41 protein-coding genes and 1 pseudogene (1 of these 42 running past the window's edge) are annotated in these 57,671 nt (G+C 64.4%); 28 read left to right on the forward strand and 14 right to left on the reverse strand.

Annotated features, from left to right (window positions below):
* The first annotated feature begins 352 nt into the window (after positions 1-352).
* The 5 genes and pseudogenes from ACODS4_RS02335 (at position 353) to ACODS4_RS02355 (ending at position 5,553) form a co-directional block, all read left to right on the forward strand.
* A complete protein-coding gene (locus tag ACODS4_RS02335) occupies positions 353-2,677 on the forward strand; it encodes a helicase-related protein (RefSeq protein WP_488860334.1) in 2,325 nt (774 codons plus the stop codon).
* A 92-nt stretch (positions 2,678-2,769) separates the two neighbouring features.
* A pseudogene (locus ACODS4_RS02340) lies at positions 2,770-3,026 on the forward strand (hypothetical protein); the annotation flags it as partial.
* Between the two features lie 485 nt (positions 3,027-3,511).
* Positions 3,512-3,793, forward strand: coding sequence for a MarR family transcriptional regulator (locus ACODS4_RS02345; protein ID WP_238475093.1), 282 nt, complete (start codon positions 3,512-3,514; stop codon positions 3,791-3,793).
* Between the two features lie 18 nt (positions 3,794-3,811).
* Positions 3,812-4,156, forward strand: a complete 345-nt coding sequence (locus ACODS4_RS02350) for a hypothetical protein (protein ID WP_119833715.1) — start codon at positions 3,812-3,814, stop codon at positions 4,154-4,156.
* A 170-nt stretch (positions 4,157-4,326) separates the two neighbouring features.
* Positions 4,327-5,553 (forward strand): pentapeptide repeat-containing protein, encoded by a 1,227-nt coding sequence (locus ACODS4_RS02355; protein WP_488860336.1) that lies wholly within the window; start codon positions 4,327-4,329, stop codon positions 5,551-5,553.
* 39 nt (positions 5,554-5,592) lie between these two features.
* Here the strand turns inward: ACODS4_RS02355 and ACODS4_RS02360 are convergent, their stop codons facing one another.
* On the reverse strand, positions 5,593-5,811 hold the full coding sequence (locus ACODS4_RS02360; protein WP_488860338.1) for a hypothetical protein: 219 nt from the start codon (positions 5,809-5,811) through the stop codon (positions 5,593-5,595).
* Between the two features lie 208 nt (positions 5,812-6,019).
* Here ACODS4_RS02360 and ACODS4_RS02365 point away from each other — a divergent pair, with 208 nt between their 5' ends.
* From ACODS4_RS02365 to ACODS4_RS02420, 12 genes are all read left to right on the forward strand, one after another.
* A complete protein-coding gene (locus tag ACODS4_RS02365; RefSeq protein ID WP_488860340.1) occupies positions 6,020-7,594 on the forward strand; it encodes a glycosyltransferase in 1,575 nt (524 codons plus the stop codon).
* An 84-nt stretch (positions 7,595-7,678) separates the two neighbouring features.
* A complete protein-coding gene (pseI, locus tag ACODS4_RS02370; protein ID WP_488860342.1) occupies positions 7,679-8,749 on the forward strand; it encodes a pseudaminic acid synthase in 1,071 nt (356 codons plus the stop codon).
* Positions 8,746-9,501 (forward strand): cytidylyltransferase domain-containing protein, encoded by a 756-nt coding sequence (locus ACODS4_RS02375; protein ID WP_488860344.1) that lies wholly within the window; start codon positions 8,746-8,748, stop codon positions 9,499-9,501. Before pseI ends, ACODS4_RS02375 begins: the two co-directional genes overlap by 4 nt.
* A gap of 29 nt (positions 9,502-9,530) precedes the next feature.
* Positions 9,531-9,764 (forward strand): phosphopantetheine-binding protein, encoded by a 234-nt coding sequence (locus tag ACODS4_RS02380; protein ID WP_488860346.1) that lies wholly within the window; start codon positions 9,531-9,533, stop codon positions 9,762-9,764.
* 7 nt (positions 9,765-9,771) lie between these two features.
* Positions 9,772-10,632, forward strand: a complete 861-nt coding sequence (locus ACODS4_RS02385; protein WP_488860348.1) for an alpha/beta fold hydrolase — start codon at positions 9,772-9,774, stop codon at positions 10,630-10,632.
* Positions 10,629-10,883: an acyl carrier protein gene (locus tag ACODS4_RS02390; protein WP_488860350.1), complete on the forward strand. Its 255-nt coding sequence runs from the start codon at positions 10,629-10,631 to the stop codon at positions 10,881-10,883. Before ACODS4_RS02385 ends, ACODS4_RS02390 begins: the two co-directional genes overlap by 4 nt.
* Positions 10,883-12,070, forward strand: a complete 1,188-nt coding sequence (locus ACODS4_RS02395) for an ANL family adenylate-forming protein (RefSeq protein ID WP_488860352.1) — start codon at positions 10,883-10,885, stop codon at positions 12,068-12,070. The genes ACODS4_RS02390 and ACODS4_RS02395 overlap by 1 nt, the downstream gene beginning before the upstream one ends.
* Positions 12,067-12,831, forward strand: coding sequence for an SDR family NAD(P)-dependent oxidoreductase (locus tag ACODS4_RS02400; RefSeq protein WP_488860354.1), 765 nt, complete (start codon positions 12,067-12,069; stop codon positions 12,829-12,831). Before ACODS4_RS02395 ends, ACODS4_RS02400 begins: the two co-directional genes overlap by 4 nt.
* A 48-nt stretch (positions 12,832-12,879) precedes the next feature.
* Complete coding sequence (locus ACODS4_RS02405) at positions 12,880-13,938, forward strand: ketoacyl-ACP synthase III (protein WP_488860356.1); 1,059 nt, start codon at positions 12,880-12,882, stop codon at positions 13,936-13,938.
* 197 nt (positions 13,939-14,135) lie between these two features.
* Entirely contained in the window at positions 14,136-15,998 is a 1,863-nt protein-coding gene (locus ACODS4_RS02410; RefSeq protein ID WP_488860358.1) for a flagellin N-terminal helical domain-containing protein, read from the forward strand.
* Between the two features lie 126 nt (positions 15,999-16,124).
* A complete protein-coding gene (locus tag ACODS4_RS02415) occupies positions 16,125-16,547 on the forward strand; it encodes a flagellar biosynthesis repressor FlbT (RefSeq protein WP_488860359.1) in 423 nt (140 codons plus the stop codon).
* Between the two features lie 61 nt (positions 16,548-16,608).
* Positions 16,609-22,458: a tetratricopeptide repeat protein gene (locus ACODS4_RS02420; RefSeq protein ID WP_488860361.1), complete on the forward strand. Its 5,850-nt coding sequence runs from the start codon at positions 16,609-16,611 to the stop codon at positions 22,456-22,458.
* A 64-nt stretch (positions 22,459-22,522) separates the two neighbouring features.
* Here ACODS4_RS02420 and ACODS4_RS02425 read toward each other — a convergent pair whose 3' ends face one another.
* The 3 genes from ACODS4_RS02425 to ACODS4_RS02435 all read right to left on the reverse strand — a co-directional run bounded on the left by ACODS4_RS02425 (position 22,523) and on the right by ACODS4_RS02435 (position 28,588).
* Entirely contained in the window at positions 22,523-22,702 is a 180-nt protein-coding gene (locus ACODS4_RS02425; RefSeq protein ID WP_488860363.1) for a YdcH family protein, read from the reverse strand.
* Between the two features lie 112 nt (positions 22,703-22,814).
* Positions 22,815-25,082, reverse strand: a complete 2,268-nt coding sequence (locus ACODS4_RS02430) for a tetratricopeptide repeat protein (protein ID WP_488860365.1) — start codon at positions 25,080-25,082, stop codon at positions 22,815-22,817.
* A complete protein-coding gene (locus ACODS4_RS02435) occupies positions 25,082-28,588 on the reverse strand; it encodes a tetratricopeptide repeat protein (protein WP_488860367.1) in 3,507 nt (1,168 codons plus the stop codon). The genes ACODS4_RS02430 and ACODS4_RS02435 overlap by 1 nt, the downstream gene beginning before the upstream one ends.
* A gap of 109 nt (positions 28,589-28,697) precedes the next feature.
* Between ACODS4_RS02435 and ACODS4_RS02440 the strand changes: the two genes are divergently transcribed.
* Positions 28,698-29,945, forward strand: coding sequence for a class I SAM-dependent DNA methyltransferase (locus ACODS4_RS02440; protein WP_488860369.1), 1,248 nt, complete (start codon positions 28,698-28,700; stop codon positions 29,943-29,945).
* Here the strand turns inward: ACODS4_RS02440 and ACODS4_RS02445 are convergent.
* Positions 29,935-31,497, reverse strand: a complete 1,563-nt coding sequence (locus ACODS4_RS02445) for a tetratricopeptide repeat protein (RefSeq protein WP_488860371.1) — start codon at positions 31,495-31,497, stop codon at positions 29,935-29,937. The two genes, ACODS4_RS02440 and ACODS4_RS02445, sit on opposite strands and share 11 nt — an antisense overlap.
* Before the next feature lie 192 nt (positions 31,498-31,689).
* On the opposite strand from ACODS4_RS02445, the gene ACODS4_RS02450 reads away from it, so the two are divergent.
* From ACODS4_RS02450 to ACODS4_RS02460, 3 genes are all read left to right on the forward strand, one after another.
* Positions 31,690-32,217 (forward strand): hypothetical protein, encoded by a 528-nt coding sequence (locus ACODS4_RS02450; RefSeq protein ID WP_488860373.1) that lies wholly within the window; start codon positions 31,690-31,692, stop codon positions 32,215-32,217.
* 34 nt (positions 32,218-32,251) lie between these two features.
* Complete coding sequence (locus ACODS4_RS02455) at positions 32,252-32,455, forward strand: hypothetical protein (protein ID WP_488860375.1); 204 nt, start codon at positions 32,252-32,254, stop codon at positions 32,453-32,455.
* 127 nt (positions 32,456-32,582) lie between these two features.
* A complete protein-coding gene (locus ACODS4_RS02460; protein WP_488860377.1) occupies positions 32,583-33,398 on the forward strand; it encodes a PP2C family protein-serine/threonine phosphatase in 816 nt (271 codons plus the stop codon).
* 7 nt (positions 33,399-33,405) lie between these two features.
* On the opposite strand, the gene ACODS4_RS02465 is transcribed toward ACODS4_RS02460, so the two are convergent.
* Positions 33,406-35,121 carry a protein kinase domain-containing protein gene (locus ACODS4_RS02465; protein WP_488860378.1) on the reverse strand — a complete coding sequence of 572 codons (1,716 nt, stop codon included), beginning with the start codon at positions 35,119-35,121 and terminating at the stop codon, positions 33,406-33,408.
* Between the two features lie 249 nt (positions 35,122-35,370).
* Between ACODS4_RS02465 and ACODS4_RS02470 the strand changes: the two genes are divergently transcribed.
* Positions 35,371-36,459, forward strand: a complete 1,089-nt coding sequence (locus tag ACODS4_RS02470) for a TRAP transporter substrate-binding protein (RefSeq protein ID WP_488860380.1) — start codon at positions 35,371-35,373, stop codon at positions 36,457-36,459.
* Positions 36,460-36,498: 39 nt separating this feature from the next.
* On the opposite strand, the gene ACODS4_RS02475 is transcribed toward ACODS4_RS02470, so the two are convergent.
* The 5 genes from ACODS4_RS02475 to ACODS4_RS02495 form a co-directional block, all read right to left on the reverse strand.
* A complete protein-coding gene (locus ACODS4_RS02475; protein WP_488860382.1) occupies positions 36,499-38,547 on the reverse strand; it encodes a flagellin in 2,049 nt (682 codons plus the stop codon).
* On the reverse strand, positions 38,544-39,953 hold the full coding sequence (gene flgK / locus ACODS4_RS02480) for a flagellar hook-associated protein FlgK (RefSeq protein WP_488860384.1): 1,410 nt from the start codon (positions 39,951-39,953) through the stop codon (positions 38,544-38,546). The genes ACODS4_RS02475 and flgK overlap by 4 nt, the downstream gene beginning before the upstream one ends.
* 108 nt (positions 39,954-40,061) lie before the next feature.
* Entirely contained in the window at positions 40,062-42,713 is a 2,652-nt protein-coding gene (locus tag ACODS4_RS02485) for a flagellar hook-basal body complex protein (protein ID WP_488860386.1), read from the reverse strand.
* Between the two features lie 229 nt (positions 42,714-42,942).
* A complete protein-coding gene (locus ACODS4_RS02490) occupies positions 42,943-45,105 on the reverse strand; it encodes a tetratricopeptide repeat protein (protein ID WP_488860388.1) in 2,163 nt (720 codons plus the stop codon).
* A complete protein-coding gene (locus tag ACODS4_RS02495) occupies positions 45,102-46,565 on the reverse strand; it encodes a tetratricopeptide repeat protein (protein ID WP_488860390.1) in 1,464 nt (487 codons plus the stop codon). The genes ACODS4_RS02490 and ACODS4_RS02495 overlap by 4 nt, the downstream gene beginning before the upstream one ends.
* Before the next feature lie 81 nt (positions 46,566-46,646).
* On the opposite strand from ACODS4_RS02495, the gene ACODS4_RS02500 reads away from it, so the two are divergent.
* Positions 46,647-46,979, forward strand: coding sequence for a DUF1491 family protein (locus tag ACODS4_RS02500; protein ID WP_488860392.1), 333 nt, complete (start codon positions 46,647-46,649; stop codon positions 46,977-46,979).
* An 18-nt stretch (positions 46,980-46,997) separates the two neighbouring features.
* Here the strand turns inward: ACODS4_RS02500 and ACODS4_RS02505 are convergent, their stop codons facing one another.
* The 3 genes from ACODS4_RS02505 to ACODS4_RS02515 form a co-directional block, all read right to left on the reverse strand.
* Complete coding sequence (locus tag ACODS4_RS02505) at positions 46,998-49,424, reverse strand: ATP-binding protein (protein WP_488860394.1); 2,427 nt, start codon at positions 49,422-49,424, stop codon at positions 46,998-47,000.
* Positions 49,425-49,446: 22 nt separating this feature from the next.
* The gene (locus tag ACODS4_RS02510) at positions 49,447-51,009 is read right to left on the reverse strand and encodes a bifunctional metallophosphatase/5'-nucleotidase (protein WP_488860396.1); all 1,563 of its coding nucleotides are present in this window, start codon (positions 51,007-51,009) and stop codon (positions 49,447-49,449) included.
* Between the two features lie 192 nt (positions 51,010-51,201).
* Complete coding sequence (locus tag ACODS4_RS02515) at positions 51,202-51,909, reverse strand: glutathione binding-like protein (protein WP_488860398.1); 708 nt, start codon at positions 51,907-51,909, stop codon at positions 51,202-51,204.
* A gap of 239 nt (positions 51,910-52,148) precedes the next feature.
* On the opposite strand from ACODS4_RS02515, the gene ACODS4_RS02520 reads away from it, so the two are divergent.
* The 5 genes from ACODS4_RS02520 to ACODS4_RS02540 form a co-directional block, all read left to right on the forward strand.
* Entirely contained in the window at positions 52,149-53,300 is a 1,152-nt protein-coding gene (locus ACODS4_RS02520) for an acyl-CoA dehydrogenase family protein (RefSeq protein WP_488860400.1), read from the forward strand.
* A 2-nt stretch (positions 53,301-53,302) separates the two neighbouring features.
* Entirely contained in the window at positions 53,303-54,877 is a 1,575-nt protein-coding gene (locus ACODS4_RS02525) for a class I adenylate-forming enzyme family protein (RefSeq protein WP_488860402.1), read from the forward strand.
* A gap of 99 nt (positions 54,878-54,976) precedes the next feature.
* Complete coding sequence (locus ACODS4_RS02530) at positions 54,977-56,158, forward strand: ABC transporter substrate-binding protein (RefSeq protein ID WP_488860404.1); 1,182 nt, start codon at positions 54,977-54,979, stop codon at positions 56,156-56,158.
* A 186-nt stretch (positions 56,159-56,344) separates the two neighbouring features.
* Complete coding sequence (locus ACODS4_RS02535; protein WP_488860406.1) at positions 56,345-57,223, forward strand: branched-chain amino acid ABC transporter permease; 879 nt, start codon at positions 56,345-56,347, stop codon at positions 57,221-57,223.
* Positions 57,224-57,231: 8 nt separating this feature from the next.
* Positions 57,232-57,671, forward strand: partial view of a branched-chain amino acid ABC transporter permease gene (locus tag ACODS4_RS02540; RefSeq protein ID WP_488860407.1) — the start only. The gene runs 520 nt beyond the window's last position; the window shows 440 of its 960 coding nt (coding positions 1-440); it begins with the start codon at positions 57,232-57,234; the stop codon falls past the right edge of the window.

Consider the following 57,671-nt stretch of genomic DNA (forward strand, 5'->3'; position numbering starts at 1 on the left):
AGGGCGGCGACGCCTGAAGCTAAGCCTTACTAATCGCTCGAGCGGCTTGATCTCATCCGAGCGCCATGCACAGCGGTAAATCGCTCATGGTCGCACATGAGACGCATCCAACGTCAACTGACACGTCACGAAAACTCGACTTTACAACGATCCAAACGGAACGGGCGCTCTCATTGTTTTGAGAGCGCCCGTTCCGTTTTTGCCGCCCAGCCTTCTGTCATGGGTGGGAATTGGCTTGCTGCGGCGCGCTGTTCAGCCCATATAGAAGGCCCCGGCCAAAAAGCGCGTTTTCTGCGCGGCGTTGTCATGCGCGACGCTGTCCACCGGGGGTTGCACGAAAAGACAAGCGACGATGACTGACGAGACCTCCGCCCCCAAATCCGGGGCCACCCCCGGGACTGCCGACGAATATGACCGTCGGGACGCCCTGCGCGCCATCGCCGCCGTTGTGCGTGGCGATGGCATTGAGGTGGACGCCGACAGCACGCCGGCTCGTTGGTCTCTCTCGCTCACCCACACTGTGGCGATTCCCGGCGCTGACCGGACTTTGAAGCTGCGCTTCCGCATCGCGCTCGGTCCCTTGCCGGAGATCGAAGCCGAGTTGTGGGGGATGTTGACCGCTGAAGAGGGCTTTGGCCGACCGCAGGCCAAGACCTTGGGCAAGCGCGTCAAAGCCGCCTGTCTGTCGTCGTCCGCCATCGAAAAGGCCAAGGGCCGGGTGGACGCTTGGTTCGCCTCGATGGCCCAGCGCGCGGCGGGCTTTGGCGACGCGTGGCGGCCCAAGGGCTTTGCTGAAGAGCTGGGACGGGTGATTGGTTTTGGCGGGCGCATTCCCCGTTTGCAAACCCTGCTGGACGCTTTGGAAGAGGCGTTTTCCAGCGCCATCGCGCGGGCTGGTTTGAAGGTTCGCCGTGAGCGGTTGGAAAACGCGTCGGGCATGGGCGTCTATCTCGACAGTTTCACCACGGCGCGCGCGATGATCCGACGCCTCCGCTTGTTCGTCGGCCCGACCAATTCGGGCAAGACGCACGCGGCGATGGATCAACTGGCCCTGGCCGAAAGCGGTTGCTATCTCGCCCCCTTGCGTCTTCTGGCGTTGGAAGGGCAGGAGGCGTTGGAGACGCGGGGGCGACCGTGCAGTCTTGTGACGGGCGAAGAGCGGGATGTGCGGCCCGGCGCCGGTTTCACCTCCTCCACCATTGAAATGGTGAACACGTCGCGGATTTGGGGCGCTTGCGTCATCGACGAGATTCAGATGATTGGCGACCCGGATCGCGGTTGGGCTTGGACCCAGGCGGTGGCGGGCGTGGCGGCTCCGGAAATTTTGATGACGGGCTCCGCCGACGCGATCCCCTATGTCAAGCGGCTGGCCGACGCGATGGGCGAGGAGCTTGAGGTTATCGAGTTCACCCGCAAATCGCCGCTGCGCGTTCAGGAAGAGCGGGTGCCCTTGCCCGACGTCCGTCGGGGCGACGCGGTCATCGCCTTTTCGCGCAAGGACGTCATGGGGCTGCGCCATGATCTTCTGGCGCGCGGCCACACGGTCGCGGTGATTTATGGCGCGCTGTCGCCGGAGGTTCGCCGGGCCGAGGCGCGGCGTTTTCGCGACGGCACGGCGGATGTCCTGGTGGCGACCGACGCCATCGGCATGGGGCTGAATCTGCCGGTCGCGCGCGTCGTGCTGTCCACCACCCGCAAATATGACGGGCGGGAAGAGCGTGAGCTGAATTCGTCGGAAATTCGTCAGATTGGCGGGCGCGCCGGTCGCTTCGGCATGCATGAAGAGGGGCGCGTCGCGGTTTTGGAGGGGGAAAGCATCAACCCGGTGCGCCGCGCCCTGACCACGCCGCCGGTCCCGCCGGAGGATCCCCGTTCGTGGATTTCCCCCAACCTCAGCCATGTCCAGGCCATCGCCATTGAACTGGACACCAACAGCTTGGCCAAGGTGCTGCGCACCGCTGGTCAGGAACTGCTGCGCGCCAACCAGACCTTCCGCATGACTGATCTGGAACAGCGAATCCAGGCGGCGACGGCGGTTGACAAGGCGGCGTTGCCGTTGGAGGTGCGCGACATTTTGGCCCGTTGTCCGATCGACACCCGCGATCAGAACAATTTGCGCCTGCTGGGCGGTTGGGCGATGAATCAAGGGAAGGGCATTGGCAACGGCGCGCCCGACGCGGCGGAGCGGTTCCGCCACCATGTCGGCACTGACGTGGAGTTGGAGAAAGCCGAGCGGGCGGTGAAGGAACTGACCGCTTACGCTTGGCTCGCTTACCGATTCCCCGACGCTTATCCTGAAATGGATCTGTGCCAGGAGCGCCGGGCGCATTTGAACGCTTTCATCGAGCGGACGCTGGCGGAACGGTCGTTGGCGCGGGCTTGCCCGGTGTGTGGCGCGCGTTTGAAAGCCAATCATCGCTTCCGGGTTTGCGACGCTTGTTATGGCAGCCGTCTGGAAGAACGCCAAGGCGGCGGCAATCGACCTCCTCGTCGTGGCGATGGTCGGAACCCGTCGGCGACGACGGGTGATAAACCGCCTGCTGGCGCGACGCACCCGAATTTCCATCACGCTTTGCCGCGCGGACGTGGAAAAGGGGCTGGAAAGGGATTGGGCACGGGGGCGGCAAGGAAAACAGGTGGCGGTCCGCCGAAGCGCCGGGGGCCATCCGTTCCGTAATTTGGATTCGAGAAGCGTCGGTGTTCGGGCGCTGGACGACGTTTCTTGAACCAGCCATGCGTCAACGCGAAATGGGCGGCGTCACCCTGCAAAACGTGCCCGCCCACATCAGCATCGTCGCCTTGTCGGCAAAATGCCCAGAGTTGAACCCGGTCGAGAACGTCTGGCAGTTCATGCGCGACAACAGGCTGTCGAACCGCACTTCACCTTCTACGACACCATCGTCGGCCATTGCTGCGAAGCCTGGAACAAGCTCGTCGATCAGCTTTGGCGCATCATGACCATCGGGCGACGTTCGTGGGCATGGGGCCGTGGGCGTGGCGGTTCTGAGCAATGCAGGTTGGCCTGAGGGCGGAAACCTTCATGGTGACGCGCCGAATCGGGATAGGGTCAAGCTGTTTTTGAGGCTTTGGGATTCTGGAGGATCGCCTGCGGATTGATGACGCGATGGATTGTCGCAGAGGGCGGGTGGCCACCACTGTCGGATTTTTCGCACCGCCCGGATAGGGCTTTGTCAAAGCGGAGACATTGCTTTTGAAGAATGGCTTCCGGTTTCCAGGATTATGTCCACCGACATTTATTATGTCAGGAGCGAAACAGCGGCGACACACGCGCACAACAATTGAGCGGTAGCTTTGTTCAAGCTGGAAACAACAATCAATACAGGCGTGTGAGCCGGAAGGGAGCTGCATGACCGTTCACGCAAACGATCTTGACTGTGTCCGTTCGGCGGGGCGCCCCCTGTGGATGACGGACGTCGTGTCGCGATGCGCCGTTCGCCGTTAGGCCGATTGTCTCCATCGATACCACACAACCTTGCGTTCCGAGGCCGCGATGCTGCATCATCATGACTTCCTCTCCAGAACCGTCTCCACCGACCGCGAGATCACACTGGAGGCGCTGCGTGTGTTCACTTATCTGAGTCGGAGGCTCCATTTCGACCGTCCCATTCCGGTGCTTCAGTCTGAATTGGCTGACGCTCTGGGCATGCAGAGGCCCAATGTGAACCGGGCCATCAAGCTGCTGGAAACCAAGCAGATCCTTCTGCGGGAATCCAAATTGGGACGCGCGATCACGTTCCGGCTCAACCCGGGACTGGAGGGCGGCCGCGCGTGAGACTGTGCCAGGGATGGAATGATCGTCGAGACCCGAGAGCTGTTCTTCACCAATTCCGCCCTGCTCAAAGCGGTCGCGTGGTACCAAAAAGTGCCTCATCAGACGGATCTCCCGCTTGGGGTCGTCACCATGGTGACGCCTAAGGCGGGAGGCGGGTTGTCCATCCTTATTCAGCAAAGCGGGGCGTCCAAGGCCAGGGAGGTTGTCTTTCTGGCCAGCAAGACGCTTGGCTTGCTTCTGTTGTTTTGCCGTCGCCAGAAGATTCCGATCCCGCGCGACGCCTCGAAGGACATGGAGGCTGGTGACGACGGCATATCGCTGATTGTTCGCAGCGAAACCATGACGTCGGGGCCATCGCATTGATTTGGTTGCATCATCCATAGAGTGACGACGGAAATTACGAACATTAACCGTTTCTGAAGCACATCGGCGCCACTCTCGATCCCGATGGGAGAGCGCCGCCGATGTCACAGAACCGTACACTCAATCGCCTTGACCAGACGCAACTCGACATCGCTGTCCGGCGTCACGAGATGTTTCGCAACGCTCGAATTGGCGGCGCGCGGGCCAACCTGTCTTTTTGCGATCTGTCGGGCCTGGATCTGTCCGGACGGGATCTGGCGCACGCGGATTTTGTCGGGGCCAGCCTGCGCGGGGCCAATTTGACCGGGGCCAAGCTGGATTGCGCGTCGCTGTTTGCCGCCGATTTGCGGCAGGCCAATCTGGAGCGGGCGAGCCTGGTTAAAACCGATTTGCGGGGAGCTTGCCTACGCGGCGCCGTGCTGATCGGGGCGAACTTGTTTGAAGCCGACCTGCGCGATGGATCCCTGGCGGAAAAGGACCGTTCCGGTCATTTGCGGATGGTTCACATTGAAGCCATGCCCGCCGAAGCGTCGGGCGCGGACCTGTCCGGGGCCAATTTGACCAACGCGCGCCTGTCCGGGGCCATGGCCATCCACACTGATTTCACAGACGCGGTGATGCGTGGCTGCAAGCTGGTCCGGGCGACGATGCGCGGGGCCAATTTCAGCGGCTCCAACCTGGAAGGGGCCGATCTGTCGGGAGCGGATTTGCGCGGGGCCTGTTTGCGCGGGGCCGTGCTGACCGGCGCCACCATGACGATGACCGAACTGACCGACGCCGATATGGGCGACGCGCTCACTGACAAGCCGGTTGGTCGGGTGATCGCCGAATTGGGCCGGAGTTTGGACGATCTGCTGGCCGATCACATCGCCTGGGTCGGGTCTGGGGGGGCGCGAGGGGCGGCTCTGGACCTGTCGGGGTTTGACCTGCGGCATGCGCCATCCCTCGCTCACACCTGTCTGACCATGCTGCGGGCGTCGGGCGCGACGCTGTACGGGTTGGATCTGACGGGGGTTCAGTTGCAGGCGGCGGTTCTGGACGGCGCGGACATGCGCGGTTGCAACATGACCGAGGGGGATTTGCGCGGCGTTAATCTGCGCAACGCCAAGCTCAACAACGCCAATCTGCGGCGGATCAACTTGCGCCCCTTGGTGTTTGACGAGCATCGGTCAAAGCCGGCGGATTTGTCGGGGGCGAAGCTGCGCTACGCCGATTTCGGTGAAGGCAGCCTGCGCGGGGCCAATTTGTCCGGCGCGGATTTGTCCTTTGCCAACCTGATTGGTTGCGATCTGACCAAGGCCGATCTCAGCTCCGCCAAATTGTTTGGGGCGAAGTTGGAACGCCGGGCGTTGGCGGAGGGCGTCATCATCGACGGCGTGGCTGGATTGAAGCTGTAGACCGTCGTCACCGCCAATCCAGCCATTCCCCTCAGTCTTTCACGCCGCTGACTTTTCCAGCTTTTTGGTCAAGCGTCGCAATTCCAACGACGCGCGGTCGGCGATGCGCTGGGCGTTGACCAGCGTTTCTGACAGATCGCCAACGTTCGGGGCGATGTCTCCGGCGGCGTTCGACATGGCGTCGAGTTCGCTTGCCGCTTTTTCGATAAGGCCGATCACCAAGCCCTGCGGACCGGCGGCGCTGTCAAATCCCGTCATGGCCATCACCCACAATAAAAGTAAGGATATGCCAGCATGTCGTCATCCATGTTGCGGCGCAACCGTTTTTCCGGGCGCGGACCAACGGAAAAACGCGGTGGAACGTCAGGAAAAGCTGTGGCGGATCAAGCGTTAGGCCCTTGTTTCGTCATGGCGCCGGGCGTAACACAGGATGACGTTTTCTGACTGGCAATGGCCAAGGTGCAGCATGTCGAACATGGCCGAGGCGCAATGCGCCACGCTCCTGGAATATTTGGCCGACACGCAGTTCGACGCCGACAAGATCAACCGGCTGGCGGCCCTGTGCGACGCGATCCGGCGCGATGTGGACGTGTCCGACCGTTTGGCCTTGGCGGATCGCCTGCGGCGTGATGGCTCCACCGCCGACACCATTCGTTTGCACTCGGTCTTGTTCCAGTTGACGGGCGACCTTTATCACTGCGAGCGTATTCTCCATTACCTGCTGTTGGGCGGTGACAGCGTCGATCCGGCGCTGATGCATTACAGCTATTGGTGCCTGTCGCGGCAGTTGTTTTTGGGGATGGCGGTTGGCGGAAAATCAACCAGCTTCGTGTGCTGCGACCTTTACCGTTTTTATGAAGCGATGGTTCGGCTGATTGCGCGTCGCTGGTCGCTGACGCCGCCGCGCGCGGTTCCGAAAACCGGGCCGATTCGTCGGGTGGCGGTGGTCACGAATCAATTCACCAACGACCGCCATCAGCCAACGCGGGATTGCTTCGATTTCGCCTGTCGTTTGCAGGATGATTTTGGTCTGGACGTCGCCATCATCAACACGAACACATTGCCGACGCGGGTGGAAAATCTGTTCATCCCGCCGATGGTGGCCGAGTTGGTGGAGGATTACGAGGGTGTCTTCGCCATAAGAATGCTGGGGCGACAGGTCAAACTGGCCTCTTTCACAGGGCGAGCTTTCTGTCAGGAAAAATTGACCACCATTGTCGAGGCCATTGACGGTTATGATCCCGATCTGATCGTGTCCTTTGGCGGCTCCAACATCGCTGCCGATGTGTTTGCCGAGGCCAATTCCCGCCCGGTTGTGTGCATTCCGACGACGTCGGGTCTGACCATCTCGCTCGCTCATATCCTTCTGGGCTTTGACGAGCATGATTACACCGCCGGGATTCCCGAACTCTACCGCGCGCCCTTCGCGCGCCGTTTCCGGCCCTTCACCTTCGGCTACACGCTGCCGCCGACCATGGGGGACATGGGCGATCCGGGATTCGGCTCCGCGCCCTTCGTCTTCGTCGTGGTCGGCACCCGGCTGGACAATGAGGTCACGCCGGAGTTTCTGGCGCTGGTCGATGACATTCTTGATCGCTGCCCCGGCGCTCTGGTCGCCTTTGCCGGTGGCGTGACGGCGCTGCCGGGCCGCTTGGCGGATCTGCGCAACGCCGACCGGACGCGCGTCTTGGGGCATGTGAACGACATCCGGGCGCTCTACCGGCTGTGCCACGTCTTTCTCAACCCGGCGCGGCAGGGCGGCGGCGGCGGGGCGGCCTATGCCTTGGCGGAAGGAACGCCGGTCGTCACCTATGGCTGGGGCGACGCGGCGAGCGTCGTCGGCCCGCGCTTTTGCGTGACCGAGCGAGAGGCTTATGTGGCGCGCGCCGCCGCTTTGTTTGCCGACAAGGACGAACGGGCCGCCGCGTCCGCCGCCGCGCGCGCCCGCTTCGCCGAGGTTGGCGACCGCCGCCGGTGCGTCGAACGGTTGCTCGCCTATGGCGAGGAGGCGCGTGGCATGCTCGCGACGACGGCGGGGTAATTAATCTTCCTTCATCACTTCCATGCGACGATTTTCCGGTCGATCCGCTGGATCGATCATATTTTGCGAGAGCTGACGTTCCTGATGCCTGAACTGACCGTCCCGTTCATCATTGACGGCCGCCCAATCGGTCCGGATCATCCGCCCTATGTGATCGCGGAGATGTCGGGAAACCACAATGGCGACCTCAACCGAGCCTTGGCCCTGATCGACGCCGCCAAGGCGTCGGGCGCCGACGCGGTCAAGCTTCAGACCTACACCGCCGACACCATCACCATCGACCATGATGGACCGGGGTTTCGGTTGGATGGCGGGCTGTGGGCCGGGCGCACGCTGCATGACCTGTACCGCGAGGCGCACACCCCGTGGGAGTGGCATGAGCCGCTCTTCGCCCGCGCCAAATCCCTGGGGCTGACCATCTTCAGTTCGCCCTTTGACGAAACGGCGATTGAGTTGCTGGAACGGTTGGACGCTCCAGCCTTCAAAATCGCGTCGTTCGAGGTGATTGATCTGCCGCTGATCCGCCGCGCCGCACGGTCGGGCAAGCCGCTGATTGTGTCCACAGGGCTGGCCACTCTGGGCGAGATCGCCGAGGCGGTGGAGGCGGTCGGAACGACGCCGCTGGCGTTGCTGCATTGCGTCAGCGGCTATCCGACTCCGCCGGAAGACTGCAATTTGCGGACGATTCCCCATCTGGGCGCGACCTTCCCCGGCGTGACCGCCGGATTGTCCGATCACAGCCAGGGCGTCGCGGTGGCGGTCGCGGCGGTGGCGATGGGCGCCACCATCATTGAAAAGCATTTCACCCTGTCGCGCGCCGATGGCGGGGTTGACAGCGCCTTTTCCCTGGAACCCGCCGAATTCAAGGCGATGGCCGACGCGGCGCGCGTGGCCCACGCCGCCATGGGCCGCGTCGAGTATGGCCTGAAGCCAAGCGAGGTTGGCGGGCGTGATTTCCGCCGTTCGCTCTACATCGTCGCCGACGTCGCGGCGGGGGAGAGTCTGACCCCGGCGCATGTCCGCTCAATCCGCCCTGGTTTTGGCATGGCGCCCAAGCATCTGCCCGACGTGTTGGGGCGGCGGGCGGCGCGCGCGCTGACGCGGGGGACGCCGCTGCGCTGGGACATGCTGGCCCCGCCGGAGGGATCGGCATGACCGCCCCCTGTCGGCCCCGCGTCGTCGCCATTTCCCAGGCGCGCATGACCTCGACCCGCTTGCCGGGCAAGGTGCTGCTGGAGGCCGCCGGGAAGCCGCTGCTTGCCCATCATCTGGAGCGTCTGGCCCGCAGCCCCGGCCTGGACGCTGTGGTTCTGGCGACCACGGTCAACGCCGCCGATGATCCCGTCGCCGCCGTTGCGGAGGCCATGGGGATTCCGGTGTTTCGTGGAGACGAGTTGGATGTGCTGGGCCGTTTCGCCGGAGCCGCCGCGATGGCGAAGGCTGACGTTGTGGTGCGCGTCACCTCGGATTGCCCATTGATCGACCCGGATCTGGTGGGCGCCTTGATCGCCGCCTTCCTGGCGGACCAGCAACCGCCGCTCGACTATCTGTCCATCGACAGCGCGCGTTACCCGCGTGGTCTGGACGCCGAAATTTTCCCAAGAAAGGCCCTGGACGACGCGGCGGCGAACGCGCGCGAGTCGTGGGAACGGGAGCATGTCACCCCCTTCATCCACCAGCATCCGGAGCGCTTTCGGTTGGGCGCGCCGCTTGGCCCCGATGGCCCGGCGATTGAGCAGCGCTGGTGCGTGGACGAAGCGGCGGATTTTGAGTTGGTCCGCCGCTTGCTCGAAGCGTTGCTTCCGGCGACGCCGCTGTTTGGTTGGCGGGATTGTTGCCGCGTCCTCAACGATCACCCGGATTGGGTGGACATCAACCGCATGATCCGGCAAAAGACGCTGCATTGAGCGGCGTCGCAAGACACAGGAGATCAATCATGGATCGCAAAGACTTCCTCCTTGCTCTCGATGAGACGCTGGAGCTGGATCCCGGCACGCTGACCGGCGACGAAACGCTGGAATCGCTGGAAAGCTGGGATTCCCTGGCCGTTATCAGCTTCATCGCCCTGGTGGATGAGACGATGGGCGTGGTGGTTGAGGGCGAGAAGCTGGCCCAGGCCAAAACCGTGGCCGATTTGCTGGCCTTGGCTGGTGTGGCGGTTGCGGCCTGAGGCTGTCGTGCCGCGCCCGGTTTCCGTCGGGGGCCGTCTGCGGGGGGGCGTGGCGTCTCTGGCGACCGGCCCCGCCAGTTACCTGTCCATTGGTTCGGGGGGCGTTCCGGTCCTTCTGCTCCATGGTTTTGCGGGGGACCGGCTGAGCTGGCAGTTCAATCTGTCGGCTCTGGCGGCGAATCGTCGCGCCATCGCGGTCGATTTTCCAGGGCATGGCGCCTCGACGTTGGACGTTGGCGGCGGTCATGTTCGGGATTTCGCGCCTTGGTTGCGGGATGTGCTTGATGCGCTGGAGATTCCCAAGGCGCATCTGGTCGGCCATTCCATGGGCGGCTATGTTGGGTGCGAACTGGCGCGGTTGATTCCTGAACGGGTCGCCAGCTTAACCCTGATCGCCAGCGCGGGGTTGGGAACGCCGTTCGATCTTAACTTTCTGCGCCATGTGACGGCGTTGCGCGACGTCGCCGACGGCGTCGCCTGCGCCGCGCGGCTGTTCGCGTCGTCGTCCCCCTTGATACCGCGCATTGGCGAGGTTTTGCACGCCCAATGCGGCGATCCTCAACGTCAGCGGGCGTTGCAAACCATCATTGAGACCTCCTTCGCGCCGCACGCGGGCGGTGGTCCGCCGGTGGATTGGTCGGGGATCACGGCGCCGGTTCAGGCGCTGTGGGGCCGTGAGGATCGCATCATTCCAGCCCCTGGTCCCGACCGTTTGCCAGAGGGCGCGCCCTTTCACATCTTTGACAACGTCGGGCATGTGCCGCACACAGAGGCCGCTGGCCCCGTGACGGCGGCGATCCGGAATTTTCTGACGACCTGCGACGAAGCGGCGGACGCTTTGTCCAACCCTTGTGTGAAGCGACCATGACCGACACCCAGCCCATGCTTGCCGTCATCGCCGAAGAGTTGGCGCGGATCGTCGCCGACAAGGGGGAAACACTGCCGCCGTTGACTCCGGACAGCGTGTTTCTGGGTGGCGAACTGCCCATTGATTCGCTGGATCTGGCGACCTTGCTGGTGGTGCTGGAACAGCGCGCCGGGCAGGATCCGTTTCGCGCCGGTTTGCGCCAGTTCACCACGGTTGGCGAGTTGGCGGCGCTCTACGACATGGCCGTCTGATGCTGGACCGTCCGTCCTGGCTGCATCCAGCCTTTCGCTTGATCGAAGGGGGAGAGGGGGCGGGCTGGTCGGAGTTTCGATGGCCAGATTTGGCGGTCTTGCCACCAATTCCCGGGGGCGTCGTCCGGGCCGACCGGGCGTCTCGGGTGCTGGCCGCTTTGGCGGCGGCGGAGCGGGCGGGGGTTGGCCTGCTGCTGTCTCGACGCGCCGACGCGCCAAGGGACTGGAACGCGCCGCCGGGCTTCTCGGTGACGTTGGAAACCTCGGGCACCACGGGCGAACCGAAGCGGGTTCGCCATGTTTTCAACCGTTTGCGCGGGCGGCTGCGCGGCGAGCCGGACGAGTCCGCACGCTGGTTGTTGGCTTATGAGGCGGGAGCCTTCGCCGGTCTTCAGGTGATTCTGACCGCCGCGCTCACGGGGGCCGCCCTGGTGTCGGCGCCGGGCGGCGGCGTGGCCGATCTGGTCCAAGCGGCGCGGCGCCACGCCGTGACTCATGTCAGCGGAACGCCCAGCTTCTGGCGGGCGTTTCTGATGGCGCTTGGTTCGGACGCCTTGCCCCTGACCTCGATCACGTTGGGCGGGGAGGCGGTGGATCAACCCTTGCTTGATCGGCTCGTCGCCCAGTTCCCAAAGGCGCGATTGCGGCATATTTACGCCTCCACCGAAGCGGGCGCCCTGTTCGCCGTGGCGGACAAGCGGGCCGGTTTTCCCGTCGATTGGATCGAACAGGGGGTTGACGGGGTCGCTCTGCGCCTGCGCGATGGGGTGCTGGAGGTTCGCAGCCCTCGGGCGATGCTGGAAGGGGGCGGCGCTGTTGGCGATGGCTGGCTGACCACCGGGGATTTGGTGGAACAGCGGGGCGACCGCATGGAGTTTGTCGGACGTCTGGATGGGCTGGTCAATGTCGGCGGCGTCAAGGTGTCGCCGGAGGCGGTGGAGCTGCGCTTGCTGACCGCGCCGGGGGTGGCCGACGCCCTGGTGACGGCGCGGGCGAACCCGATCACCGGCTTTTTGCTGACCGCCCTGGTGGTCCCGGCCCCCAACAGCGATGAAGCGGAACTGCGCGCCGCCATTCGCCGTGTGACGGCTGATCTGGTTCCAGCCGCCCGTCCGCGTGTGATAACCCTGACGGACCGGATCCCGTTGGGCGCCACTGGCAAGAAGGGCCGCAAGGTAGCGTCATGACCGAAGAAACGCCTTCCGAAACCATCAAACGCCACGTCATCGTCACCGGCGGCAGCCGTGGCCTTGGGCTGGGGCTGGTGGAGGCTTTGCTGGCCGACGGCTATCGGGTGTCGACGTGCAGTCGGACGCCGACGGCGGCGCTGGAGCGGCTGTCTGGACCGGATCTGTTTTGGCAGGCTTGCCAGATCGGCGACGCCGACGCGGTGAACGCGTTTGTCAAGGCGGCGGTCGCTTGGGCGGGCGCCGCGCCGCTCTGGGGGCTGGTGAACAACGCGGGGATTGCGCGGGAAGGGATTCTGGCGACCTTCCCGGATGTGGACAGCGCCGAGGTCATTCAAACGAATCTGACCGGAGCGATCCAGGCCGCCCGCGCTTTTCTCCGCGCCAAACTGACTCAGCGCGGGGCCGGACGCGAAGCGGGACGGATCGTCAACATCTCCTCGATCATCGGTCAGCGCGGCTATGTTGGCTTGGCCGCCTATTCCGCGTCCAAAGCCGGTCTGGACGGGCTGACGCGGGCCTTGGCGCGCGAGGTTGGCCGACGCGGCGTCACCGTCAATTCGGTGGCCCCCGGTTATCTCACCACGGAGATGTCTGGAACCTTGTCCGTCGGGCAACGCGACCAGATCATCCGACGGACGCCGCTGGGGCGTTTGGGCGATGTCGCCGACGTCGTGCCGGTGGTCCGCTTTTTGTTGGGGGACGAGGGGGCTTACATCACCGGCCAAACGATCACGGTGGATGGCGGCATCACCTGCTGACGCGGGCGGCGTCGGATGGCAACCGGGTTGACGCTAAGGAGTGGGGCTATGGTCGCCAGCGTTGTGGACGGTGTGGCGGTGCGGGGCGTGGTCGGCTGCATTCCTGAGGGCCGGGACACGCAAGCCGACCTGATCGCGCGGTTTGGCGAGGAGGCCGCCGTCAAAATCGCCAAGGCCACCGGCATCGAGTCCCGCCATCGGGTGGCCCCCGATCAATGCGCCAGCGATTTGGGCGAACACGCCGCGCAACGCCTGCTCAACGGGATGGGATGGGATGCGGCGTCGGTCGATCTTCTGGTCTTCGTCACTCAGACTCCCGATTTCGCGCTTCCCGGCAACGGAGCCTTGTTGCACCAGCGTCTTGGTTTGCGCAAGTCCGTGCCGGTTCTGGATCTGACGCAGGGCTGTTCGGGGTTCGTCTATGGCTTGTGGACCGCTTCGGTCATGTTGAAATCCTTGGGGCGGCGAGCGCTGCTGATCGTCGGCGACACGACGTCCCGATTCATTGACCCGATGGATCGCGCGGTGGCGCCGCTGTTCGGCGACGCGGCGGCGGCGATCGCGTTGGAATGTTCGCCAGACGCCGGGCCGATGGCGTTCGATCTGGGCAGCGATGGGGCAGGCGCGCCGTATCTGACCGTGGAAGGCGGAGCGATGCGTCGGCCTTCCCTCCCTCCGCGCCTGTTCATGGACGGCACCCAGGTCTTCGCCTTCACTCTGCGGGAGGTTCCGGGCAGCGTCCGCGCCGCGTTGAACGGCGCCGGGTGGGGCGTTGGCGACATTGACCATCTTGTGCTTCATCAGGCCAACGCCCAGATGATTCATCATCTGGCGTTGAAATTGGGCGTGACGCCGGATCAGACGGTGGTGGCCTTGGCCGAGGTCGGCAACACCAGTTCGGCGTCCATTCCTCTGGCGTTGTGTCTTGCGCTTCCCAACCTGTTGACCACGCGATCACGACGGCTGTTGCTGTCGGGTTTTGGCGTTGGTTGGTCGTGGGGCAGCGTCGCGCTGACCATCGGGCCGCTCGCCTTGTGTGAAACGTTGGTCCTGCCCGGCAAAAGCAACCCGGCAGAAACTGCCGCCTCGGCAACGGATGCCGAGTGATCGGCAGTTTCTGCCCAGCGCTCGGCAAAATTTGCCCAGCGCTTTTTGCCGAGTGGTCGAAAATACCCAGCAAACCCGGCAATTTTGACATGGCCCGCTTTTTGCCTAGCTAGAGGCCGGGGGAATTAGTCCCCCTCTGTCCAGCCGCCCTTTGCCCGGGTTTGGACGGATGATGATCCTCCAAAGGAGTGACCACTATGGCAAACGAAGTCGCCCTGACCTCCTCCATGCGCACCAATCTGCTGCAATTGCAGAACGTGCAGGACCAGGTCGCCAAGAAGCAAAACATTCTCTCCACCGGCAACAAGGTCAACACCGCCCTTGACGGCCCGACCGCCTTCTTCGCGGCCAAGGGCTTGACCCAGCGCGCCGGCGACTTGTCGTCGCTGAAGAGCGCGATGGGCCAGTCGATCAGCACCATTCAGGCCGCCGACAAGGGCTTGACCTCGATCGACACCATGATCGATCAGGCCAAGGGTCTGACCACCGCCGCCTACGCCGCGCTGGGCACCGACGCCGCGTCGGTCGCCACCCGCAAGGCGCTGGCCTCTCAGTTCAACGCGCTGCGCACCCAGATTGACAAGCTGGCGGGCGACAGCGGCTACGCCGGCAAGAATTTGATCGGCGGCAACGGCCTGCGGATGGACAGCACCAGCACCTCGCGCGCCGCTGTCAACACAATCGTCGGTCTTGAAAACGCCCGCGTCACCAACGTGGTGTCGGCGGACACCTACTCGATCCGCGTCAAGGGCACCGGCGCTATTTCGGGCCAGACCGGCGACATCGGCAGCGCCGAATCCGCTCACGGCCTGACCGGCCTGAAGCTGTCGGGCAAACTGTCCACCAGCGCGGGCAGCTTCTCGGACGTTCAGGTCGAGGTGCGCGGCGCTACGGGTCGTGAACGCTCCTTCATCGTTTCGGACGGCAAGGAAAGCCGCACGATCACCTACTTCGACAACAACCAGACCATCGACACCAAGCTGACCCAGGCGGCGACCTCCACCACCGCCCAGGCTTCGCAGGTGACGATCGGCGGCACCATTGAAGCGGGCGACGTGTTCTCGGTCACGGTCGAAGGGCAGACCTTCAGCTACACCGCGACCTCGTCGGACGTCGCCATCGGTCAGACATCCAAGGCCAACGTGGCCTCGCAGCTCCAGGCGTCGATCAACAGCGCGCTGGCGTCTGGCGGGCGTCTGGCGGGCAAGGATCTGGCGTCCACCTCCGTCGGCACCCAGGGCACCATCACCCTGACCGGCGCGACCACGACGGGCGTCGCCCGTGAAGTGACGCTGGCCGCCACCACGACCAACGCGCTGACCAAGCACATCTCGGAAAGCTTCGCGTCGGGCACCGTGGTCTCCTTCACCGTGGACCGCACCCTGCTGGAGGCCGCCAACAATTCGGGCAACGGCGTTTCCACCATCGAGAAGAAGGTGGACCTCCAGGTTTCCGTCACCAATCTGAACGGCGCGCAGGTCACGCGCGACGGCCAGAGCAACCGTGGCGAAGGCAAGCTGGCCGACGGCGAACAGTCCTTCGCTTTCGACAGCGGCACCGTTCGCGTCAAGCTGGATCAAAACACCATCCAGCAGGCGGCGACCGCCAACTGCGCGGCGAACATCATCACCAAGCAGGTGACGGACGCCAACACGTCGAACGATCTGTCGGTGCAGTTGAACGAGAACAACACCAACTCGATCAGCGTGTCGGCGGTCAATCTGACCAGCAGCGGTCAGGGTCTGAAGCTGGACGAAGCCCAGAACGACTGGACCGACCGTGCGGACATCGACAAGGCGGTTGCCGGCATCGACAACGCCAAGGCGACCATCCGGTCGGCGTCTCAGAACCTGTCCACCAACCTGAACATCATCACGACCCGCGAAAACTTCACCAAGGAGTTCAGCAACGTGTTGACGGAAGGCGCCAGCAAGCTGACGCTGGCCGACCAGAACGAGGAAGGCGCCAACCTGCTGATGCTGCAAACCCGGCAACAGCTTGGCACCATTGCTCTGTCGCTGGCCAACCAGTCGCAGCAGTCGATCCTGCGCCTGTTCTAAGGCGTGGAGTTCGGGTAGGATCACGCCCGGCGGGCGGCGGCTTCAAGCCGCCGCCCGTTTCTTTTCGGTCACGCATGACGGGCGCCCGCCTGTCGCGCCGGACCAAAACGCACCGGGTTCGCTCTCATGCCGCTTAAGTTTGTTCTTCGTCCGAATGAAAAGGTCATCATCAACGGCGCCGTCATTGGCGCTGGGGATCGGCCTGGCTCGTTCTTTCTTTACAACACCGCGAATTTCTTACGTGGTCGGGAGGTTCTGAAAGAGGAGCAAATCGATTGCATCGAAAAAAAATTGTATTTTGTCATTCAGCTTATTTACATTTTTCCGGAAGACGCCGCTCTCAATGTTCAGCGTTTCAACGCGATCATGGAAGAAACGCGCGCCGCGCGACCCGACAGCAAAAAAACCTTGGATGACATTGAAACGCTTGTCGAGGCCCGCAACTACTACCGCGCGCTGAAACTGTGCCGAAAGATGTTCAAGGGCAGCGGTGAACCCTTGGATGATCCAACGTCTGATGGTGGATCATCCAGTGATTCGGAACCGTGACACAAGGCGGGGGAAAAGCAACGGCGTTGCGATTTCCTCCACAGCTTTGCTGAACATTGCGTTGGATCATCATCGCGCCGGTCGTTTGGCCGACGCGATGGCGGGTTATGATCGGCTGTTGGCGTTGTCGCCGGATCATTTTGACGCTCTTCATCTGTCTGGTTTCCTTGCTCATCAAGCCGGGCGTTCGTTGGACGGGTTGCGGCGAATTCACCGCGCGATCCTCGTTCACCCGGTTTTTCCCGAAGCGTTCAACAGTCTTGGCAGCGCGCTGGCCGATCTTGGCCGAAACGCTGAGGCGGAAGCGGCGTTCGCCCAAGCCATCAAACAACGGGATGACTACGCCGAAGCTCACGGCAATCTCGGCACTGTTTTTCAAGCCATGGGCCGGATGACGGAGGCGGAGGAGGCTTACGGGCGGGCGTTGGCTTTTGCTCCCCATCACGTCAACAGCGCGTTTAATTTGGGGATCTTGTATCGGCAAACCGGGCGGATCGCGCAGGCGGCGCATCGTTTTTACGATCTTGTGACGGCCCATCCGCAGCATGCTGGAGGCTGGCGCAATCTGGCGCTGTGTCTGCGTGGATTGGAACATCCAGATGCGGAAGCCTGTCTGGTTCGCGCGTTGCAAGATTTTCCCAAGGACGCTGAACTGTCCGCTGAATTGGGACATGTGTTGCTTGGGCAGGGGCGTCTTGTGGAGGCCGTCGCGGTTCTGGAGCCTGCGGCGTTCGCCGCCCCTGGCTCGGCGATCCTGCATTTTGCTCTCGCCGCCGCGTTTCAGGGGCAAAATCGCCTTTCCGACGCGGTGGACCATTACCGTATCGCCCTGGGCTGCGATCCGACGTTGACGGGAGCGTGGAACAATCTGGGCGTTGCGTTGCTGGATCTGGGCCGACGCAACGAAGCCTTGCCAATTTTGCGCGTCGCTGTGGCGTGGCAACCCGACGACGCTTTGGTTTTGAACAACGCGGGAACGCTTCTGGACGGATTGCAGCGTCTGGACGAGGCCGCCATTCTCTACACCCGCGCTTTGCGGTTGCGGCCAGATTACGGGAAGGCGCTGAACAATCTGGGGGGAGTTTTCAAAGCGTGGAAATGGCTGGATCGCGCTGAAGCTTTGCGGCGTGTGGCGATTGCCGCGCAACCGGACCATGCGGAGGCTTACGCCAACCTCGCGTCAGTTTTTGAAGAACGCGACAACATGGGCGAGGCGGAGCGGTTGTGTCGGCGTGGATTGCGGCTGAACCCGACCAATCCAGACGCCTTGACCGGCTATGGCCTAGTTCTGCAAGTGCAAGGCAAGGTGGCCGAGGCCGAGGCGGCGCATCGCAAAGCCTTGTCCATCGACAATCAACATGCCGAGGCGCGGGCCAACCTCGGGATGCTCTTTTGGCAGTGCTTCAACAATGCGAGCGAAGCCGAATCCCACCTGTCATACGCCATTGATCGTGATCCAACCCTTGGCCCGGCGCATTTGAATCGGGGAATCATCCGTTTGACGCAGGGGCGGTTGACCGAAGGTTGGGAGGATTATCAATGGCGATTTCGGGCAAAAGGCTATGAGGACCGCCGAATTTCGGCGCCGCGTTGGCAGGGAGAAATGCTGGCGGGGCAGCGTCTTCTGGTATGGCCCGAGCAGGGGGTGGGGGATGAAATCCTCTTTTCCTCTTGTTGGCCGGACCTGATTGAGCGGGTCGGCCATTTGGTGATCGAATGCGATCATCGGCTGGTTTCGTTGTTTGCGCGTTCCTTTCCCCAGGCGACGGTTCGGGCGCGGTCGGTCGGATCGGATGGGCAGGAACGGATCACCCCGTCTGGGGTCGACGCCCAAATCCCAGCGGGCGACGTGCCGCGATTGCTGCGTCAAGATCTGACGCCCTTTGTGGCGAGTCGTCCTTGGCTGATCCCGGATCCGCAACGTGTCGCGCTGTGGCGCGACCGTGTGGCGGCTCTGGGGAACGGGGTGAAGGTCGGCATTGCTTGGCGCAGCCAAATGATGACCACGGATCGGCGCGCGGCCTACACCCGTTTGGATCAATGGGGGGCAATCTTCGCCATTCCCGGTCTGATCTTCGTCAATGTCCAGTACGGCGATTGCGCCGAAGAGTTGGACGCGGTCGAGCGTCGATTTGGCGTGCGCATCCATCGTTGGGATGATCTCAATCTGAAGGATGACTTTGACGGCGCCGCCGCGTTGACCGTCAACCTTGATCTGGTCATCTCTCCGGCCATGTCCGCTGGGGAATTGGCCGGAGCTTTGGGCACGCCGGTTTGGCGCTTCGGCGGGCGGGATTGGACCCAATTGGGAACAGCCGTGCGTCCCTGGTTTCCAACCATGCGACTGTTTCAACCGGGACCTGGGGAAGGGGTGGACGCGACGCTCACGCGCATGGCCCTTGCCTTGCGGCAGGTCCAGGTTGAATCCGCCAAACCAAGCGCGGTGAACGTTCAGGCCATTGACGAGGCGGTGGGCGACGCCATCGCGGCGTATCGTTTGGGGGATGTGGCGGGCGCCGACGCCCGGGTCTCGGCGATTCTGGCCAAGGCCCCCAACCATGGGGTCGCGCTGCATCTGGCCGGCGTGCTTGCGGCTCGTCTCGGGGACGACGTGGCGGCGGAAGCCCGCTTCGCTCTTGCGGTTCGGTCCAATCCACTGAACGCGGCGGCCCATGCGGGGCGGGCCGAAGCGTTGCAGCGGCTTGGGATGGACATGGCGGCTCTTGCCGCTTTGCGGGCGGCGGTGATGGCGCAGCCGGACGTGGGGGAGCATCTGGTCAATTTGACCGCCCTTCTTCGCCGGTTGGGGCTGCATGACGCGGCTTTGAGCGCGGTTCGCCGGGCCATCCGGTTGCGCCCGGACCTGATGTTGGCCCACACGCATCTTGGGTCTTTGACCGATGATCCCCGCCATGCTCTGTTGTGTCATCGGCGAGCCGTGGCGTTGGTTCCAGGGCATGGCGACGCGTTGAACAATCTGGGTGGGGCGCTGTACGGGATTGACCGGTTTGGCGAGGCCGAGCGGGTGCTGGGTTGGGCGATTCGGATCCTGCCGACGATGGCCGTCGCCTGGACGGGGCGGGGCAACGCGCTTGACGCGCTTGGCCGTGTTGGCGAGGCGGCGCGCTGCCATCGGATCGCCATGGCCAGTCAACCGGATTTGGCCGAGGCGCACGCCAATCTGGCTTTTCATTGTCAGCGGCTGAGCCAACGGGATGCGGCGCTGGCGGCCTATCGTCGCGCCTTGCTGTCGGATCCCCGGCATGGGCAAGCCCACTACAACCGGGGTCTGCTGCTTCTGGAGAAAGGCGACCTGCGGCAAGGTTGGGCGGAGCATGAATGGCGCTTCGCCACGCCGCAACAGCGTCACCAGCGCCGTCGGCTGACGGCGCGTGTCTGGAGGGGGGAGAACATCGCGCAGGCCCGACTCTTGGTCTGGCGGGAGCAGGGGGTCGGCGATGAAATCCTGTTCTCCTCCTGTTACGGCGAGCTTGCGAAGCGGGCCGGGCGTTTGGTGATTGAGTGTGACCGTCGCCTGACGCCCTTGTTCGCCCGTTCGTTCCCAACGGCCACCGTGCGCGCGGAAACCATCGAGCCGCGTGATGTGGATGTGCAGATCGCGGCGGGCAGCGCGCCCCGTCTGCTGCGCGCAGACCTGAAACGCTTTCCCATCGCCTCCTCCTGGTTGACGCCGGATCCGAAGCGGGTGGCGGTTTGGCGGGATCGACTGGAGGCTTTGGGGCCTGGTTTGAAGATCGGCATCGGCTGGCGCAGCCAGATCGTCACCGCCCAGCGGCAGGGCGCCTACACCGCGCTGGACCAGTGGGGCGCCATCTTCGCCATACCCGGAATCACATTCGTCAACCTGCAATATGGCGAATGCGCCGATGAGATTCAGGCCGCCGAACGCCGGTTCGGGGTGACGATTCACCGCTGGTCCGATCTTGATCTGAAGGATGATTTTGACGGCGTCGCCGCTTTGATGGTCAATCTTGATCTGGTTCTGTCACCGGCGATGTCGGCGGGGGAATTGGCCGGGGCGCTGGGTGCGCCGGTCTGGCGCTTCTGTGGTCCGGATTGGACCCAACTGGGCAGCGCCGCGCGTCCATGGTTTCCCACCATGCGGGTCTTCCATCCCAGGCCTGGCGCGGATTTGACCGACGCGCTCAACCAGATTGCTGGAGCGTTGCGGGGATTGCTCCAGCCCATCGCCAGCCCTCCGTCGGGCGACGACCTGGACGATCTGCTGCGGCAGGCGGTGGACGCTCATCGGATCGGCGCCTCTGAAGAGGCCGCCAGCCTTTATGAGCGCGTGCTTGACCGTGATTCGGCCAACATCGTCGCGCTGCACCTGTCTGGACTGCTGGCGCATCAAATGGGCGAGTCGGCGCGAGGGGAGGCGCGGATCGCCGCCGCTGTCGCGGCGATGCCTGAATATGCGGCGGCGCGGGTCAGTTTGGGAATGGCGCGTCTGGCGTTGGGAGGCGTCGGCGACGCCATAGCCTGTTTCCGCAAGGCTTTGGCCATGCAGCCGGACGATGCGGCGGCCTTGAGCAACCTCGGCAACGCGTTGGCGGCGATGAACGCCCTGCATTTGTCGGAAATGGCGCACCGCCGCGCCGTGTTCGTCAATCCATCAGTGCCGGAGGCGCATGACAATCACGGCGTTGTGTTGGCGCGGCTTGGTCGTTTGGCCGAAGCGTGGCAGGCCCATCGGCAGGCGTTGCGGCTCGCCCCCGCTCTGGTGTCCGGCTGGGTCAATCGGTCGATTGTCGGTCGACGGTTGGCGCGGCATGACCTGGCGGATCGGGCTGGACAAGCAGCGTTGACGTTGCAGCCCGCCTTGGCCGACGCCATGGCCAACCGGGGGCGGTTCTTGCGGGAGCAAGGGCAGTTTGGCGCGGCCTTGCGTTGGTGCGACCGGGCTTTGGCTGTGCAGCCGGGATCGCCCTCCGCCGCCTTCAACGGCGGGATTTTGCGGTTGGCGGCGGGCGTCTTGAACGCCGGGTGGTTGGGTTATGACCAACGTTTCGAGGCCGACGCGCTCAGCGGCGCCGCTCGCCGCCCCGGCGTGCCGGTCTGGCGGGGAGAGGCTTTGGCCGAACGGCGAATTTTGGTGTGGGGAGAGCAGGGGATTGGCGACGAGGTGATGTTCGCCAATTGTTTGCCGTCCCTGATCGCGGAGGCCAAGCATGTCACGCTGGAATGCGACCCTCGTTTTCGGACGCTGTTTGCCCGCTCCTTCCCGAACGCAACGGTGATTCCGACGCCGGGGAGTGTTGACCAGAGGGTCGAGGGCGTTGATTGCCATGCCGCTGTTGGTTCCCTGCCTCGGTATCTGCGGCGCAATTTGGGCGATTTTCCCCCCTCTCCGGCCTTTTTGCGGGCCGATGACTCGGCGGTCGCCCGGTGGCGTCAACGCTTGGCGGCCTTGGGGAGTGGGCTTTTGGTCGGCGTGGCGTGGCGCAGTTCCCAGTTGGACGCGGAACGCATGCCGGATTACACGCGGCTTGAGGATTGGGCGGCGGTGTTCGCCGTTCCTGGCGTCACCTTCATCAATCTTCAGTACGGCGATTGCGTGGCGGAGTTGGAGTCGGCGGGGCGGAGTCTGTCCCGCGCGCCTCATGTCTTGGCCGGTCTGAATTTGAAAGACGATCTTGATGAATCGGCGGCCTTGATGACGGCCTTGGATTTGGTGATCGCTCCGGCGATTTCGACGGGGGAGTTGGCCGGGGCGGTGGGAACGCCGGTTTGGCGGATTGCCCGTGACGGGGATTGGACCACGCTTGGCGCCGCTGTGCGCCCGTGGTTTCCAGCGATGCGGGTCTTCCGTTGCGCGCCGGGGCAAACGGTGGCGGATCAGTTGCCGTTGGTCGCCGCCGCCCTGCGGCGGTTGGCGAAAATGGCGTAAAAAAGCCGGGGGAACGGCTGTTCCACCCGGCCTTTTGTCTGCGTCAATATGTTGGTTGGGGGAATCAGTTCAAGTTGCTGGTTTTCGTCAGGCGATCCATCTCTTCCTTGACGTGCAACTTTTCAAGTTTAAGGCGCTTCACCGCGCTCTCGTCCGGCCAGGATCGCTTTTCCTCTTCGAGGATCGCACGATCAAGGCGCAGGTGCTTCTCTTGCAGGGAATTAACACGAGCATCGGTGTGCATGAGTCTGCTCTCCGTCTGGTCGAATCGGCTCTTGCTGGAATGTGGCAGGCCGATGACACCAGTGTTGACCGTTCCCATTCATCAGACAACCCCAATCTTTCAGGGGATGGCGTCAATCCATGCGAAAAACCGCTTCAATCGCACGGGCGTATGATGTTGCGTCGCACAAAGGTGAGGACCCTATCTGTTCGGCCAACCCCATCCGAATGTTGGAAAGAGTCTTGTGATCTTCAGCCAGGGTCTTCGCCAGAAGGACATATTCCTCTTCACTGGACGCCACCCATTCGGGACGACCCAGGCTGTGCAGCAACGATGCGGTCATCCGTCCGATGAAACGCTCTCCCGCCAACGTCACCACAGGAACCCCCATGGTCAGGGCGTCAAAGCTGGTCAGGCAACCGCCATAGGGGAAGGGATCAAGGGCGATGTCCACGCCCTCATGGTAGCGCAGATGCTCTTCATGGCTGGCGGCGGGCGGCAGCAGGATCAGGCGATCGCCGCCAACGCCGTGCTGGGCGAAGGCCTCGGTCATACGCGTGCGGCCCTGCGGATCCGCCAACCCGGCGCCGCGTGATTTCAGCATCAACCGGGATCCGGGCACGGCGTGCAGAATGCGTGACCAGAGCGCCACCACGCGATGGTTGATTTTGGCGTCGAGATTGAACGAGCCAAAGGTGATGACGCCGTTCCAGCCGCAGGGCGGCGGCATCAGGGGGAACTTGCGCCCCGGCGGTTTGAACAGGAAGAAATGGGGCAGGCGGATCAGGCGTTCGTTGAAGGTCTCGGTGCTGTCCGTCGGGTGCAGAACCGGATCGGTCAACCAAAGATCCATGGCGTCCACCCCGCTGGAGGTCATGCCATGGAAGCTGACCTGGCGCGGCGCCGGGCGTCGGGTGAACAGGCCCATGCGTTGTCCGCTGGTGTGACCGATCAGGCAGACCAGAACATCAATGCCGTCGGCGCGGATTTGATCGGCCAGCGCGTCGTCGTCCATTCCCCGCGTGTCGCGCCACCCGTCGGCCATGCTTCGCATCTCAGCCAAGGCCGGGGCGTCGAACGGCACGTCGCCATAGATCACCGGAACCACCGCCGCCCGGTCATGCGCGTGCAGCAACGGGGCGATCTGGTCCAGCAGCCGGTTGCCGGGGTGCAGATAGTTTGACACATAGCCGACCAATAGCGGGCGGCCATGGATGGCGGGGCAGGGCGGCGTGGGCGGGGACGTGATGGACCGGCCAAACCGATCCCTCCACGCCGTCACCTCGTCGGCCAGCATCGGATTGGTCAGGTCGGGCAGCAGCAGCGCCGTGACCAGACGGGCGCTGTGTATCCATGGGGCGTCGCTGATGCGGCTGGCGATGCGCAAACCAACCATGGAGTCGGCAATCTGACCCAGATTTTTGGCGGCGAGGGCGCCGTTGTAATGCCCGCCCAGCGCCGCCGGATCCAGCGCGACCACCCGACGATAGGCCTTGAACGCCTCGTCAAATTGGCCAAGCTCAAACAGGGTGAGAGCCAGGGCGTCTTGCGCGTCGAAATCCAGCGGCGCCAGGGCCACGGCGCGAATCAACGCCTTCGCCGCGTCGTCCAGACGCTGAGCGGCCCGGTGGGCCAACCCGAATTCGAGCAGGGTGGCCGCCAGATCGCGCCGGGCTTCGGATTGGTCGGGGCGCAGGGCGGCGAGCCAGCCAAACTGGCGGATCGCTTGCTCTTGCTTCCCTTGGCTGCGCGTGATGACGGCAAGATTGTGCAACGCGTCGCCATGGTCGGGCCGCAGGGCCAGCGCTTGCCGGTACCAACGCGCCGCGCCATCGGCGTCGTTCAAGCGGTGGAGCAGCGAGGCCAGCCGCGCCGCCGTCGCCGCCGACAGGGGATCCCGGCGCGCCGCTTCTCGGAGCGGCTCCACGGCGCGTTCCGGCTGCCCGGCGCCGTCCAGCGTCACGCCCCAATGATAGAACAGGGCGGCTCCGCCGCCGCTGCGCGCCGCGCGACCGAAGCCACGCGCGGCGGCGGCGTTGTCGCCGCGCTCCCGTTCGGCGTGGCCCAACCCTTCCTGGGCGTCGACCAAAGCCGGAGACAGGGCTATGGCCTGGCGGAAGCGGGTCAGAGCGTCGGCTGGGCGGCCAAGCGCCCGCAACACCTTGCCATGGTTGACCTGCGGATCCGCCGCCAGCGGGTTGGCGTGGACGGCGCGTCCCAGAAGTGCGTCGGCTTCCTGCAACCGGCCCAATTGGGCGATCAGCAGGCCGCACAAATGCAAAGCCTGCGGGTTGTCGGCGTCGGCCTCAAGAATCCGCCGGTAAAGCTCCTCAGCCTCGGCGAAGCGCCCCGTCTGGTGCAGATCAAGGGCGATGGTTAGGGCCTCGGCAATCGTCGCCATCAGAGAGCGCCTTGTGAAACGCCAAAAGCGGCGAGGGTGCGGATTGCGGTCGTCGCGGCGTCAGCCATGCTTTCACCGGGGTAAGGCTGAACAAGGCGCATCGACGGGAACCATGGGCGAACCGCCGTTCCCAACCACGTCCAATCCTTCCCTCCCAGCCGCCAGACCGGAACGCCCAACGCGCCCGCCAGCTCGCCAACCGCCATAGCTGGGGAAATCACCAAATCCAGGTTGCTCATCAGAGCCGCCACCCCTTCAAAATCATCCTTCAGATTCAGGTCTTCCCATTGACGCATGCGCCGCCCGCCGCGCTCCAGGGCGGTCAGTTCCGCTGCGCAATCGCCATATTGCAGATTGACGACGGCGACGCCCGGCAGGTCGAACAGGGGCCACCAATCTTCAAGCGCGGTGTAGGCGCCCTGACGTTGCGCGGTGATGATCTGACTGCGCCAGCCAAGGCCAATCTTCAGGCCATCCCCCAGGGCCGCCACACGTTCGCGCCAGAACGCCACGCGCGCCGGGTCGGCGACCAGATAGGCGGAGCGCTGGGGAAAGACGGCGACGCTCGCGCGGCACAGGGCGGGCAATCCGCCAGCGGGGGCTTGCAAATCGCAATCCGGGGGAACTACGGTTTCTTTGCCCGTGGGATCAATCGTTTCCGCCCGAACGGCGGCCCAAGGAAAAGACCGCGTGAACAGGCTGGTCAAGCGCCGGTCGCATTCAATGGTGACGGGACCGTCCAGGCCCTTCAGCGCCTCGAAGCAGGAGGCGAAGAGAATTTCGTCGCCGACCCCTTGTTCGCTCCAGACGAGAAGGCGGCGCCCGTCAAGCGCTTCGCCGCCCCACTCTGGGCGGGGAATGCGGCGCGCGCGCTGCAATTGGCGCGCGGAAAAGCGCTGTCCATAACCGGCCCAGCCGGTGGACAGATCGCCGTCCGCCAAGGCCAGCAATCCACGATTCCAGGCGGCCAGGGCAAAATTCGGATCCAGCCGCAAGGCGCGTTCCAGATAGGGGCGCGTCTGCGCCAGATCCCCGGTCAGCGTCGCCATGGTGGCAAGATTGTTGTGGGCGTCGGGGGCGTCGGGCCGCAAGGCCACCGCACGGCGATAGTGGCGAATGGCGTCGGCAAACCGCCCGTCCAACTCGCAGGCATGGCCAAGATTGGTGTGCGCGGCGGGGGCGTCCGCCATCAGCCGGATGGAGCGTTGATGAAGGGTTCGAGCCTCCGCCAATTTCTTGCCGTTCTGCCGGCGCAAACCCAGATGCGTCAGCGCCTCGGGAAAATCCGGGCGCAGGGCCAGGGCGCGGGTGAAGGCGTGTTCGGCGGCGTGGCGCGCGCCCTCGGTCTCATAGACCAGCCCCAGATGATTCCAGGCGGTTGGAAACTCCGCGACCACCCGCAAAGCCGCCCGCATCAGCCGTTCGGCCTGTGCAGAACGCCCGGATTGGTGGTCAATCAGACCAAGAAGATGCAGGGCGTCGGCGTGATCGGGTTCAACAGCCAGAACGGTCCGGTATGAGGATCGGGCGTCTTCCATCCGCCCATGGCGGTGGTGGGCGATGGCCGTGGACAGCAGGCTTTCAGACGAGATGGACAAGGCGCGAATTGCCTGTGGCTTCGTTCCTGCCATCTGGCACAGCGTCCGCGCCATGGTCAAAAGCGTCGCCTCCAACCCCTCGCCCGGTCGGGGTTGGAACAAGCGCATCGATGGAAACCAGGGGCGCGTGTCGGTTCCCAATTGGGTCCAGTCCCGTCCGCCAAATCGCCAGACCGGAACCCCCAACGCGCCCGCCAGTTCACCCGCCGACATGGCGGGCGAAATCACCAGATCCAGATTGGCCGTCAGCGCGGCGGCGGCGTCAAAGTCATCCTTCAGATCAAGATCGGCCCAGCGGTGGATGCGCACGCCAAAACGTCGCTCCGCCTGGGCGATTTCATCGGCGCAGTCGTCGTATTGCAGATTGACGAAGACAACCCCCGGCACGGCGAACAGGGCGCCCCACTGATCGAGGCGGGTGTAGGCGCCGCGCCGCTCTTCCGTCATCAACTGGCTGCGCCAACCGACGCCGATTTTCAGACCCGGCCCCAGCGCGTCCAACCGACGGCGCCAATGACGGACCTTCTCCGGGTCGGGGACCAGCCAGGGGGCCTGTCCATCAAAGGCGGCAAGGGCGCCGCGCAACGGATGGGGCAGGCTGCCCGCCGGAACTTGCAGGTCGCAATCGGGCGGAAGAATGGTTTCGCGCGCGTCCGCCGTGCAGCTTTCCGCCCGAACAGTCGCCTGGGGAAAGGAGCGGGCGAACAACGGAACCAACCGGCGATCACACTCAATCGTCACTTTGCCGCCGCTCCAGGCCAGCAAATCCGGGTAGCAGGAGGCGAAGAGGATTTCATCGCCAACCCCCTGCTCCCGCCACACCAGAAGACGACGGCCCCGCAACACTTCGCCGGTCCACAAGGGAGCGTCGATGCGTCGGTTGGGGCGGACCTCGCCAGCGGCGAACCGGCGCTCGTACCCAGCCCAGCCACGGGCCAGATCGCCATGCAGCAGGGCGAGGAGGGACAGGTTGTAGGCGGCGGTGGCCAGATCGGGTTCTTGCGCCAGCGCCTCTTCAAAGCAGGCTTCGGCGTCCTTGTAACGTCCTTGCGCTTGCAGAGCGTTGCCAAGGTTGTAGCGGGCTTCGACAAAATCGGGATGAAGGTCCAGCGCTTGCCGGTGGCAGAGTTCCGCCTGATCGGGGCGGCCAAGCCGTCGCAGCACGGTGCCCAGATTGTTCAGGGCGGGGGCATGACGGGGATGTCGCTTCAACGCTTCCCGATAGGCGATCTCAGCCCCCTCGTTGGCTCCCTGCTGTTGCAAAATCGCGCCAAGATTGTAATGAGCCATGGCGTCTTGCGGGCGTTGGGCGACGACGATCCGATGCTGAACCACCGCCTCTTTCAGGCGTCCGGCCAAGGCCAGGGCGTCGCCCAGATTGTTGTGCGCCTCGGCCATGCCGGGAGTCAGGCGGACCGCATGCGACAGGGCGGCGATGGCCGACGCGAGTCGGTCCAGAACGCGTTCGCTGTTCCCCAGATTGTACCAGGCCTTGGCGTAATCCGGACGCAGCGCCAGCGCCGAGGCGAAAGCGCGCTGCGCCAGATCATGACGACCCAGCGCGGCCAGCGCGTTGCCCAGATTGTGGCGGCGTTGCGGGCCATCGGGATTCAGCAGAACCGCGTTGCGGTGCGCCGCGACGGCGTCGCCGTGGCGATTCTTGGCGACCAGTGCGCTGCCCAGATTGTCCCAATAATCGGCGACGCCCCGATTTTCGGCGATGGCGCGTTCGATCAAGTCGATGGCGGCGTCTGGATGGCCGGTTTGCAGCGACAGGACACCCAAAAGGTGCAAAGCGTCCGGGTGTTTCGCATCAGCGGCCAGCACGGCCCGATAGCCGTGTTCGGCCTCGGTGAAGCGTCCCGCCTGATGATGGGCCAGCGCCTGCGCCAGACTGTTGGTGTCCATGATCCCTTTTGCCCTTTCCGGCCCAGCCCTGCCAAAGGGAGTGCCATGATCGGGCGTTCAAGGTAAAGATGCCATTGATTTTGTTCCGCCGTTCGCAGGAGACGTCATCATGGCCGCATCCCGTTTGGCCGTGCGCGCGAAAGCCGCCGTTCCCGTGGCGGCGCGCCTGTGCCAACAGGCCGACGCCTTGGCCGCCGCTGGTCGGGCGGAGGAGGCGGACGCCGTCTATCGGGCGGCGTTGGCCGCCGATCCTGCCTTGGCGGGCGCGCACAACAACCATGGCAACGTCCTGCGCGCGCTGGGGCGACCGGAAGAGGCGGCCACGGCTTACCGTGCGGCGCTGGCCTGCGGGCTGGACCTCGCCCTGGTCCATTACAACCTCGCCGCCGTTTTGCGGCAAACCGGACAGACGATCGAAGCGGCGCGGGCCTATCATCGGGCGTTGGTCATGCAACCGGATTACGCCGAAGCCTGGAACAACCAAGCCAACCTTCTGCGTGACGAGGAACGGTTGACGGAGGCCGCCATCAGCTACCGGCGAGCGTTGGCGGCGCGCCCGGATTGGACCGACGGTCACGACAACTTCGCCACCGCGCTCTATCTGTTGCACGAACGTGGAGACACCGCGACGGCGGCGCGATTGGCGCGTGATTGGCGGCGCGACCACCCGGACAACCCGATGGCGCGGCACATTGGTTCCGCCATCGTTGGCGATTCAGCGGAAGATCGGGCGTCGGACGCCTATGTCCGGCAAACCTTCGACCTGTTCGCCAGCGAATTCGACAGCAAGCTGGCCGAACTCGGCTATCGGGCGCCGGACCTGTTGGCCGAGGCCGTCGTGAAGAGCGGCCCGCCGCCGCGCGGCGATTTGGCGGTGCTCGACGCCGGTTGCGGCACGGGGCTGTGCGGGGCGGCCTTGCGGCCCTACGCCCGCCGTTTGAGCGGAGTCGATCTGTCGGGGGGCATGCTCGCCCACGCCCACGCCCGTGCGATCTATGACACGTTGGACGAAGCGGAGCTGGTCGCGCATCTGGCCGCGCGCCCGTCCTCCTTCGACCTGATCGTGGCGGCGGACGTCCTGTGCTATTTCGGGGAATTGGGCGATGTTTTCGCTCGGGCCTGCGTGGCGTTGCGCCCGAGCGGGCGGCTGGTCTTTTCCGTGGAACGGCTTGCCGACGAGGCGACCGCCAACCCTTATCAGGTTGCGACCCATGGCCGCTACGCGCACCGGGAAGCCTATGTGCGCGACGCCCTGTCCGCCTCGGGACTGGCGTTGATGGCGATGACGCAGGAAACATTGCGGTTCGAGAGCGGAGAACCCGTGGTCGGAATGGTGGTGGTCGCCGTCAGGCCGTGACCGCAGCGTCCGGCGCGCCTTCGGGCGCGACCCGTGATCCAATCCGGTCAGGCAAAGGGCCATTCGGGCCATCCGGGAACGGAACGCCATGGCGCTGGTGCGTTCGGTCGTGAATCAAAGCGCGGTTGCGGACCAGGGGCCAAACGAAGCGTCGCAAAAACCGCTGGTCTTGCCAACGGTCCACGTCCGTGCGGGCGAATCGTTCGGCCAGCCCCAACAGCTCCGGCAGCAACCCGGCCATTCCCCCCCACATTCCGGCCAGAATCAATTCCGTGTGCAGAATGTGATCGCGCATGATGTGGAAGGGGCGGCCTGAGTCGATCCAGGCGTCGACCGCCAGCTTTTCCTTCATCGACAGGCGGGAATCGCAATCACGGCAAAGAAAGCGGGCCACGGTTGGATCGTCCGAGACGGAGAAGCGCCAATAGAGACCAAGGAGGGGACCGCTGCCCGGCGCCATCGCGACCAGAACGGCTCCGGCCTCCGTCAAGGCCGACAAGGTTTCGGGGGGCGCCGAATCGTCGTGATAAACCCGGCACTCCCAACCTGGGAACAAGGTTTTCGTCAAACGCGCGTTGGCCACCGCCCCCTGTGTGTAGATCTCATGATCGCCCCACAGGCTGAAGGCGATGACGTTGCGGGTTCGCTGCGCCGCGCCCCGTGGAGCGGTCGGAAGAGACGGTTGCGCCGGAGCATGGGCGAGCGCCAGACGGTCTTTCAGATCAAGCAGCGCGCCTGCCCATTCGTTCGCCTCATCCTCCTGATCCAACGCGTACAGCGTGATAATCAGGTTCTCCAGCGCGTCCATGTTGGTCGGATCGATGCGAACCGCGTGCGACAGCGCGGCGCCAGCCGTTTCCAACCGGTCAATTTTTCCCAGGGCGATGCCGAGATTAAAGACCGCTGATTGAAAGTCAGGAACCAAGGCGACCGCCCGCTTGTAAGCGCTCAAGGAATCTTGGCGCAAGCCAGCGGCGTACAGCGCGTTGCCAAGCAGAAAGGCGATGTCGGCGTTGAAGGGCGCAAGTTCCGCCGCGCGGGTCAGGCACGGCAAGGCGGCCAGAGACTGCCCGGCTTCGATCAACAGCCGACCGCGTTCATGCAGCAAAAGAACGAGCCGCTCCGGGGCGACGGACAGAGTTGGAGCCGCGCGAGTCGCGCGTTCCAGCGCCGCGATGGCGCCGTCCCCATCGCCATCCTCGCGGCGGAGCGTGGCGGAATCAACCCATGCCTCAGCAAAATCGGGGCGGAGGGCGATGGCGCGCTCATGGGCCGCCAAAGCCTCCCGGCGGCGCTTTAGACCGCTCAGGATGGTGGCGTGGTTGGCGTGGATGTCTGCGGCGTCAGGCCGCAGACCCAACGCTCGGACAATCAGGGGCAGGCCCAACTCTCCCTGGCCGATCTGACCAGCCAACACGCCCAGAAAATGCAACGCGTCGGGGTGATCCGGGTCCACGTCAAGGATGCGCGTGTAAAGATCCTGCGCCTCTCCCAATCGTCCGGAAAGATGCAGATCAAGAGCGATTGTAAGGGCTTCGGTGATGGTGGCCATGACCGATAGCCTTAGGCAGGTGAGGCTCGACGCGCAAGCTTTTCTGAAAATTTTCTGTGTTTTCAAGGCAAAATCCGGGACATGTCCGCAATACGGGCGGTTTCCCCGAAGGTGCAATTCTGAATAAGTATGAACAAAGTCTTTACTTTGTACGGCATTCTATGTATCTTGATTCTCAGGTGTTTCCAACACATGGAATTGCTGGTCATGAATGTGGGATCATCCACGTCAGCGGCGTTGCGTCCGCTTCCTTTCATGACGGCCCGCAGCGGTGAAACCGTTGAAAAGGGGGCCGCAAGCCCGATTCCATCTTCGCAGGACACCACCGATCCCCTGGTGAACCGCTTTCCGTCGATCGCCTTCTCCTACGACGTCGACGCGTCTCGTTTGGTGATGCAATACCGTGATCCGGCAAACGGAAAGACGGTCTCGCAAATCCCCACCGAAGCGGCGCTGAAGCAGTACAAGGAAGCGCAGCAGCAGGAAAAAGACGCGGCGCGGGCCGCCGCCTTTGAGGTGACGGTGGGCGGATCGGACAAAAAGGATCAAAGCGGGGGAACGGGTTCGGCACGGTCAAACGCCCCCTCTGGTCAGCCCGTGTCCACCGGCAACGCACAGAACGCTTCCACTGGCAGCTCCCATGTGGCACATTTCACGACAGCGGCGACGCATCCCGCTTCGGTCGGTTCGGGCGTCGCGCGCGTCAATGTGGTGATCTAGCCCCAGGTCGTGGGCTGTCAGCAGGCAGGTTGTCATGGCTTTCGATGTCACCTCGTCAACCGCAGGCGCCGCCGTCAGCCTGCGCCAAGCCCAAGGCCAGTATGATTTTGGCGTGAAGACGCTGAGCCAGGACAATCAGCAGCAGGCCGCCGCCGTGACCAGCCTGTTGCAAAGCGGGTCAAATGGCGGCGGAAACGTCACGCCGACGCGGGGCCAGAATCTCAACATCTCCGTGTAAGTCGGCGTCAAACGACGCTGTATCTTTTCCAACCCTTGCGCCATTATCGGCGTAAGCGACCCATCCGGTGTTTTCCTTGGTGGCCTTGGGGTCGCGTCCTTTTGCGTTCCCGGAGCCTCATACACCGATGCCCAACGCCGCCTTTTCTCTGATCGCCGCCGGACAAACGGATGTTGGTCGCGCCCGCGCCCGCAACGAAGACAGTTTTTCCATCGGAACGGCGGGTGAATTTGCGGTGGTCTGCGATGGCATGGGCGGTCACGCCGGGGGCGACATCGCCAGCCGCGCCGCCGTTGAGGTCATCATCGGCTTTTTGGAAGATTTCACGCCTTCCGCACCGCCAACGTCATCCGCGACAAATGATTCCGACAAGACTCTGGCGAACCCGGCGGACAATGATCCGACCGTGCGCAACGCCGCGTCCGTCGTCCGTTCGGCGGTGTTGCTGGCCAACCAACGGATCCACGCGCTGAACAAGCAGCGCGGCTTTGCCGAGGGGCGCGGCATGGGAACCACGGCTGTTGGGTGGTGGCGCATTCCGGGATCGCCCCAGATGGTGGTGTTTCACGCGGGCGACAGCCGACTGTACCGTTTGCGTGACGGTGAATTGCGCGCCCTGACCCGTGACCACAGCCTCTATCAGATGTGGCTCGACAATGGCGGGCGCGGCGTCGCGCCACAGCGCAACGTCATCCTGCGCGCGCTTGGCACCGGGGAAGAGGTCGAACCCGAGGTGGCGGTCCATTCCCTCCTCCCCGACGACGCGTTGCTGCTCTGTTCGGACGGCTTGAACGGCATGGTGTCCGACGCCGTGATCGCCCGGATCCTGCGGCAAGAAACCGTGCCTGAGCGCGCTTGCGCCGCGCTGGTGGAGGCCGCCAACGCGGCGGGCGGCCAGGACAACATCACCGTCGTCGTCGCCCGTTTCGCTGAAACCACCTGATCCGGCCTCAGGGCTGGGTGGTGATGAACAGCGCCACCGCGTGGGGTTGGGCGTCCATGGGCGCGCGTTGCTGCGCGTCGATGGCTTGCTTCAACGCCGACAGATAGGCGGAGGCTGGTTCGATCTCCGGTCGAGGCGCCGTAAACAGCGGGGCGGTCGACGCCATCGCCACAACCATTTCATGGCCAAAGGGTGGTCCGACGCTCCAAAATCGTCCGGAGCCGACCCGTTCGCCCAACCGTCGCGCGCCTGCGGCCTCCAATCCGGTGTCGGTGTCGGCTGGATTTGGCAACAGATGAACGACGTCGCCATCCGCCGTGTAATAATCAACCTGCAACAGCGCTTTGTATGGCGGCCCGGTGATGTCGAGAATCAAAGGATCGCCGTTGTGCAGCGGGGTGTCGGGACGAAGCGGGCGCGGGATCGGAGTCATCGTCATCGGGGCGGTTTGGTCGGCGTTCGCCATCAACGCTCCGGCCACCAAAGCCAAAGGCGCGCACAAGCTTTCGGGAGCGGTCGTCACGTTCAACCGAACATCCCGTCCCTCGGCGTTGAGGTCCAGGAGCGTTTGAACGGCGTTGCGGGCCGCCTCTCCGGCGGCGGTCCCGGAAACGACCAGACGACCGGCCTCCTCTTCAACCGTCACCGTCGCGCATGGGATGGACCGCAAAGCCATGTCAACGCTGGCCGCCGACGGGCGCGGCGCGGCGACCGGCGTTTCGGGCGCGTCCGGCTTTTCATCGGCAGGAGGCTGGGCGATGGACGGGGCTGGTTGTGGTGGAGCGGCCTCCGTGGGGCTTGGCTCCTTGGGCGGCTCCGGCGATGGGACGGAGGGGGGAGCCGATTCCGGCGGCGGGGCGTCCGACGGCGGTGGTTGGACCGCCAGCGACGCTGGAACCTCAGGCGCAGGCGCAGGCGCAGGCGCTGACGCTGAGGCGGTTATGGTGGGAACCGTCCGGCTCTTGGCGACTTTCCGTTGCCACACAAATCCTGCGAGCACCGCCAGACCAATCACCAGCAGCGCCGCAAGTGGCCGCCACGCCACCGGGGAACGGGTTGACGTGGCTTTGGTGGACGCCAATCCGGCCACGCCGTCGCGCAGCGCCGCGACGCTGGAAAATCCGGTGGGCGTCGCGTTCAGACGCGCCAACAGGGCGGCGACCGCTGGCCGCTCCCTATGAATGGCCAGCAACCATTTGGTCAAAGCCTTCGCCGCCCGCAGATCATCGGTCTGGGTCGCCTGCGAGGCGTGCAGCGCGGCCATGCCAAACCCGCTGACGCCAATGGTTCCATCGACGCGCAGCCAGATGACCGCCGGGCTGAGCGCCCCATGCGCCAGATCGTTTCGATGCGCGGCGGACAGCGCGTCCAGCACGGCGCTCAGGATGGCCAGCCGGTCCGCCCACCCCGTGATTTGGTCGACGACCCGGTCAAGACTGTTCCCGCTCACCGGTTCCGTGGCGATGAAGACGACGGACTCCGTCTCGCCAGAGGCGTAGAAAGGAACAATGTTCGGGTGCGTCAGCCGCGCCGCCGCGCCAGCTTCCCGACGGAAACGCGCCAAGCGCTCATCCTGGCCAACGAAATCGGACAGGGGAGCGCTGTGCAGCAGAATCGCGCGACCGTTGGTTGGGTCAACGCCACGATGCAACACAACGCCGCCGTCTTGAGCGATCCGATCAAGACGTTCGTATTTTCCCAGCTTTTGCGCTGCGGTCGCCATCGCCGGGGCGCTCCCAATCCATACCCTGTCCTTTCGGTATAGCCCCAGGCGAGGCGGAAGGCCAAGAGGGGGAAGAACCTTACGCTGCATGGCGCTCTCCGACGCCCGAAGAGCAGACATGCGGAATTGGTCGATGCGCGGCGATCAAACGGCTGCTTTGTTGCACATGACCATGCGAAGCGGAAATTCTTCATCAATTTCAAGGGTGAAGCCGATGATCCGCGCATCGGACTTTGTGGGAGATCAGAAGTGAAAAGACGCGCCTTTCTCACCTCCGCCGGCGTCGGCTTGGCGGCCAGCGGCGTCACCGCTCCGGCCATCGCCCAGACACAGCCGGACGTCCAATGGCGTCTGGCGTCGAGCTTTCCCAAAAGCACCGACATTCTGATGGGCACGTCGGAGATGATCGCCAAGCGCGTCGCCGAGGCCACCGACGGCAAGTTTCAGATCCGTGTTCACGCGGCGGGGGAGATCGTTCCTGGCCTCCAGGTGCTTGACGCGGTGCAGAACGGCACCGTTCATTGCGGCCACACCTGCGGTTACTACTATGTCGGCAAGGATCCGACCTTTGCCTTCGACACGGCGCTTCCCTTCGGCCCGAACGCCCGCCAGCAAAACGCCTGGCACCAGTATGGCGGCGGTCAGGAGCTGATGCGCAGCTTCTTCAGAAACTACAACGTCATCCAGTTTCCGGCGGGCAACACCGGCGCTCAGATGGGGGGCTGGTACCGCAAGGAAATCAAGTCGCTGGCGGATTTTTCCGGGCTGAAGATCCGCATCGCCGGGATCGCCGGACAGATCATGAGCAAGCTGGGGGCGACGCCGACGCAGATCGCGGGCAGCGACGTCTATCCGGCTTTGGAAAAGGGCACCATCGACGCGGTGGAGTTCGTCGGTCCGTACGACGATGAAAAGCTCGGCTTCTATCAGGTCGCCAAGCATTACTATTACCCAGGCTGGTGGGAAGGCGGACCGCAGGTTTCGCTTTACGTCAATCTGAAGGAATGGGAAGCTCTGCCCAAATCCTATCAGGCGATTCTGACGGCCGCCTGCGCCGAGGCGAACAGCGCGATGACCGCGCGTTACGACGCGGAAAACGCCAAAGCTCTCAAACGTCTGGTCAGCAAAGGCGCTCTGCTGCGCCCTTATCCGCGCGACCTGATGGAAGCCGCGCACAAGATCGCCTTCGAGCTGTACGACGAGATCGGCAAAACCAACCCAGCCTTTAAGACCGTCTATGACAGTTGGAAGCCGTTCCTGGACGAGGCGCAATTGTGGTTCCGCGTCGCCGAATTGCCCTATGACAATTTTGTCCAGTCCGCCGGGCGCTCGAAATAACCGCCAGAGGGCGGGGTGATTTGCGGTTCACCCCGCCGCTCAGGACAGGAAGTTCAGCAGCGACAAGCGCTTGGTCTGACCGGCCACGGTGTAGGCCGCTTGCAGGGTGTTCATCGAGGTGCTGAGCCGGGCGGCCACCTCCGTCTGGTCAATGCCCTCGATGCCCGCGATGCGGTCGGTCAAGGTGGCCTTGGCGTCGGTGTGGCTGCTCTTGGTGCTGTCGAGGGTCGCCATGTCCGACGCGACCTTGGAGTGGATGGAGCGCAGCTCGTCGCTCGCCTGGGACATCAACTCACGTGATTTGTTGATGTACTCGGTGTATTGCCCCGGATGGCTGGCGGCGACCCGCGCCATGCGGAAGGCCTGGACCAGCGTCTGAAACCCCTTTTCATCGGCGCTGACGCCATAGGTGATGTTCAGGCCATCGTCAATGCTGACCTGTGATTTCCGATAGGCGTCGGGGTTTTTGCCCTTGGTCAGAAATTCGGTGTCGTAAAAGGGCAGATCCGGCGGATCAACATAAGGAACGTCGGTGATCGGATCGGCTTCCGGCGGCAGGGTCGCCACGCTGACCGTGTTGTCCAACGACCCGTTCGTCACCTTGGCCGTCGTCGTGAACAGTTGGGTGCGATTGGGGTGATTGGGGTCCAGATTGGCGGTGCTGGTCAGGGCGATGCCGGCGCCGCTGCCCACGGCGTCGATGGTGACGGGCGGTTGCGGCTTGGTCGCCGCGAATTGCTGGCGCAGCTTGTCCGCCACCGCGCTGACCGTGGTGGTGCCCGCCGCGTAATCGGTGTCGCTGACCGTGTAGCTGATCTTGTAGCTCTGATAGGGCGGCAGATCCTTTGGCTCGGTCGGGTTGGCGGCGTAATATTTTTGATTGTAGGGGTCGTCAGGATCGCCGACCGCCACCTCGAACTCAAAGGTGTCGCCAATGTCGACGTTGGCGCCGTTCAGGGTGAAACGCTGGATCTGCGGCAGCGTGGCCGTGGGGGTTTGCGTCGTCGACGCCACGTCGGTGGAGTTCTCGACCGTGGCCGCGTTCTGGACGCGGGACGACACGGTGAAGGACTGCCCCGGATCGTTGCCCACCAGCGTGATGATGCCGTTCGCCGTTGAGACGGTCATCGGCAAGGCCGGGCTGGCGGCGTTGATCTGGGTGCTGAGCGTTTGCGCGATGAAGGTCAGAGTCTTGGGGTCGGCCGCCTGGATCTGGTAGCCGAAGGTCTGGCCGTTGACCGTCATCTCGTAATAGTCGTCGGCGTTCGTCACGGCGCCGTTGAACGTCACCTTGCTGGTTTGTTTGGTGGCCATCAGATCGGTGACGGGTTCTTGCGAATAACGCGACCCGGCGAACAGATAGCGGTCGCCAAAGCGCTGATTCATGTATTCCTGAATGTCCCGCATCGCTCCTTCGGCGCGGTCCTTCATCTGGTCAGCCTGCGGGAAGGCCACGGTGAAGCTGCTGTTGGACGCCGCCGACAGTTTGTCGAAATCCAGGTTCAACACGGCGCCGTCGCCCGGTCCGCCAGACATCGTGAAATTGTAGCCTTTCCCATCGCTGGGCGGCGTGGTTTTCAGATTGAGCGTGCGGGTGGTTTTGCCGCCCAGACCGTCGGTTACGGTGACGTCGAAACTGCCGTTGTTGCCGGTCTGCGACGGAATGGCGGTGATGGTGTAGCGGGCCCCGACGGTCAGGGTGGATTTGGTGGTGTCCACCGCCACCTTCATCGCGTCGGGATTGGCGTTGTAGGCCGACGTGATGCTGGGCGGGCCTGGCGCGAACGGCATCAGGTTGCTGGACTGCCAGTCCGACGCCAACTTCTCCAGCGCGGTCAGCACCTTGTCCGACGCGGCGACGCGCGGGCTGGCCGTGTCGATGTTCTGGACGTAATTGTCGCGCCGAGCCATCTCGGCGCGCAAGTCCAGAAGCTTCTGGGTGTCGGTCCCATAGGCGTTGAGGTCGGTTGACTTCTTGCCCGTGGTGAGTTGTTGCGACAGCGTATCTACGTTGTTCTGGCCGTTGGACAGATTCCTGACCAGACTCAGATACTGCGAGTAGCTGCTTACTTGCGTTATCGAGCTCATCGGACCACAGCCTCCAGCGCGTCAAACATTGCATTGGCCACTTGCATGACTCGTGCCGAAGCCTGATACGATGTTTGAAGCTGCTGGAGATTGGCGATTTCCTCGTCGATGTTGACGCCGGTGTTGGAGTGGTAGCGCTCGGTCAGGAGCTGGAGAGAGGCCTTGTCCGAGGTCTGCTTGTCGCTGATCGACTTGGCGGTCCCCATCCAGGTTCCGGTGATGGCGCTGGCCATTCCGCTGTAGGTCGTGTCCGTGAGATTCAGGCCGTCAGCGGTCAAATTCCGGCCCGGCGCCTTCAAGGCGTCGGTGACGCCGTCGATCGCCAACCGCTTCACTTTTGCCGTGTTGTCCAAAAGCTTAGCGTTCACCGAGATGGTGAAGCGGTCCGATCCGGTGAAGAATTGGTCGCCCTGTTCGCCGTCGGCGGAAACCGCGTTGTCGTAGGCGTCCTTGAAGCTGGTCGGCTCCCCAGATTTTGTGGCGCTCGTGAAGGCCGAGGCGAACTGGTCCAACTGCGAGCGCAGCTTGCGGATCACTTCGGCGGTCGGGTCGCCGCTGGCGGGCTTGGGCGGATCGGACAGCGAGCCGTCCTGGCGCATCTTCAGCAGCGCGCCCAGCTTGCCGTCGTTCAGATGGTTGTTGATCGGGGTGACATTGTTGCCGACCTGTAGGTTGATGTTGCCGCCGTCGAAGGAAAGTTTTGCCGGTTCAGCGTCAACCAGAGCCAAGCCGGTCGGCGAAAACAGGGCGACCCGCCCATCCGGGCGTTCGACCGTGCGGATGCTCATGTAGCCGCTCAACTCGCGGATCAATCCGTCGCGCTTGTCAGCCACCTCATTTCCCGCCGCGCCCTGGCTTTTCAGCGACACCATGTCGTTGTTGATCTGGTTGATGTCTTTCAGCAGGCCATTCACCTTGGTCAACGAATTGTCCATGTCGACCGTCATGGCGCGGTCCATCTGTTCCACCCCCTCCGACACGCGGCGGATTTCACGCGCGAAATTGTCGGCGGATTGAACCAACTGGTATTGGGCGGTTTCGTTTTCCGGGGACGCGGCCAGCGTGCTCCAGGCGGCCTGGAACTTGTCGGCGTAGCTGTTGATGAGCGGGGTGCCGTTGGTGGTGCGCAGCAGATCGCCCAACTGCTGCATATAGGCCGACTGAACGGCGGAACCGCCATTGCGCGAGGTCAAATCCTGGACCTGCCCAAGCAACGCGGTGTCAACCTCGCGCCGATACTGGGTGTTGATAACCTGCCCGCTGCCATCGACCATCTGCTGGACGGTGTGGCGGGTGCGGTTGGGGTCGTCGGCCCGGGCGATGTTGTCCGAGACCAGCTTCACATTGGTCTGAACGGTGCGCAGACCGGCGGTGGCACTGTTCAAGGCGCTGAAGAGGGAGGACATGGCCGTTGACCTTTCGTCGGGCAGGGGGAGGGATTCGGCGGCGTGACGCCGCCGTTCCCATCACACGCACTCTTTGAGTTGCACCCCTCAGGCGTTCAAAAACCGCGATTAACGCTTCAGGCCGAGGACTTCCTGGAGCATTTCGTCGGACGTCGTGACGATCTTGGTGTTCGCGGAGTAAGACCGTTGGGTCACGATCAACTTGGTGAACTCATCGGCGATGTCGACGTTGGAGCCTTCGGTGCTGTTGGCGATCACCGCGCCGGCGCCGTTGGTCTCTGGATCGTTGAAGTTCGGTTTTCCCGCGTCTTCGCTTTCCAGGAACACGCCGCCCGATTCACGTTGGAGCGCGTTCGGGTTGTTGAAGGTGACGATCGGCACCTTGGCGATGACTTTCGAGCGGCCATTGTCATAGTTGACCAGCACGTTGCCGTTGTCGCCGAACACCACGTCTTTGAACTGGCCGCGCGGCGCGCCGTTTTGAACCAACTGCGTCACGTTGATTTGCTCGCCCGCATATTGGGTCAGACCGCCGGGCTTCTGATACTTGCCCATGTTCAGCGTGACCTGTTGCGGACCAAAACCGTAATCGACCGTGAAGGTGACGTTGGCGGCGGCCCCGGCGGCCTGGGTGGCGGCGCTGACCGCCGTGCCTGTGCCGACCAGCGCGGTGGAGATGTTGGTCAGCGTGCCGACAGTCTCCGGAGTCTTGCCGAAGGTCAGGCCGATGTGGGCCGGGGTCTGACCGGCCACGCAGGTCTGATCGAGCGTGAATTGCTGGGCTGTGGTGTTCGTAACGGTGCCGGTGGCCGTCGCGTCGCTGGTGACGGTCAAAACGCCGCCAGAAACGCTTGCGGTGCCGCCCGCCGCGTTGATCTGCGTGGCGAAGTAGTTCATCACCGCGTTCGGCGTGCCATAGGTCGCGTGATTGGCGGCGGTGATCGGCAAGGAGTAGGTCGTGCCGCCCGCAGTCACCGTGTAGGTGTCGCCAATGTCCGAAACCGTGGCTCCGCCCAGCGTGATCGTGCCGGTGCCGGTCATGGTTTGCGTGTAGGCGGGATCCGTCGCCGTTTTGGCGGTGACGCTGATGACCCCGCCCTGCGCCGTGGCCGTCACCGGCAGCGAGGTGTTGGAGTTGATCTTGTTCGCCAACGCGGCGGTGATGTCCTCCATCGTCAACTCGTCGCCGGTGGTGCTGTAGGTCACGGGCGTGCCGTTGACGCTCAACGAATAGAGCGTGCCGACGTCGCCCGGCGTTCCAGTCAGGGTCACGGTGCGGGTCTGACGCACGCCCGCGACGTTGGCGGTCGAAAATACGCCGGTCATCGTGTTCGCGGCGGCGCTGGAGTTGACGACGCCGCTCGACGTCGCGGTGATGGTGCCGGCCGCCGTGCTGTTCTGAATGCTCAGAACGCCGCCGGTGGCCGACGCGGTTACGCCCAGCCCCGCCGCGTTGATGCGGTTGGCCATTTCCTGCACAACGCCGGTGACGTTGGCGTAGGTGGAATAAGTCTGCGCGGTGACGGTGACGGCCAGCGTGGTGCTGGTGGCGGCGCCGCCGACCTGCACGCGAATTTGATAGACGTCGCCAACGTCGATCTGCGACTGCGGGAAGGAGTAGCGGTCGATCTGACCGGCGGTCGAGGTCGCCGCCGTGGTCGTCGGCCCGGTGATCGTGTTGGTGGTCGGCGCCGCGCCGGACACGCTCTGGCTGATCTTGAACGGGGTTCCGGCGTTGCGGGCGGAAACATGGATCACGTTGTTCGTGACCGTCGCCAGCACCGACGCCGCCGGGGACGCCGAGTTGATTTGGTTGGCCAAGGCGCCCGCCAGACCCGAATAGGTGCGGATCGACGAGATGTTGTCCGACGTGATCTTCAGGCTGTAGTTGGTGCCGTCAACCGTGACGGTGTAGGTCTCGCCAACCCGCAGATTGTCCTGGCCGTTGGTGTTCTGGCCGGAAATGACCACGGCGTTGGCCTGGGCGATCGCCGTCACGCCCGCGATGTTCTGCCCGAAGGTCGCCGTGGCCGGATAACCGGCGAAACTGCCGTCCACCGGCTTGCTGTTGGAGCCGGGCGCGTCGATCACCATCCGCCAATCGCTGCCAGCCTGCTGGCGCCATTTGAAGTTGACGGTGCGCGGGTTGCCCTGCGTGTCGAAAATTTGGATGCTGGAATCGGGGACCTTTTGCCCCTTGGCCGGGGTCGCGGGCAGATTGGCCGACAGGTCGATTCCCGTGGTCGAAGTTGGTTTGTCGATCAACGAGCTGACCTGGATGGGCGCGACCTGATCCTTCTTCAACTCTCCCGTCACCGGATCCGTCACCCAGCCGTTCAGCGCGTAACCCGCGCTGTTGACCAGATAGCGGTTCTTGTCCAATTCAAAGTCGCCCGCGCGGGTGTAGTAGGACGCCGACGCGCTGACCGTTCCGGTCTGCGTCTGGACGGTGCCCGTCGTGCCTTGAGTGCTCAGCTTGGAGACGCTGAAGAAGCCCTGGCCCTGGATGGCGATGTTCGTCGGGCTTTGCACCTGGGTCAGGCTGCCCTGGATGTTGTTCATGAAGACCGGCTGCGCGGTCACGCCGCCCGGCGCATGGAGCCGCTGACTCGATTGCAGAACCATCGTCTCGAACGCCGTATCGACCCGCTTGTAACCAATGGTCGAAGCGTTGGCGATGTTGTCCGAGATGTGGCCAAGCGCCTTCGACTGGGCATTCAAGCCGAGGACGGCGGTTGTCATCGAACCGAAGATGCTCATGGCCGGTGGTCTCCGAAAAAGGTCGAACGTCGTTGCCTCTTTCTAAGCAAAAGGAGTGCCAACCGGCGCAATCCGATTATCTATTTGTTTTTAAACGGTTATTTCTGAGCATTGGCCCAAGGGGCACGTTTTTGCCGGGCACTGGGAAAGTTTCGCCTAGCGGTTGGTGGAACAGAAAGGGAAGAAAACGCCGCCTGCCCTTTGCCGTTCCGTCCCAACACGGTTTCTCTCAGCGGGTGGAGAACCGCTCGCTCAACGCGCGGCCATAGGCCAGAAGCCGTTCAACCGCCTCGTGGCGGGCGTCGACGGTGGCGAACAGGCGACGCGCCTCAATCGTCTCATCTCGATGAAAGTCCGGATCCAGGCAAAGACGCTTGGCCCGCTCGACATAGGCGTCAAAATTGTCTTGCGCGCGGGCCGCCCCGACAACCGCCGCGACGTCGCCCTGGTTCAGCGTGACCACGGGAACCCCGTCAGCCAGCGCATAGGCCGCGCTGCCGCCGCCGCCCTGGCGCGGTGGGTTGAGGTAGGCGTCGGCCACGTGATAGAGCGCCCGGATTTCCCCGACAAAGCCCAAACACCGCAAGCGAGCGGCGTTGCGCGCCCGTCCCAGGCGCGCGGGCAGGGAGGCCACCGGCCCGGCGAAAACAACCACCGCCCTCGGGCACAAATCAAGAAGGCGGTCCAACCGCTCGACGAAGGCGGGCGTCACCTCGTCGTCAAGCCGCCCGCCAACCACGGTGAACAGGAAGGCGTCGTCGCTCACGCCAAAGGCCGCCCGGCTGGCGTTCTGCGCTTGCGGCGGCGCCGAATACCCAAAGACAAAAGGCCGGAAACGCTCGGCAAACGGCGCGCGATACTCGTCTGGAACGCCAACCGTGGGATCGCCGCCGTCAAAGCTCAGCACGATGTCGGCCTGGGAACAGGTCAACCCGCTGGTGGTTGGGATGCAGATGGTTGGCCGGACGCCCGCGAACAGGTCGGCGGCCAACACCGATCCACCGAACGACACCACGAGGTCGGGATTGAACCGCTCGATGGTTTCGACCAACCCCCGGATTTTGCTTTCCGACAGGCTGCGTTCAACCGACGACCAGCTTTGAACGGTGGCCCCTCCATCCGTCACCGGCATGGCTCCGGCCAAGCTGGGCGTGACCATCGCCTGAAAGGGCGGCACAAAGGCCGTCACCACCACGCTGGGCAGCAAATTGCCATTCACCAGCAACACCGTGCAGCCAAACTCGTCTTGCAGGCGACGGGCGTAATCGAAGGCGTCGCGCGACGGCTGGTGCATCGGTTGAGTGAACTGGTTGGTCACGATGGCGACGCGTTGCGGCGTTCCTGCCTGGATCTTGGCCGGGGCGACCTGGATGGCGTAGCGATGGCGGACTTCCCGCAAAATCCAGCGGTACAGACGGGGCAAATCCCCCGCCGTGAAGGCGGAAAGGCGGGTGGCCAGCGGACGGCCCAGAAAAACCTGACGGCTGATTGACCAATAAACGGCGTGGGCCACGTCCAGCGGCCAATCCCCGCCATTGCCGATCACCGTGTGAATCAGCCGTTCATAATGATAAAGATCGCCGCTGAGACGGAATTGCGCCGACGCGTCGAGGATTGGGTCGCCGCACAGCGGGTCTTCCTCCAGCGCGTCCAGGATCGCTCGGGAAACCGCCGTTCGATCCCCCAGCATCGTCGTGCACAGGCGGTCGATGGCCGCCAGCCGCTCCAACCCGCCGTTGGGATTGCAGCATTGCGCGCGCAACTCCTGCAACGCCACGCCCGACCAGGCGGCTGACGCGGCGTCAGAGGCGACCGGGGCGCTTTCGGACGGAAGGAAAGCGGCCAGAGCGGCGCGGCGCTGCCGGGCGTCCACATGGGTAGGATCATGGATCAGGCATTGATCGTAGGCGTTGGCCGCATCGGACTTGTGGCCCAGCGCTTCCAACGCCAACCCCAGACCATGCCAAGCCGGAGCCGACGCCGGATCGCGGGCCAGCGCCCGCCGGAAGCTGTCCGCCGACGCTTGGGCGTTGCCGCGCGCCAGTTCGACGACGCCCAAATTGCGGTGAGCCTCGATGAAGTTGCCGTCAAGATTCAGGGCTTGGCGGTGCGCTTCGACGGCCTTGTCCAGCGCGCCGGTGGCGCGCAGGGCTTCTCCCAGATTGCTGTGAAAGGCCGGGTTGCGGTCATCCAGCGCGATGGCCCGTTGAATGACGTTGATCGCCGTCATCGGATCGCCGGTCTGATAGGCGATGACGCCGATCAAATGGGTGGCGTCGGCGTTGGAGCGGTCCAGAGACAAAACCTGTCGGTACAGCGCCAGCGCGCCCGGCAAGTTGCCCTGCTGGTGGGCGGCCAGCCCCTGCTTGAGAATGTCCGTGCTGTCGCTCATGCCGGGTTCGCCGTCTGGCGCGGCGCTGTTTGGCGGGCCAGCGCCTTCAGAACGGCGGCGACCGTCCCCATCACGGTGGCCCAATCGCCGGGACGGGGTTGGCGGAACAGCCGAAGCGACGGGTACCAGGGGCTGTCCGCCCGGTCGAGCAGCCAGCGCCAATCGGGGGCGTAGGGCAACAAGAGCCAGGCCGGAACCCCCATCGCCCCGGCGAGATGGACGATGGCGGTGTCCACGCTGATGAGCAGATCCAGGTTGGCGAGGATCGCCCCGGTGTCGGCGAAGTCGCGCACCCGCTCCATCGGATCCTCAAAGCCGCCGGGGGCCAGCGCCGACAGCGCGCCGCGCGCCTCCCCCGCCTGAAGATTGAACAAGCGAACGCCGGGAACGCCCAGCAACGGGCGCAGCGCCGTCACGGGAAGCGAGCGGTTGTGGTCGTTGCGGTGACGCGGGTTCCCCGCCCAGACCAGCCCGACGCGCAAGCCTTCCGGCCCACTGGCGAGCTGGTCGCGCCAGCGGTTGCGGTCGCCACGCTCGGGCGTCAAATAGGGGATCGCCGCTGGGATGTTGGACAGGTCGGTGGCGAAAGCGCGCGGCAGGCTCATCAACGGGCAATGACAATCATGCGGCGGCGGTTCCGGTCCCCGGACCAGCACCTGGATGGACGGATCGAAACTGGCCTGAAACAGACGGAACAGCGCCGGGCTGGCCTCGATCACCACCCGCCCGCCCGCTTGCGCCACCAGGGGCGCGTAGCGGACGAACTGCATGGCGTCGCCAAAGCCCTGCTCCATGTGCAGCAGAATGGCGGCGCCGTTCAACGGCTCTCCCGCCCAGGGCGGCGTGGAGAAGCGACGCCAGCGATGCTCAAACCCCTCCCAACCGACCCGTAAATCGCCGCGAACCAGCCGACCGACCGCGCGGGCCAACTGGGCGCCCGCATGCGCGGGTTGGGCCGTCAACACCCGGTCAAAGCAGCGCTCCGCCTCGGCAAAATGGCGTTGATCGCGCAGCACGGTTCCCAGATTCAGCAACGTTTCGGCGTGGCCGGGTCGCAAGGCGTCGGCGCGCAGCAACCACCCCCGCGCCTGCGGGTAACGCGCCAGCCCGTGCAGCGTCGCCCCCAGCGCGTCCAGCGCGTCCGCCGACGCCGGATCCAGCGCCAAGGCGCGGCGCAACGCCGTCTCGGCGTCCTCCAGCCGTTCGGCCGCGCGCAGGGCCGCCCCCAGATGCGCCCAGGCTTGAGCCGCCGCCGGGCGGACGCGGAGCGACCGGGTGATCGCGGCGACCGCCAGGGCCGGAGCGCCGGTTTGCGCCCGCAACACGCCGAACAAATGCAGCGCGTCGGGCTGCGCCGGATCGACGCCCAAGATCAGCCGGTAATGCCGCTCCGCCGCGTCAACGCGGCCCGCCATGTGGTGGTTGACGGCAGCGTCGAGAGCGTCCAGGAGTGTCGTCATACCTTCTTGTTTACACCGGCATCCCCCGGTTAGGCGAGCACCCTTTGCCGATCACGGAATGGACGATCATGGACGACCAGCATGGATGACCGTTTGCCGACGCATCTCTGGGTGATGGCCCACATCCGCGCCGCCGACGCGCAGGGCGTGTCGATCATGGTGGTGCGCAAGGGCGATCCCAGCCGGGGCACGGTCATCCTGAAGCTGAACCGGCTGGACCGGACATTCTCCGTGCTGGTCCAGGTGAATGACGGCGACCGGCTGTTCTGGTCGCGCGGCACTGGCCCCGATCCGGTGCCGGAGGCGGACGCCGACGCCTACATCGCCCGGCAGACCCGCTATGATCCCGACGTCTGGGTTCTGGAGGTCGAGGACCGCCAGGGCCGTCACTGGTTTGAGGGAGCCATCCGCTGACCGAAAACGCTTTTGAAATCAGTCTGATGTGGTGACGCGGGGAAAACGCAGGGTGAAGCGTGTCCCCTCATTCGCTTTGCTCGACACCGCGATGGAGCCGTGCAGCCGTCCGGTCACGAGGTTGTAGACGATGTGCAGCCCCAACCCGCTGCCGCCGCTGCCCCGCCGGGTGGTGAAGAAGGGATCGAAAATCTTCGGCAACACGTCTGGCGGAATGCCGCTTCCGTTGTCGGCGACCGACAATTCGACGGTGTCCTCATCGACCAGACGCGCGGCGATGGTGATGGTCCCCGGTTTGTCCGGGGCAAGCGCGTGGATCAGCGCGTTCATAATCAAATTCGTCAGGATCTGCGACAAGGCGCCGGGATAGCCGTCCAGTTCGATGTCTGTCGGGCAATCGAGCGCGATGGTCAATTCCATCCGGGTCTTGTAGGTCGGGTGAAGGCTGCGCAACAGCTCTTCAATGTAATCCTTCAGCAGAAAACAGCGGCGCTCGTCGCTTGATTGATCGACGGCGACCAGCTTGAAGCTTTGCACCAGATTGGCGGCCCGTGTGCTGTTGGTCAGGATCAGATTGGCCATTTCCAGCCCATCGCTGAGGAAGCGCTGGAAATCCGACTTTTTCAACGTGCTGGCGGCGTGACCGCGCGCCAGATCCTCAATCAGCGCCTGCAATTGAGACGCGCCGGTGATGGTGATGCCAATCGGGGTGTTCACCTCATGCGCCACGCCCGCGACCAGTTGGCCGAGGGAAGCCATCTTTTCGGCCTGGATCAAACTGGCCTGGGTCGCCTTCAACTCATTCAGGGCGCGTTCGGCGGCGTCGCGCGACTGCCGCAACGCGTCTTCGGCCTCCGCCTCGCGGGTGACGTCGACGACCACGGCCTGAATCGCGGGGCCATCCATCCAATCGACCCGCCGCCCGGTCAACTCCACCCACAAACAACCGCCGTCGGGGCGGGTGGCGCGGATGCGGCGGCGTCCGGTCGGCTGTCCGCTGGTCAGCAGATAATGGTAATTCTCGATCATCTTGGTTTGCTCCCCCGGTCCGACCAGGGACAGCAGAGAGGGCAGGGCCATGATGTCGGCGACGCTGACGCCAAACATCGCCGCAAAGGCTTCGTTGGCGTACACCGCGCGGAAATCGCGGTGAATGATGGTGCCCTGAATCGATCCTTCGACCAGACTGCGGAACCGCCGCTCATTGTCGGACAGATCCCGCTGCCGCCGGTCGATTTCGTCGATGAAATAGCGGATGGAGGCCCCGATGTCGGTGATTTCGTCGTCGCCATCCACCGGGATGGCGGTTTCGCCGCCATTGCCGGACAACCGCGCCAGCACCGCCCGGTTCAGCGCCACCAACCGCGACGACAGAAAGCGGCGGAAGATGAAATGGACGGCGATCACCAAAAGAATCGACGCGGCCCCCAGCGCCATGACGGCGCGCGTCCGTTCGGCGATCAAGCCCCCCAAGGCGCTGGTGCGCTCCGCCGACAGATCCCGAACGGAATCGAACAGGGCGCGGGAGGAGCGGTCCACGGTCTCCACCAAAACGCGGGCCTGTCCGGTCAGCGCCTGGGCGCGGTTGCGCGCCTGCAACCGCTCCGCCGCGCTCTCATACAGGCCCCCCGGCCCGATCAGCAGAGAGAACAACTCTTCCTGCATGGCCGCCATCGCCTGACCCGACGAACCGACCGTGGTTCCGGCGATCTGGCCAAGCTCCAACAGCGTGCGTTCAACAGCGCGTTGTTCGCCCTTCAGGCGGTTGAGATGCTCAAGCTGAATCGACCCGGCGGCCCGCGCCATCAACGCGCCGACCCGCGCCGCCCATGGTCCGATTTCTGGTCCCGACAGCCCTTCCAAACCGCTGGACAAGCGCCCCAAACCGATCGCCGCTTCCGTCAGCCGTTCCCCATGGGCGATTTGACGCGAAACCTCGGCGTTCAAATCCGCGACCGTCGCCGCCAGAATCAGCAACGTGGAACGGGTTTGCTCCAACAGGCGAACGTCGCCGTCTCCAACGCCGTCATTGTCCCGTTCCTCGACCAACAGGCCGCGCATGCGGGCGACCAGCAATTGCATGGATTCCAGATCGGCGATCACCCCGTCATAGATCGAGCGGCGTTGCGGCGTGGAGGTCGCCCCGGACAGCAACGGCAGTTGCGCGACCAGCTTTTGCAAGGCCGCGTGCAATTCGGCGCTGGTGATGACTTCCGGCAAGGTGTTGGTGGACAACGCCGTCACTTCGGATCGGAACAGCCGGAAGGACGACATCGACACGCCGCCGATGACCAGGACCAGCAACGCCATCACCGACAGCCCCAGCGAAATGCGCAAGGCGATGCCAAGGCGACGCCGCCGCCGGGTGGGCGGTCGGTCCATCGGCACGCTGCGCGTCGCGTCGATGTTGGACGCCCTGGACGGGGCAGGGGTGACGAGGGTCATGTCCGGTTTCACCCGTTCACCATCACCGCTTCACAACCATCCGCCCGTCCAGGCGCGGAGAGAAGACGCCTGCGCGCGCGATGTGGGCGATGAGCTGGGTGGAGACGAAATCGGCGTCGCGGTCTTCCACCAAGCGCGGCGCGACGCTGAGCGCGGCGTAACCATCGCCGCCGTTCGCCAGAAAGCTGCTGGTCGCCAGTCGGTAATGCGCCTTGCGATCCAACGGAAGCCCGCCGACGCTGATTTCTTGCACACGGTGGCCGGGCGGTTTGCGAACATCCGCGACGACGCGGGCGTTGGACAGGTGGGGAAAGCGGCCCTGCGCCTGCTCAACCGCCGACAAGCCGCTTTCGACGCTGTCCCAAAGCTGTTGTCCGGTGACGTTCAGCACGATTCCGACGTCGTGATAGGGCAATTCGCTGTAGATGTCGCGTCGGGTCAGCGTGGCGCCGTCGGCGTATTCCCGGTCGCCGCGAATGCCGCCGCCGTTGAACAGACCGACATCGGCGTCCAGAGCGGTTCGCAACGTGTCGACCACCGCGTTGGCAAACGCGTTTTCACCGGCGCGCACCGCCTCGCGCCGTGTGTCGAGGGCGCCGTCCAGCCGCCCAACCTCGATGTTCAGCATCGAATCCAGCCGCGCGGCGTAAGCCTTGGCCCGGATGTCGATGGCGGGGTCCGGCGTCACCGTCGCGGAATCCAGCGTGCGCACAACGGCTGACCAGACGGGGGCTGACCAGACGGCGGCGCCCGCCGCCTTCCGCTCCATGGTGATGTCAAGCGCCAGAACCCAGGCCCCTTGCCCGGCGACGGTCGCCGACAGGAAGTTGTCTTTGTAAGCGTGGCTCTCCCGCACCCCACGGTCCTGATACAGCAGAACATCGGCGAAATTGGGGCCGCCTGGACGGGTGCGGGCGGCCATCAGCGTTTTGTGCGTGTCTCCGGCGCTGCCGGTCATGGCGACGATCAGATCGACGCCCTCGGCGCGCAGCGCCTTGGCCTTGGCGGTCAGGGCGACCACAGGATCGCGAAATTCGGTGCGCGGCGCGCGGGTGGTCTCTCGCGTCAGCGTTGGGGTTGCGGCAAGCACCCCGACGCGAAAGGGACCGGCCTTCAAAACGACCGAATCCTCCAGCCCATCCAGCGGTTTGCCGGTTGCGCGGTCCACCGCGTTGGTGGTGACGAGGGGAAATCCCGCCTCGAAGGCGCGGGCCATCAAGCGGTCGTCGCCGTGGTGGAACTCGCGATTCAGCGCGGCCATCGCGTCGATGGTCATGCCGTTCAGCAGATCAATGATGTGCGCGCCTTGATCGTAAAAGGCCAGAACCGAGGGCGCCAGCGTCTGGCCGCCGTGCAGGACCAAGACGGTCCCATGCTCTTTCCGTTCCTGGTCGATCACGGCGGCGAGCCGGGCCATGCCGCCACGCCCTTGGGTTTCCCCCAATTCCGTGGTGCCTTGCGTGTAGAGTATGGTGAAGCGAAAGGGATCGGCCTGCGCCGACGCCGTCACGAGAAAAGGCGGCGCCGCGCAAACCAGAGTCGCGATGAAGCACGCAAGCCGAACCTTTGCCTTGCCCGACCACATGCCGCCCTGTCCTCCGCCCGGTGTCTCGTTTTGTCCGACACGCCGATTATGCGCGTTTGCGCGCCGGGGGAGAAGCAAAGCCGCGTTACTGAATTGTCACACAAACGATGCCCGATGAAGGCGCGCGTCAATCCTTGGCTGTCACCGGGCAAGCATCTGTCAGGTCATCACACAAGATCTTTGGGCGAATCCTCAGCGCTTGAGACTGTCCGCCGACTGGCCGAACAGGATCTTTTTGCTCTCGTCGTTCACCGTCGCCTGATTGGTCGGGTTGACCGCCGACCCTTTTTCATAGGCGCGAATCACCGCCGGGCGGGCCTTGATCGCCTGGAACCAACGCTTCAGGCTGGGGAAATCGTCCAGATTTTGCTGCTGCCGCTCGTGCGGGACGACCCAGGGGTAGCTGGCCATGTCGGCGATGGAATAGTCGGCCCCGCCCAGAAATTCGTTGGCCGACAAACGCTTGTCCATCACGCCGTACAGACGGTTGGTTTCCTTGACGTAGCGCTCCATCGCGTAGGGGATGCGTTCGGGCGCGTATTGGACGAAATGATGGTTCTGCCCGGCCATCGGACCAAGCCCGCCAACCTGCCAGAACAGCCATTCCGTCACCGTCTTGCGGCCCCGAACGTCGGCGGGCAGGAATTTTCCGGTCTTTTCCGCCAGATACAAAAGAATGGCTCCGGATTCAAAGACGGTGATCGGCTCGCCGCCGTCGGCGGGGGCCTGATCGATGATGGCGGGCATGCGGTTGTTGGGCGAGAAGGCTAGGAAGTCTGGTTTGAACTGGTCGCCAGCGCCGATGTTCACCGGCTTGATGCTGTAATCCAGCCCGGCTTCTTCCAGAAACATCGTGATCTTGTGGCCATTGGGCGTCGGCCAGAAATACAGGTCGATCATCGCAAACCCTCCGTTGACGTCCGCCAAATCTGGAGTCCCCCCGCTCGTCTGACAAGAGCGCGTCGGCGCGGGGCAGATCCTCGCGCGACATTCATAATTTCGTATAATGAAATTGAATTTCATTTTGTTGACAGGGGCGAAAACGGCTGTCAGTGTGACCAACGAACAATCATTGTGGCGCGGTTGGCCTGCGACGACGGCCCGCGACGCCCCCCTTCTCCCAGACGGAGAGAGACGGCATGGCTTTGGATTCGGATGTGTTGGCCCAACTGCTGGACACGCTGGCGCGGTTCGTCCGCGAAAAGCTGGTCCCGCTGGAACACAAGGTGGCGGAGGATGACGCGATCCCGGCGGAGGTCATCGCCGCGATGCGCGAGATGGGCCTGTTCGGCTTGTCGATTCCCGAAGAATATGGCGGGCTTGGCCTGTCGATGGCGGACGAGGTGCAGGTCGCCTTCCAACTCGGCCAGACCTCCCCGGCTTTCCGCTCGCTGATCGGCACCAACAACGGCATCGGTTCGCAAGGCATCGTCATTGACGGGACGGAGGAGCAGAAGCGCGCCTATCTGCCGCGTCTGGCGGCGGGCGAGATCGTCGGCGCCTTCGCCCTGACCGAACCGGAATCGGGATCGGACGCGGGCAGCCTGCGCACCACGGCGCGGCGCGACGGCGATCATTTCGTGCTGAACGGAACCAAGCGTTTCATCACCAACGCGCCGCAGGCCGGCCTGTTCACCGTCTTCGCCCGCACCGATCTGGAAAGCCGCGACGCGCGCGGCGTGTCGGCCTTTCTCGTCGAGGCGGGACTGCCCGGCCTGTCGCTCGGCCCCATCGACAAGAAGATGGGCCAGAAGGGCGCCCACACCTGCGACGTGATTTTCGAGGATTGCCGCGTCCCCGCCAGCGCCGTTTTGGGCGGCAAGGAAGGGCAGGGCTTCAAGACGGCGATGAAGGTTCTGGACCGGGGCCGCCTGCACATCGGCGCGGTCTGCGTCGGTCTGGCCGAACGCTTGACCCGCGACGCGCTGGCCTACGCGATGCAGCGCAAACAGTTCGGCCAGCCGCTCGCCGAATTCCAACTGATTCAAGCGATGCTGGCCGACAGCCGGGCCGAAGCCTACGCCGCGCGCTGTATGGTGACGGAAACCGCGCGCCGCCGCGACGCCGGGCAGAACGTCAACACCGACGCCGCTTGCTGCAAGCTGTTCGCCACCGAAATGGTGGGCCGCGTCGCCGACCGCGCCGTGCAGATTCACGGCGGGGCCGGTTACATCGCCGATTACGGGGTGGAGCGTTTCTACCGCGACGTCCGCCTGTTCCGCATTTACGAGGGCACCACCCAGATCCAACAGTTGGTCATCGCCCGCAACATGATCCGCGAGGCCGCTTGATCGTGGCCGCCTCCGCTCCCGACTTTGCCAAGATGGTCGCCGATCTGCCCGAACGGATCAGTCACGCGGCGTTGGCCTGGGGGGAGGCGACCCCCGACGCCCCCGCGCTGTTCGACGGGGTGGAGCGTTGGAGCTACCGGCGGCTCGCCGAAGCCACCCGCGCCGCCGCCGTCTGGCTTGACCGTTTGGGCGCGCGCGGCGGCGACCGCGTGATGATCGTTTGCGAAAACAGCCCCGCCGCCGTGATCCTGATTCTGGCGGCGAGCGAGCGCGACGTCTGGCCGGTGATCGTCAACGCCCGGCTGTCCGACCGCGAGATCGACGCCATCCGCGACCATTGCCAACCGCGCCGGATCTTTTACACCGACGCGGCGTCGCCGGACGCGGCGGCCCACGCCGCCCGGCACGGCGCGGAGCCTTTGATCGACCCGGCGCTGCCGCCGATGGCGGTCGGCGCACTGTTGGACGCCGAGCCGGAGCCGGTCCATCGCGGCAACGCCCGGCAGGTTGGGGCGCTGATCTACACCTCGGGCACCACCGGCAAGCCCAAGGGCGTGATGCTGTCCCATCGCGGGTTGCTGTTCGTCGCCTCCGTCTCGGGCTGGATGCGCGGGTTGAGCCACGCCGATCACACCTATGGCGTCCTGCCGGTCAGCCATGTCTTTGGTTTGGCCTCCACCTGCCTTGGCACGCTCTACGCCGGGGGCTGCCTGCACACCGTGCCGCGCTTCGCCCCGGCGGCGGTGTGGAAGGCCTTGGCCGAAGATGGCGTCACCGTCTTCCAGGGCGTTCCGGCGATGTACGCCAAGCTGATCGAGCACCGCAACCTGACCGGCGGTCTGTCGGCGTCACCCGCCTTGCGTTACCTGTCCTCGGGCGGGTCGGTTCTGGATTTGGAGCTGAAGCAGGCGGTCGAACGCGCCTTCGGCCTGCCGCTGCACAACGGCTATGGGCTGACCGAATGTTCGCCGACGGTGACGCAAACCCGGCTGTCCGCGCCGCGCGCCGACGCCAGCATCGGCCCGGCCCTGCCGCTGGTCGAGCTGCGTTTCGTCGATCACGTCAGCGGCCTGGACGTGGCGGACGGGCAGGCGGGCGAATTGTGGGTGCGCGCGCCCAACGTGATGCTGGGCTATTACCGCGAACCGGCGCTGACCAATCAGGTCGTCACCGACGATGGTTGGTTGAAAACCGGCGACGTCGCCCGGCTGGAGCCGGACGACTGCCTCAGCGTGGTGGGTCGCATCCGCGAAATCGTCATCCGCTCCGGCTTCAACGTCTATCCCGAAGAGGTCGAAGGCGTGCTGACCAGCCATCCGGCGGTGACGCTGGCGGCGGTGGTCGGCGTCGCCCTGGCGGGGAACGAGGAGGTCGTCGCCTTCGTCCAGTTCATCCCCGGACAGGAGGCCGACGAGGACGCGCTGAAGGCCTACGCCGCCGAGCGTCTGGCCCCCTACAAGCGTCCGGCCCGCATCGTCGCCCTTGACGCCTTGCCCGCCAGCCCGACCGGAAAATTGCTGAAAAGCGGCCTTCGCGCGCTGGCCGCCGACATCATGGGCGCGCCCAAACCCGCCTGACATCCAAACATCGCCCCAACATCGCCCCCAAACATCGCTGCAACGACATGGCCCCAAGCTGGAAACCGGCGCAGGCCCGACACCGGAGGACAACGACCCATGACGCGGACGCTCGCCAAACTCGCCGCCACCGCCGCCACCGCCGCCTTGATGGTCGCGTTGGGCGGTCCCGCCGCGCAGGCCAAGGATTTCCTTCTGGGGTCGGAGCTGCCCTTGACCGGCAACCTCGCCCGCGTCGGGCAGGGGATGCATGAGGGCATCGCCGTCGCCATCGACATGGCCAACAAGGCCCAGGCCGGGAAGCACAGCTTCAAGGTCGTCACCATCGACGATGAAACCTCCCCCGCCAAGGCGGTCGCGGCGGTGGAAAAGCTGATCGGCGACGGGGTGGTGGCGCTGACCGGCGGCTATGGCTCCAACATCATCGGCCCGGCGTCGGAAGCGGCGCAAAAGGCGGGCGTGGTCTACATCACCTCGGGCGGGGTGACGCCGGATCTGACGGGGCGCGGCTACAAGACCTTTTTCCGTATCAACAACACCGACGGCTACGCGCTGGCGATGATCGGGCTGTTGCAGGAGATGGCGGCGAAAAAGGTGTCCGTCGTCTATCTGAACAAGGAGGCGACCAGCAACCTCGCCAAGCAGGTCAAGGACGCGCTGGGCGCCAAGGGCGTCGCCGTGACGATGCACGAGTTCGACGGGGCGACCAGCGATTTCAAGCCGCTCATCAACAAGGTGAAGCTTCAGGACCGGCCCGACGTGGTCGCCATGGTCGGTTACGAGAACGACTATGTCGGCATCCTGCGCGCCGCCAAGGTGCTGAAGCCCGACGTCAAGGCGATGGTCGGGGTGTGGTCGCTCGCCACATCGCAGATGGCCAAGGAGTTTCCCGATCTGATGGAGAACGTCCACGGCACCTCGATGCTGCCCTTCCCGGTGGAGTTCACCCAGCCCGAGGCGCTGGAGTTCGCCGCGACCTACAAAAAACTGTTCAACAAGGAACCCGACTATCTGGGCCAGTTCGGCTATGTGCAGACCCGTTTGCTGATCGACGCCATCCTGCGCGCCGACGCCGCCGGAACGCTGGCGGGCGGCGGCTTGCCCGACGAGCTGCGCAAGACCGACGCGCAAACCCTGATTGGCCGCGTGACCTTCGACGCCAAAGGCGACAACCCCAACTTCACCCACCGCATGGGCCAGCACCAGGGCGGCAAGGTGGTTCTGGTCTGGCCGAAGGAGTTCGCCAACGGCGCGATGCGTTTCCCGGCGACGCCGTGGTGAGACGGAGAGGCGCTTTGCCCCCTCCCTCCCATGCTTGACAGCATGGATCCCTCCCTCCCCCGCCTACGGCGATGGAGGGGTGGAGATCCCCTCTCCCGCGCTTGCGCGGGGGAGGGTTAGGGAGGGGGCAAGCCCAAGCGCCCAGTTTCCACCGCTCAGTCCCGTCCACCCCCATAAGGCGCATCCATGATCGAACTGACGCTGCAAGCCTTGTTCTCCGGTCTGCTCGCCGGGGGCTATTACGCCACGGTGGCGGTGGGGTTGGCGCTGGTGTTCGGGGCCATGCGGGTCATCAACCTCGCCCATGGCGAGTTGGTGCTGCTGGCCGCCTACATCGCCTACGCCGCCGAATCCCGTTATGGGATCAACCCGGTGATGGCGATTCCCATCGCGCTGGTCGTCGTCGCGTCGGCCTCGGCCATCGTTTACGCGCTGCTCAGCCGGATCGAGCAGGACCGCGAGATCAACTCGCTGATCCTGACCTTCGGCATCGGCATCATCATGACCAACGGCATCCTCACCATCTGGGCCGCCGACATCCATTCCACGACCAACCCGTGGTTCCAGGATTCGCTGGTGATCGCCGACACCCTGTTCGCCATGAACGCCGAAATCGTGTTTTTCGTCGGCGGGCTGGCCCTGATGGCCGGGGTCTATTGGTGGCTGAACCATTCCTGGCAAGGCCGGGCGGTGCGGGCGCTGACGTCCAACCGCAACGCGGCCATGCTGATGGGGGTCAACCCGCGCCAGACGGAAATATTGTCCTTCATGATCGCCGCCCTGCTGGCGACCTTCGCCGGGGTGGCGATTTACACCGGCAAGACGGTGTTTCCGTCGCTGGGCCATGTGCTGACGGTCAAGGCCTTCATCATCACCGTGCTGGCCGGGATGGGGTCGATCCATGGCGTGCTGATCGGGGCGATCATGATCGGGGTGATCGAGTCTCTGACCGTCACCTATCTGTCAGCCTCCTTGCAGGAGTTGGCCGGAATGCTTCTGTTTCTGGTCGTGCTGTTCGTCTCGCCTTCGGGCCTGTTCGGCGGTCGGAGGGCCTTGGCGCGATGAAACACGCGATGAAACACGCGATTTTGGGCGCGGCGCTGCTCGCCGCTTACGTCGGCGTTCCGCTGCTGTTCGGCGGCGCGCCCTATGTCATGGGGTTGATCGTCGCGGCGCTGACCATCGCCGGGGTGGCGCTGGCCTGGGCGCTGCTGGGCAATCTCGGCGGCATGGTCAGCTTTGGTCACGCCGCCTTCTTCGGGGTGGGATCTTACACCTCCGCCGTCCTGTCGATGAAGCTCGGGGTTCCGGTGTTCGCCGCCCTGCCGCTGGGCGGGTTGGGGGCGGCTGTGGCGTCGGTCGCCATGCTGCCCGCCTTGCGGCTGCGCGGGCCGTATTTCGCGCTGGCCATTCTGGCCTACGCCCACATCTTCCAAATCCTGGCGACGGAGATGACGCCGATCACCGGCGGGGCGGGCGGTCTGCTGTCGATCCCGCGCTTTCCCACCCTGTT

This window comes from Azospirillum sp. FG154 (assembly GCF_057809575.1).

Bases quoted from the DNA above. Each gene is read 5' to 3' on its own strand.
- ACODS4_RS02335 (WP_488860334.1), top strand. From the start codon at position 353: ATGACTGACGAGACCTCCGCCCCCAAATCCGGGGCCACCCCCGGGACT.
- ACODS4_RS02345 (WP_238475093.1), top strand. From the start codon at position 3,512: ATGCTGCATCATCATGACTTCCTCTCCAGAACCGTCTCCACCGACCGC.
- ACODS4_RS02350 (WP_119833715.1), top strand. From the start codon at position 3,812: ATGATCGTCGAGACCCGAGAGCTGTTCTTCACCAATTCCGCCCTGCTC.
- ACODS4_RS02355 (WP_488860336.1), top strand. From the start codon at position 4,327: ATGTTTCGCAACGCTCGAATTGGCGGCGCGCGGGCCAACCTGTCTTTT.
- ACODS4_RS02360 (WP_488860338.1), bottom strand. From the start codon at position 5,811: ATGACGGGATTTGACAGCGCCGCCGGTCCGCAGGGCTTGGTGATCGGC.
- ACODS4_RS02365 (WP_488860340.1), top strand. From the start codon at position 6,020: ATGTCGAACATGGCCGAGGCGCAATGCGCCACGCTCCTGGAATATTTG.
- pseI (WP_488860342.1), top strand. From the start codon at position 7,679: ATGCCTGAACTGACCGTCCCGTTCATCATTGACGGCCGCCCAATCGGT.
- ACODS4_RS02375 (WP_488860344.1), top strand. From the start codon at position 8,746: ATGACCGCCCCCTGTCGGCCCCGCGTCGTCGCCATTTCCCAGGCGCGC.
- ACODS4_RS02380 (WP_488860346.1), top strand. From the start codon at position 9,531: ATGGATCGCAAAGACTTCCTCCTTGCTCTCGATGAGACGCTGGAGCTG.
- ACODS4_RS02390 (WP_488860350.1), top strand. From the start codon at position 10,629: ATGACCGACACCCAGCCCATGCTTGCCGTCATCGCCGAAGAGTTGGCG.
- ACODS4_RS02395 (WP_488860352.1), top strand. From the start codon at position 10,883: ATGCTGGACCGTCCGTCCTGGCTGCATCCAGCCTTTCGCTTGATCGAA.
- ACODS4_RS02400 (WP_488860354.1), top strand. From the start codon at position 12,067: ATGACCGAAGAAACGCCTTCCGAAACCATCAAACGCCACGTCATCGTC.
- ACODS4_RS02405 (WP_488860356.1), top strand. From the start codon at position 12,880: ATGGTCGCCAGCGTTGTGGACGGTGTGGCGGTGCGGGGCGTGGTCGGC.
- ACODS4_RS02410 (WP_488860358.1), top strand. From the start codon at position 14,136: ATGGCAAACGAAGTCGCCCTGACCTCCTCCATGCGCACCAATCTGCTG.
- ACODS4_RS02415 (WP_488860359.1), top strand. From the start codon at position 16,125: ATGCCGCTTAAGTTTGTTCTTCGTCCGAATGAAAAGGTCATCATCAAC.
- ACODS4_RS02425 (WP_488860363.1), bottom strand. From the start codon at position 22,702: ATGCACACCGATGCTCGTGTTAATTCCCTGCAAGAGAAGCACCTGCGC.
- ACODS4_RS02430 (WP_488860365.1), bottom strand. From the start codon at position 25,082: ATGGCGACGATTGCCGAGGCCCTAACCATCGCCCTTGATCTGCACCAG.
- ACODS4_RS02435 (WP_488860367.1), bottom strand. From the start codon at position 28,588: ATGGACACCAACAGTCTGGCGCAGGCGCTGGCCCATCATCAGGCGGGA.
- ACODS4_RS02440 (WP_488860369.1), top strand. From the start codon at position 28,698: ATGGCCGCATCCCGTTTGGCCGTGCGCGCGAAAGCCGCCGTTCCCGTG.
- ACODS4_RS02445 (WP_488860371.1), bottom strand. From the start codon at position 31,497: ATGGCCACCATCACCGAAGCCCTTACAATCGCTCTTGATCTGCATCTT.
- ACODS4_RS02450 (WP_488860373.1), top strand. From the start codon at position 31,690: ATGGAATTGCTGGTCATGAATGTGGGATCATCCACGTCAGCGGCGTTG.
- ACODS4_RS02455 (WP_488860375.1), top strand. From the start codon at position 32,252: ATGGCTTTCGATGTCACCTCGTCAACCGCAGGCGCCGCCGTCAGCCTG.
- ACODS4_RS02460 (WP_488860377.1), top strand. From the start codon at position 32,583: ATGCCCAACGCCGCCTTTTCTCTGATCGCCGCCGGACAAACGGATGTT.
- ACODS4_RS02465 (WP_488860378.1), bottom strand. From the start codon at position 35,121: ATGGCGACCGCAGCGCAAAAGCTGGGAAAATACGAACGTCTTGATCGG.
- ACODS4_RS02475 (WP_488860382.1), bottom strand. From the start codon at position 38,547: ATGAGCTCGATAACGCAAGTAAGCAGCTACTCGCAGTATCTGAGTCTG.
- flgK (WP_488860384.1), bottom strand. From the start codon at position 39,953: ATGTCCTCCCTCTTCAGCGCCTTGAACAGTGCCACCGCCGGTCTGCGC.
- ACODS4_RS02485 (WP_488860386.1), bottom strand. From the start codon at position 42,713: ATGAGCATCTTCGGTTCGATGACAACCGCCGTCCTCGGCTTGAATGCC.
- ACODS4_RS02490 (WP_488860388.1), bottom strand. From the start codon at position 45,105: ATGAGCGACAGCACGGACATTCTCAAGCAGGGGCTGGCCGCCCACCAG.
- ACODS4_RS02495 (WP_488860390.1), bottom strand. From the start codon at position 46,565: ATGACGACACTCCTGGACGCTCTCGACGCTGCCGTCAACCACCACATG.
- ACODS4_RS02500 (WP_488860392.1), top strand. From the start codon at position 46,647: ATGGATGACCGTTTGCCGACGCATCTCTGGGTGATGGCCCACATCCGC.
- ACODS4_RS02505 (WP_488860394.1), bottom strand. From the start codon at position 49,424: ATGACCCTCGTCACCCCTGCCCCGTCCAGGGCGTCCAACATCGACGCG.
- ACODS4_RS02510 (WP_488860396.1), bottom strand. From the start codon at position 51,009: ATGTGGTCGGGCAAGGCAAAGGTTCGGCTTGCGTGCTTCATCGCGACT.
- ACODS4_RS02515 (WP_488860398.1), bottom strand. From the start codon at position 51,909: ATGATCGACCTGTATTTCTGGCCGACGCCCAATGGCCACAAGATCACG.
- ACODS4_RS02520 (WP_488860400.1), top strand. From the start codon at position 52,149: ATGGCTTTGGATTCGGATGTGTTGGCCCAACTGCTGGACACGCTGGCG.
- ACODS4_RS02530 (WP_488860404.1), top strand. From the start codon at position 54,977: ATGACGCGGACGCTCGCCAAACTCGCCGCCACCGCCGCCACCGCCGCC.
- ACODS4_RS02535 (WP_488860406.1), top strand. From the start codon at position 56,345: ATGATCGAACTGACGCTGCAAGCCTTGTTCTCCGGTCTGCTCGCCGGG.